General features: G+C 49.9%; 49 protein-coding genes (2 of these 49 running past the window's edge). 31 read left to right on the forward strand and 18 right to left on the reverse strand.

Going from position 1 to position 57671, the window contains the following annotated elements:
* From ACTHTU_RS02340 to ACTHTU_RS02360, 5 genes are all read left to right on the forward strand, one after another.
* On the forward strand, positions 1–182 hold the 3' portion of the coding sequence (locus ACTHTU_RS02340; protein ID WP_070646454.1) for a nicotinamidase. It extends 454 nt beyond the left edge of the window; 182 of the gene's 636 nt are visible here — the last part of the coding sequence; its start codon lies off the left edge, out of view; it ends in the stop codon at positions 180–182.
* 47 nt (positions 183–229) lie between these two features.
* Positions 230–1198 carry a lipopolysaccharide heptosyltransferase I gene (gene waaC, locus ACTHTU_RS02345; protein WP_440361647.1) on the forward strand — a complete coding sequence of 323 codons (969 nt, stop codon included), beginning with the start codon at positions 230–232 and terminating at the stop codon, positions 1196–1198.
* Between the two features lie 184 nt (positions 1199–1382).
* Positions 1383–2132, forward strand: coding sequence for an electron transfer flavoprotein subunit beta/FixA family protein (locus tag ACTHTU_RS02350; RefSeq protein WP_440361648.1), 750 nt, complete (start codon positions 1383–1385; stop codon positions 2130–2132).
* Positions 2133–2142: 10 nt separating this feature from the next.
* Positions 2143–3075 (forward strand): electron transfer flavoprotein subunit alpha/FixB family protein, encoded by a 933-nt coding sequence (locus ACTHTU_RS02355; protein ID WP_440361649.1) that lies wholly within the window; start codon positions 2143–2145, stop codon positions 3073–3075.
* 61 nt (positions 3076–3136) lie between these two features.
* The gene (locus ACTHTU_RS02360; RefSeq protein ID WP_070646457.1) at positions 3137–3748 is read left to right on the forward strand and encodes an IMPACT family protein; all 612 of its coding nucleotides are present in this window, start codon (positions 3137–3139) and stop codon (positions 3746–3748) included.
* A 54-nt stretch (positions 3749–3802) separates the two neighbouring features.
* On the opposite strand, the gene ACTHTU_RS02365 is transcribed toward ACTHTU_RS02360, so the two are convergent.
* Positions 3803–4114, reverse strand: coding sequence for a DUF4298 domain-containing protein (locus tag ACTHTU_RS02365; RefSeq protein ID WP_049349195.1), 312 nt, complete (start codon positions 4112–4114; stop codon positions 3803–3805).
* Positions 4115–4254: 140 nt separating this feature from the next.
* On the opposite strand from ACTHTU_RS02365, the gene purD reads away from it, so the two are divergent.
* Complete coding sequence (purD, locus tag ACTHTU_RS02370) at positions 4255–5526, forward strand: phosphoribosylamine--glycine ligase (RefSeq protein WP_440361650.1); 1272 nt, start codon at positions 4255–4257, stop codon at positions 5524–5526.
* Between the two features lie 71 nt (positions 5527–5597).
* Positions 5598–6167, forward strand: a complete 570-nt coding sequence (locus tag ACTHTU_RS02375) for an L-threonylcarbamoyladenylate synthase (protein ID WP_440361740.1) — start codon at positions 5598–5600, stop codon at positions 6165–6167.
* A gap of 384 nt (positions 6168–6551) precedes the next feature.
* Here ACTHTU_RS02375 and ACTHTU_RS02380 read toward each other — a convergent pair whose 3' ends face one another.
* Entirely contained in the window at positions 6552–6992 is a 441-nt protein-coding gene (locus tag ACTHTU_RS02380; protein WP_440361651.1) for a surface-adhesin E family protein, read from the reverse strand.
* Positions 6993–7202: 210 nt separating this feature from the next.
* Between ACTHTU_RS02380 and purB the strand changes: the two genes are divergently transcribed.
* On the forward strand, positions 7203–8573 hold the full coding sequence (gene purB, locus ACTHTU_RS02385) for an adenylosuccinate lyase (RefSeq protein ID WP_440361652.1): 1371 nt from the start codon (positions 7203–7205) through the stop codon (positions 8571–8573).
* 129 nt (positions 8574–8702) lie between these two features.
* Here purB and msrAB read toward each other — a convergent pair whose 3' ends face one another.
* Entirely contained in the window at positions 8703–10271 is a 1569-nt protein-coding gene (gene msrAB, locus ACTHTU_RS02390) for a bifunctional peptide-methionine (S)-S-oxide reductase MsrA/peptide-methionine (R)-S-oxide reductase MsrB (RefSeq protein WP_440361653.1), read from the reverse strand.
* 145 nt (positions 10272–10416) lie between these two features.
* On the opposite strand from msrAB, the gene ftsY reads away from it, so the two are divergent.
* The gene (gene ftsY, locus ACTHTU_RS02395; protein ID WP_440361654.1) at positions 10417–11949 is read left to right on the forward strand and encodes a signal recognition particle-docking protein FtsY; all 1533 of its coding nucleotides are present in this window, start codon (positions 10417–10419) and stop codon (positions 11947–11949) included.
* 152 nt (positions 11950–12101) lie between these two features.
* Here ftsY and ACTHTU_RS02400 read toward each other — a convergent pair whose 3' ends face one another.
* The 5 genes from ACTHTU_RS02400 to ACTHTU_RS02420 all read right to left on the reverse strand — a co-directional run bounded on the left by ACTHTU_RS02400 (position 12102) and on the right by ACTHTU_RS02420 (position 16946).
* Positions 12102–12998, reverse strand: a complete 897-nt coding sequence (locus ACTHTU_RS02400) for a polyprenyl synthetase family protein (RefSeq protein WP_440361655.1) — start codon at positions 12996–12998, stop codon at positions 12102–12104.
* Positions 12982–13209, reverse strand: coding sequence for an exodeoxyribonuclease VII small subunit (locus tag ACTHTU_RS02405; RefSeq protein ID WP_003681131.1), 228 nt, complete (start codon positions 13207–13209; stop codon positions 12982–12984). The genes ACTHTU_RS02400 and ACTHTU_RS02405 overlap by 17 nt, the downstream gene beginning before the upstream one ends.
* A gap of 134 nt (positions 13210–13343) precedes the next feature.
* Positions 13344–15200, reverse strand: coding sequence for a ribonuclease catalytic domain-containing protein (locus tag ACTHTU_RS02410; protein WP_440361656.1), 1857 nt, complete (start codon positions 15198–15200; stop codon positions 13344–13346).
* 108 nt (positions 15201–15308) lie between these two features.
* Positions 15309–16229 (reverse strand): patatin-like phospholipase family protein, encoded by a 921-nt coding sequence (locus tag ACTHTU_RS02415; RefSeq protein WP_070734959.1) that lies wholly within the window; start codon positions 16227–16229, stop codon positions 15309–15311.
* Between the two features lie 99 nt (positions 16230–16328).
* The gene (locus tag ACTHTU_RS02420; RefSeq protein ID WP_315093214.1) at positions 16329–16946 is read right to left on the reverse strand and encodes a tellurite resistance TerB family protein; all 618 of its coding nucleotides are present in this window, start codon (positions 16944–16946) and stop codon (positions 16329–16331) included.
* 151 nt (positions 16947–17097) lie between these two features.
* On the opposite strand from ACTHTU_RS02420, the gene rsgA reads away from it, so the two are divergent.
* On the forward strand, positions 17098–17964 hold the full coding sequence (gene rsgA / locus ACTHTU_RS02425; protein WP_314574731.1) for a ribosome small subunit-dependent GTPase A: 867 nt from the start codon (positions 17098–17100) through the stop codon (positions 17962–17964).
* 88 nt (positions 17965–18052) lie between these two features.
* On the opposite strand, the gene metG is transcribed toward rsgA, so the two are convergent.
* The 4 genes from metG to ftsE form a co-directional block, all read right to left on the reverse strand.
* Positions 18053–20497, reverse strand: a complete 2445-nt coding sequence (gene metG / locus ACTHTU_RS02430) for a methionine--tRNA ligase (protein ID WP_440361657.1) — start codon at positions 20495–20497, stop codon at positions 18053–18055.
* A 127-nt stretch (positions 20498–20624) separates the two neighbouring features.
* Positions 20625–21878 carry a UDP-N-acetylglucosamine 1-carboxyvinyltransferase gene (murA, locus tag ACTHTU_RS02435; protein ID WP_070814733.1) on the reverse strand — a complete coding sequence of 418 codons (1254 nt, stop codon included), beginning with the start codon at positions 21876–21878 and terminating at the stop codon, positions 20625–20627.
* Between the two features lie 196 nt (positions 21879–22074).
* On the reverse strand, positions 22075–22992 hold the full coding sequence (gene ftsX / locus ACTHTU_RS02440) for a permease-like cell division protein FtsX (protein ID WP_003747810.1): 918 nt from the start codon (positions 22990–22992) through the stop codon (positions 22075–22077).
* Positions 22989–23639, reverse strand: coding sequence for a cell division ATP-binding protein FtsE (gene ftsE / locus ACTHTU_RS02445; RefSeq protein WP_003681151.1), 651 nt, complete (start codon positions 23637–23639; stop codon positions 22989–22991). The genes ftsX and ftsE overlap by 4 nt, the downstream gene beginning before the upstream one ends.
* Before the next feature lie 342 nt (positions 23640–23981).
* Here ftsE and ACTHTU_RS02450 point away from each other — a divergent pair, with 342 nt between their 5' ends.
* The 4 genes from ACTHTU_RS02450 to ACTHTU_RS02465 all read left to right on the forward strand — a co-directional run bounded on the left by ACTHTU_RS02450 (position 23982) and on the right by ACTHTU_RS02465 (position 31826).
* Positions 23982–26363, forward strand: a complete 2382-nt coding sequence (locus ACTHTU_RS02450; protein WP_440361658.1) for a type I restriction-modification system subunit M — start codon at positions 23982–23984, stop codon at positions 26361–26363.
* Positions 26356–27360, forward strand: a complete 1005-nt coding sequence (locus tag ACTHTU_RS02455) for a virulence RhuM family protein (RefSeq protein WP_049335705.1) — start codon at positions 26356–26358, stop codon at positions 27358–27360. Before ACTHTU_RS02450 ends, ACTHTU_RS02455 begins: the two co-directional genes overlap by 8 nt.
* Before the next feature lie 51 nt (positions 27361–27411).
* Positions 27412–28704 (forward strand): restriction endonuclease subunit S, encoded by a 1293-nt coding sequence (locus ACTHTU_RS02460; RefSeq protein WP_049335706.1) that lies wholly within the window; start codon positions 27412–27414, stop codon positions 28702–28704.
* Positions 28705–28805: 101 nt separating this feature from the next.
* Positions 28806–31826, forward strand: a complete 3021-nt coding sequence (locus ACTHTU_RS02465) for a type I restriction endonuclease subunit R (protein WP_440361659.1) — start codon at positions 28806–28808, stop codon at positions 31824–31826.
* Positions 31827–31901: 75 nt separating this feature from the next.
* On the opposite strand, the gene ACTHTU_RS02470 is transcribed toward ACTHTU_RS02465, so the two are convergent.
* A complete protein-coding gene (locus ACTHTU_RS02470) occupies positions 31902–32384 on the reverse strand; it encodes a TlpA disulfide reductase family protein (protein ID WP_440361660.1) in 483 nt (160 codons plus the stop codon).
* A gap of 169 nt (positions 32385–32553) precedes the next feature.
* Here ACTHTU_RS02470 and arsC point away from each other — a divergent pair, with 169 nt between their 5' ends.
* Both arsC and ACTHTU_RS02480 read left to right on the forward strand, forming a co-directional pair.
* A complete protein-coding gene (gene arsC / locus ACTHTU_RS02475; protein WP_004519164.1) occupies positions 32554–32913 on the forward strand; it encodes an arsenate reductase (glutaredoxin) in 360 nt (119 codons plus the stop codon).
* A 25-nt stretch (positions 32914–32938) separates the two neighbouring features.
* A complete protein-coding gene (locus ACTHTU_RS02480; protein ID WP_440361661.1) occupies positions 32939–33595 on the forward strand; it encodes a YdcF family protein in 657 nt (218 codons plus the stop codon).
* Positions 33596–33665: 70 nt separating this feature from the next.
* On the opposite strand, the gene ACTHTU_RS02485 is transcribed toward ACTHTU_RS02480, so the two are convergent.
* The gene (locus ACTHTU_RS02485; RefSeq protein ID WP_224783274.1) at positions 33666–33845 is read right to left on the reverse strand and encodes a hypothetical protein; all 180 of its coding nucleotides are present in this window, start codon (positions 33843–33845) and stop codon (positions 33666–33668) included.
* A 69-nt stretch (positions 33846–33914) separates the two neighbouring features.
* On the reverse strand, positions 33915–35009 hold the full coding sequence (locus ACTHTU_RS02490; RefSeq protein ID WP_440361662.1) for an ABC transporter substrate-binding protein: 1095 nt from the start codon (positions 35007–35009) through the stop codon (positions 33915–33917).
* A gap of 159 nt (positions 35010–35168) precedes the next feature.
* Here ACTHTU_RS02490 and gltX point away from each other — a divergent pair, with 159 nt between their 5' ends.
* From gltX to ACTHTU_RS02540, 10 genes are all read left to right on the forward strand, one after another.
* A complete protein-coding gene (gltX, locus tag ACTHTU_RS02495; RefSeq protein ID WP_440361663.1) occupies positions 35169–36563 on the forward strand; it encodes a glutamate--tRNA ligase in 1395 nt (464 codons plus the stop codon).
* 288 nt (positions 36564–36851) lie between these two features.
* Positions 36852–37193 carry a hypothetical protein gene (locus ACTHTU_RS02500; RefSeq protein WP_440361664.1) on the forward strand — a complete coding sequence of 114 codons (342 nt, stop codon included), beginning with the start codon at positions 36852–36854 and terminating at the stop codon, positions 37191–37193.
* 59 nt (positions 37194–37252) lie between these two features.
* Positions 37253–37588, forward strand: a complete 336-nt coding sequence (locus ACTHTU_RS02505; protein ID WP_440361665.1) for a zinc ribbon domain-containing protein YjdM — start codon at positions 37253–37255, stop codon at positions 37586–37588.
* Between the two features lie 216 nt (positions 37589–37804).
* The gene (recQ, locus tag ACTHTU_RS02510; RefSeq protein ID WP_440361666.1) at positions 37805–40114 is read left to right on the forward strand and encodes a DNA helicase RecQ; all 2310 of its coding nucleotides are present in this window, start codon (positions 37805–37807) and stop codon (positions 40112–40114) included.
* 223 nt (positions 40115–40337) lie between these two features.
* Positions 40338–40787, forward strand: a complete 450-nt coding sequence (locus ACTHTU_RS02515) for an HvfX family Cu-binding RiPP maturation protein (RefSeq protein WP_440361667.1) — start codon at positions 40338–40340, stop codon at positions 40785–40787.
* Positions 40788–40898: 111 nt separating this feature from the next.
* Complete coding sequence (locus ACTHTU_RS02520; protein WP_440361668.1) at positions 40899–41171, forward strand: hypothetical protein; 273 nt, start codon at positions 40899–40901, stop codon at positions 41169–41171.
* An 86-nt stretch (positions 41172–41257) separates the two neighbouring features.
* Complete coding sequence (locus ACTHTU_RS02525) at positions 41258–42100, forward strand: HvfB family MNIO-type RiPP peptide maturase (protein ID WP_108699915.1); 843 nt, start codon at positions 41258–41260, stop codon at positions 42098–42100.
* Positions 42090–42776, forward strand: a complete 687-nt coding sequence (locus ACTHTU_RS02530) for an HvfC family RiPP maturation protein (RefSeq protein WP_440361669.1) — start codon at positions 42090–42092, stop codon at positions 42774–42776. Before ACTHTU_RS02525 ends, ACTHTU_RS02530 begins: the two co-directional genes overlap by 11 nt.
* Positions 42777–42918: 142 nt before the next feature.
* Positions 42919–43497 carry a sigma-70 family RNA polymerase sigma factor gene (locus ACTHTU_RS02535; RefSeq protein ID WP_107857761.1) on the forward strand — a complete coding sequence of 193 codons (579 nt, stop codon included), beginning with the start codon at positions 42919–42921 and terminating at the stop codon, positions 43495–43497.
* A gap of 12 nt (positions 43498–43509) precedes the next feature.
* The gene (locus ACTHTU_RS02540; protein WP_440361670.1) at positions 43510–43683 is read left to right on the forward strand and encodes a zf-HC2 domain-containing protein; all 174 of its coding nucleotides are present in this window, start codon (positions 43510–43512) and stop codon (positions 43681–43683) included.
* Between the two features lie 227 nt (positions 43684–43910).
* On the opposite strand, the gene ACTHTU_RS02545 is transcribed toward ACTHTU_RS02540, so the two are convergent.
* The gene (locus tag ACTHTU_RS02545; protein ID WP_440361671.1) at positions 43911–48059 is read right to left on the reverse strand and encodes a translocation/assembly module TamB domain-containing protein; all 4149 of its coding nucleotides are present in this window, start codon (positions 48057–48059) and stop codon (positions 43911–43913) included.
* Between the two features lie 81 nt (positions 48060–48140).
* The gene (locus tag ACTHTU_RS02550; RefSeq protein ID WP_440361672.1) at positions 48141–49982 is read right to left on the reverse strand and encodes an autotransporter assembly complex protein TamA; all 1842 of its coding nucleotides are present in this window, start codon (positions 49980–49982) and stop codon (positions 48141–48143) included.
* A gap of 447 nt (positions 49983–50429) precedes the next feature.
* On the opposite strand from ACTHTU_RS02550, the gene sstT reads away from it, so the two are divergent.
* Both sstT and ACTHTU_RS02560 read left to right on the forward strand, forming a co-directional pair.
* Positions 50430–51653, forward strand: a complete 1224-nt coding sequence (gene sstT, locus ACTHTU_RS02555) for a serine/threonine transporter SstT (protein WP_440361673.1) — start codon at positions 50430–50432, stop codon at positions 51651–51653.
* Between the two features lie 228 nt (positions 51654–51881).
* Complete coding sequence (locus ACTHTU_RS02560) at positions 51882–53738, forward strand: ABC transporter ATP-binding protein (protein ID WP_440361674.1); 1857 nt, start codon at positions 51882–51884, stop codon at positions 53736–53738.
* Positions 53739–53846: 108 nt separating this feature from the next.
* On the opposite strand, the gene ACTHTU_RS02565 is transcribed toward ACTHTU_RS02560, so the two are convergent.
* Complete coding sequence (locus ACTHTU_RS02565) at positions 53847–54575, reverse strand: TIGR00730 family Rossman fold protein (RefSeq protein ID WP_440361675.1); 729 nt, start codon at positions 54573–54575, stop codon at positions 53847–53849.
* 140 nt (positions 54576–54715) lie between these two features.
* Here ACTHTU_RS02565 and truC point away from each other — a divergent pair, with 140 nt between their 5' ends.
* The 3 genes from truC to ACTHTU_RS02580 all read left to right on the forward strand — a co-directional run.
* Complete coding sequence (gene truC / locus ACTHTU_RS02570; RefSeq protein WP_440361676.1) at positions 54716–55432, forward strand: tRNA pseudouridine(65) synthase TruC; 717 nt, start codon at positions 54716–54718, stop codon at positions 55430–55432.
* A 97-nt stretch (positions 55433–55529) separates the two neighbouring features.
* The gene (gene prfB / locus ACTHTU_RS02575) at positions 55530–56633 is read left to right on the forward strand and encodes a peptide chain release factor 2 (protein ID WP_188211357.1); all 1104 of its coding nucleotides are present in this window, start codon (positions 55530–55532) and stop codon (positions 56631–56633) included.
* A gap of 450 nt (positions 56634–57083) precedes the next feature.
* Positions 57084–57671, forward strand: partial view of an oligopeptide:H+ symporter gene (locus tag ACTHTU_RS02580; protein WP_440361677.1) — the 5' end (the start) only. Its footprint extends 870 nt past the window's final position; only the first 588 of its 1458 coding nucleotides appear in the window; it begins with the start codon at positions 57084–57086; its stop codon lies off the right edge, out of view.

Raw genomic sequence — 57671 nt, forward strand, 5'->3', positions numbered from 1 at the left:
GTGTGAAAACAACGGTTTTACAGTTGCTTAAAGGCGGAGCTTGGAAAGTCATTGTCAATCAGGCGGCTTGCCGCGGTATTGCTCCGGAAACGGTTGAATCTGCATGGCAGGAAATGCATTCTGCCGGGGCTATTATTTTAGAAAACGCCGAAGAAATAAGAAAATACATTAATAATCAATAAATTATATTTTTAAATTCTGTTGTTTCACGTGAAACATTTTCCAAAATATGAAGATTTTACTTGTCCGCTTGTCCAGTATGGGCGATTTAATTCATACGTTGCCCGCAGTTGAAGATTTGGCGCGACAATGTCCTGAGGTAGAGCTCCATTGGCTGTGTGAGGCAGGGTTTGCAGATATTGCCCGCTTACATCCTTTTGTCAAAAAGGTTCATGTAATGAAATGGCGGCAGTGGCGCAAACACCTTTTTCAGGCTGAAACGTGGCGTGAAATAGGCCGTCTGAAAACGGATTTACAGGCTGAATCTTTTGATTTTGTTTTAGATAGTCAAGGACTGATTAAAAGCGCATGCTTTGCCAAAATGGCAAAATCCCCTATTTACGGTTTAGATAAACACAGCACGCGTGAAAGTTTGGCTGCCTTTGCATACAGTAAAACATTTGCCGTGCCGAAAGGCAAAAATGCGGTCTGGCGAAACCGTGAATTATTCGCCCAAGTATTTGGTTATACAATGCCTGAGACGCAGGTATTTGGTTTGTCGGTTCCTGAATTAGGCCGTCTGAAAAATTTGCAATCCCCCTATTACGTTGCTTTGCATGCAACCAGTCGAGACAGTAAATTATGGCCGGTAGAACACTGGCGTGCATTATTGAAAAAGTTGAATGAAGAACAACAATGCAATGTATATTTGCCGTGGGGAAATGAAACCGAAAAAATGCGTGCCGAACAGATTGCAAGCGATTTACCGTCTGCTTCGGTTTGCGACAAAATGAATTTATTACAGGCTGCATTTTTATTGAAAAACGCAGAGGGTATTATTGGCGTAGATACCGGACTACTGCATCTTGCCAATGCACTGGAAAAGCCTGTTGTAGGAATTTATACAGATACAGATCCGGCCAAGACCGGCGTTCAAGTTTCGGCTTATGCAAAAAATTTAGGCGGTATTGCTCAAATTCCTAATGTTGACGAGGTTTATCAAACCTTGATGGATTGTGTTGCAGCATATGGTAAATAATTGCAGGGGAGTTGGATTTATTTTCTGAGTAAATGCTTTAGAAATGATATAATTCCGCTCTATTTACCAAGATTTATACAAATTTGGTTTTATCATGTTGGTGAAAACCGAATTGGATTTTATATAAAGAATGTATCAAAAGCAGTATGCTAGATTTGATGGACATTCTTTTTAGGAGAATTGAATGAAAGCACTGGTCGCAGTAAAGCGCGTAGTGGACTATAACGTCAAAGTTCGTGTGAAAGCCGATGGTTCCGATGTGGATATCGGTAATGTCAAAATGTCGATGAACCCGTTTGATGAAATCGCGGTAGAAGAAGCTGTCCGTTTGAAAGAAGCCGGAAAAGTAAGCGAGATTGTTGCTGTTTCTCTTGGCGAGAAAAAATGCGAAGAGACGTTGCGTACTGCTTTGGCGATGGGTGCCGACCGTGCGGTTCATGTTGAGACTGATGCGAAGTTGGAGCCTTTGGCCGTTGCAAAATTGCTGAAAGCTGTTGCGGATAAAGAAAATCCGCAAATTTTATTGCTGGGCAAACAGGCAATTGACGATGACGCCAACCAAGTTGCCCAAATGCTGGCTGCGTTGTTGAATGCGGCTCAAGGTACTTTTGCATCAAAAGTGCAAATTGAAGGCGAAGAAGCATTGGTAACCCGTGAAATTGACGGCGGCGAAGAGACTGTTGCATTGAAGCTGCCTGCGGTCATCAGTGCAGATTTGCGTTTGAACGAACCACGCTTTGTCAAACTTCCTAATATCATGGCGGCAAAGAAAAAACCTTTGGAAAAATTAAGTCCTGCCGATTTGGCTGTGGATATTTCTCCGCGTTTGAATACCGTGAAATTTGCCGAACCTAAAGCACGTCAAGCCGGTATGAAAGTGGCTGATGTTGCCGAGTTGGTTGAAAAGCTGAAAAACGAAGCCAAAGTGATCTAAGGAGTATGAAATGAGCGTATTGATTATTGCGGAACATAATAACCAACATTTGAATCCTGCCACTTTGCATGCGGTAACGGCTGCCGCCAAATTGGGTAATGTAGATTTATTGGTTGCCGGCAGCAATGCTGCTGCGGTGGTTGAAGAGGCAAAACAGGTTGCAGGCGTGGCGAAAGTTTTGGTAGCTGATGCGCCCTATTATGCTGAAGGTTTGGCAGAAGAATTAGCGCCTTTGGTTGTTAAACTGGCTGCGGATTACCGCTATGTGGCTGCGACTGCAACTGCATTTGGTAAAAATCTTCTGCCCCGAGTAGCAGCCCTGTTGGATGTGCCACAAGTTTCGGATTTAACTGAAGTTGTGGATAACTCGACATTTGTCCGTCCGATTTATGCCGGTAATGCATTTGAAACCGTTCAATCCAATTCTGAAAAACTGGTGCTGACTTTCCGTGCAACCGCATTTGATGCTGCCGGACAAGGCAGTAATGCAGAAGTGGTCAATGTTGAGGCAGCGCCTGCTCAAAACCTGAGCCGTTTCGTAAACCGTCAACTTTCCCAGTCTGACCGCCCTGAATTGACTCAGGCAAAAGTGATTGTTTCCGGTGGCCGTGCATTGGGCAGTGCTGAAAAATTCAATGAAGTGTTAACTCCATTGGCGGATGCTTTGGGTGCAGCGATTGGTGCATCCCGTGCGGCAGTGGATGCCGAGTATGCGCCAAACGATGCCCAAGTCGGACAAACCGGTAAAGTAGTTGCGCCGCAACTATACTTCGCTATCGGTATTTCTGGTGCTATCCAACACGTTGCCGGTATGCAGGACAGTAAAGTGATTGTTGCCATCAACAAAGATGCTGACGCTCCGATTTTCAATGTGGCAGATTACGGCTTGGTTGGTGATTTGTTTGAAGTTGTGCCTCAACTGACTGAAGCACTGAAAAACTAATGTTTCACGTGAAACGTTCAGACGGCCTTTTATAACAAAGGCCGTCTGAAAATATTTTGGCATGATTACGACCTATAAAACCATTACCACACTGACACAGGCTGAATTTAAAGATAAAGGCAGCCGCTTCATCGCGTACGCCTATCCGATTCGCACTTTGGCCGATGTGAAGAAGTATCTCGACCCATTAAAGGAAGAGCATCACAAGGCGCGACATTGGTGCTACGCCTATCGATTGGGTGTGGATGGAATGCAGTTTCGTGCAAACGATGATGGAGAACCGTCCGGAAGCGCAGGCCGCCCTATTCTGGGGCAGATTGATTCTGTCGGCGTAACGGATGTGTTGGTTGTAGTTGTGCGCTATTTTGGCGGTACGCTATTGGGTGTTCCCGGTCTGATTCATGCTTATAAGGAATCAACAGCTCAGGCATTGGCGATAGCTGAAATTGTTGAAAAGAATGTCGAAAAGACAGTTTGGTTGAAGTGTGAATATCCTGTTTTGAATGAGGCTATACGGATTGCCAAACAATATCAGGCCGATATTGTGGAACAGGATTTGCAGCTGGATTGTAAGTTAACAGTGAAAATAGCGTTGGCCGATTATGAAACCTGTATTGCTGCTTGGAAAAATACGCGCCAAATTGAAGTAGATACTGAACAGCCGTTTGAATAAAAGGTCGTCTGAACATATTTGAGAAATCAAAAGTTTCAGACGGCCTTTGATGTTTTAGCCTTGGTATCTGTCTAAAGCATTTACGCTTGAGCGCAGGTGTTCCCAAGCCAGTTGATGAAATTCCCCCAGTGCGTTCCATAGGGCATCTTCGCTCATAATGCTGTATTCGCCCTGTGTACGCAAATCAACATCTGCCCCTTCTTCAATGGCTTGATGGCATGCTTGGTATTCGTTGGTATAGAATTCATCCATGTCCTGCATAAGGCTTGCAGCATGTTTCCAGCGGGCGATATCTGCTTCTAGTTGCGGCAGTAATTCGCACCATTCGCGGTATTTGCTTTGAATTTCGTCAATACGTTTTTGCATGATTTGTCCTTTCGTTGTTTGAAATTAGAGTATGGTTGTCTTGGTGCAATATTATTCTTAATTTGAAACAGCTATGCAAGATGGAACAATATTCCATCGATTGAATTTTATTTACAACATCTATTCTTCAAGGAGATGGTATGAAATTGCTCGTTATTGGTAATGGTGGACGTGAACACGCACTGGCTTGGAAATTGGCGCAGTCGTCTAAGGTAGAAACTGTCTTTGTTGCACCTGGTAATGCTGGAACGGCAATTGAGCCTAAACTGCAGAATATAGCGTTGACGGCGCATCAAGATTTGATTGATTTTTGCCGTAATGAAAATATTGCCTTTACCGTAGTCGGCCCTGAAGCGCCTTTGGCTGCGGGTGTGGTGAATGACTTCCGTGCTGCCGGATTGAAGATTTTTGGCCCGACTCAATACGCGGCCCAGCTGGAGAGCTCAAAGGATTTTGCTAAAGCGTTTATGGCAAAATATAACATTCCAACCGCGCAATACCAAACCTTTGAAAATGCCGATGCGGCACATGATTATGTCAACCAAAAAGGTGCGCCAATTGTTATTAAGGCGGATGGTTTGGCTGCCGGTAAAGGCGTGATTGTCGCCATGACTTTGGATGAAGCCCATGCCGCTATTGACGATATGTTGTTGGGCAACAAAATGGGCAATGCAGGCGCGCGTGTCGTGATTGAAGATTTCCTGCAAGGCGAGGAAGCAAGCTTTATCGTTATGGTGGACGGCAATCATGTTTTGCCGATGGCAACCAGTCAAGACCATAAACGCCTGTTGGATGACGACAAAGGCCCTAATACTGGCGGTATGGGCGCATACAGCCCTGCTCCGGTGGTAACGCCTGATGTGTACGAGCGCGCGATGAATGAAATTATTTTGCCGACCGTGGCCGGTATGAAAGCAGAAGGTCATGAATTTACCGGCTTTTTATATGCGGGCTTGATGATTGATAAAACCGGTGCGCCTTATACCATCGAATTCAACTGCCGCTTCGGCGACCCTGAAACCCAGCCGATTATGAGCCGTTTGGATAGCGATTTGGTGGACTTGGTTGAAGCGGCGATCGACGGCAAACTGGATAGTGTTGCTGCCGAATGGAATCCGCAGACTGCAGTAGGTGTGGTGTTGGCTGCACAAAACTATCCTGATTCTCCGAAAAAAGGCGATGTGATCTTCGGCTTGGATAAGGCCAATCAAATAGGTAAAGTTTTCCATGCCGGTACTGCAACGAATGAAAAAGGCGAAGTGGTAACCAATGGCGGCCGTGTGTTGTGTGTCGTCGGTTTGGGTGATGATGTTGCGCAAGCTAAGAGCAAGGCTTATGAGGCATTGGAAACCATCCGTTTTGACGGTATGCAATACCGTAAAGACATTGCCGATAAAGCCATCAACCATTAATAATGAATAGAAATAGGCCGTCTGAACACAGATTGTCCGACAATCGCAGTTTCAGACGGCCTTGGTATATGATGATGTTCCCCAGAATTTTATCGGCTGCAGCCCAACGTAGGCTGCAGGCGCATCTTAAAAAAGGCGGTTTGGTCGCCTATCCTACCGAGTCTTGCTATGGCTTGGGCTGTATCCCTACTTTGCCCAAAGCGCTCAATCAACTGATTCATCTGAAAAAACGACCGCAACATAAAGGCATGATTGTCATTGGACATAGCTTGGAACAGTTGCAACCTTTGCTGCAAAGGCCGTCTGAAAATATCCAAACCATGCTGCATGAAGCATGGCCGGCTCCAAAAACTTTTTTATTGCCGGTCGGCAAAAAAGTATTGCCCTCATTGCGGGGAAAAAGACGCAGTAAATTAGCTGTCAGGGTTCCTGCGCACGCAGGTGCAAGACGTTTGTGTCAGGTTTTGGAAATGCCTTTAGTCTCTACTTCATGCAATCGTGCAGGAAAACAGGCATGCAAAACGGAAAGGGAAGTTAGAAGACAGTTTGGCAGGAAAGTTTGGGTTGTAGGCGGATTGATAGGTAAGCAGAAAACGCCTAGCCAGATTATTGACGGAGAAACAGGGGCAAGGTTGCGTTAAAGAAGAATTGTATTTTTAAAGGAAAGGTATTTATTTGAGAAGCAAATTTTTTCCAAAAGATTGGAATACCTGTGTGAAAAGCATTTAGTGCAGATCCAGTTTGATACATAGCAGTCTGTAAATACAGTCCGATTAAGCAGGTAGTAAGTCAGTAAATAGAGTAGAAAGCAGTATTTTGTGAAATGCTCTGGCAAAGAGTGAAGCAAATTTTGAGCGTAAATGAATCGCTGTAATAAATTATTTTTGAATAAACAAATTTTGTGGATAAATTTGAAGATAAATTTCCATAAAAACATAAAAAGGCCGTCTGAAACTTGATATTCAAAGCATTCAGACGGCCTTTTAAATATTTAAACTGTGGATAACTTTGTGAATAAGTGTGGATTAAAGCTTATGTCCGCACACAGTTTCGTATTGTTTTTCAGTAATCGTGCCGCTCATGACGCTCATTGGGCGGATGCTGGTCGGCGTATAGCTTTGGTTGGAAATTACCCGGCCGTGTTCGTCCATCAGTTGCAGCGCTGCCAGACGATAGGTTTTGTTTGAGCAATGAATTTCCCAGTTGCCGATGGCTGTTTTATAGGCCGGTGTGTTGACGAAACGTTCCTCTTTCAGTTTGGAAACGGTTTTTTTATCGCGGAAAGTAACCAGTGCGCCATTTCTTTTAATGCTGCTTCTATCAATGGCCACTTTGATATTGCCTTCAGAGATGGTGCCGATGTTGGTCCAGCTGCTGCTGCCGCTCGATGTGGTGGTTGTTTCACAGGCACTCAACATCAAAGCCGCAAATACGGTTGCAGCTAGGGAAAAACGTTTGATATTCATAAAACCTCATTATTTACAGAAAGTCAGCCGATATTATCCGTGAAGATGGCATATATCGTAAATCAATTTTGCAAAGTTGAACCTCTGAAAAGAATTTTATGAAAAATACGCTGAAAAGGCCGTCTGAAACCTGTCTTTCAGACGGCCTTGCAGTGTAAAATCATGTATAATTGCAAACAATTTGGTTTTCATCCCATAGGAAGATCCGACATGATTAACCCTATCGCTGCACTTTCCCCATTAGATGGCCGCTATGCCAAATCCGTTGAAGCATTGCGTCCGATTTTCTCCGAATACGGCCTGATGCGTGCGCGTGTCAAAGTTGAATTAAACTGGCTCAAAGCCCTTGCTGCCGAGCCTAAGATTGTAGAAGTTCCTGCTTTCAGCGATTTTACGCTTGCCGAAATCGACAAAGTGATCGAAAACTTCTCGCTTGAAGATGCCGCTGCTGTCAAAGCCATTGAGGCGACCACCAATCACGACGTCAAAGCCATCGAATATTGGCTTAAAGAACGCTTCTCCGGCGTGCCTGAAGTGGCTGCTGCCAGCGAGTTCATCCACTTTGCCTGCACCAGCGAAGACATCAACAACCTGTCCCACGCTTTAATGCTGCAAGAAGCGCGTGAGGTTGTTTTGCTGCCGAAACTAGCCGAAATCATCGAAAAACTGACCGGCATGGCGCATGAGTTGGCTGCCGTCCCTATGATGAGCCGCACGCATGGCCAGCCTGCTACACCAAGCACACTGGGTAAAGAAATCGCCAATGTTGTGTACCGCCTGCAACGTCAGTTTAAAAACCTGCAAGCGCAAGAGTTCCTCGGCAAAATCAATGGCGCAGTCGGCAACTACAATGCCCATATGGTCGCTTATCCCGATGTAGATTGGGAAACCCATTGCCGCAACTTCGTTGAAATCAGCCTCGGCCTGACCTTCAACCCCTACACCATTCAAATCGAGCCGCACGACTATATGGCGGAATTCTTCCAAGCCATCAGCCGTGTCAGCACGATTCTGATCGATTTTAACCGTGATGTTTGGGGCTATATTTCTTTGGGTTACTTCAAACAAAAAGTCAAAGCAGGCGAAGTCGGTTCTTCCACCATGCCGCACAAAGTCAACCCAATCGACTTTGAAAACTCCGAAGGCAACCTCGGTATGGCCAATGCCGTATTGGGCTTTTTGTCCGAAAAACTGCCGATTTCCCGTTGGCAGCGCGACCTGACCGACAGCACCGTATTGCGCAACATGGGCGTAGGCGTGGGCTATACCGTATTGGGCTTTGCCGCCCATCTGCGCGGTCTGAATAAGCTTGAGCCGAATCCTGCCGCCCTTGCTGCCGATTTGGACGCTACTTGGGAGCTGCTGGCCGAGCCGATTCAAACCGTCATGCGTCGTTATGGTGTGGCCAATCCTTACGAGAAACTGAAAGATCTGACACGCGGTAAAGACGGCATTACGCCTGAAGTGTTGAAACTCTTTATCGAGTCGTTGGAAATTCCGGCAGAAGCCAAAGCCAAATTGCTTGAGCTGACCCCTGCGTTGTATGTGGGCAAAGCCGAAGAGTTGGCAAAACGAATTTAAAAGGTTTTTGTAGGGCATACTTTCTTAGTTATTGAGATTTTTTGATAGATAAGAAACCACCCTCTACATCCGACAAATTAAAAAGGCCGTCTGAAATATTTTTCAGACGGCCTTTTTCGATTCAAATTGTTATTTTACTTTGTCTTTCAATGCGCCGTAGCCGGCTGCGTCCATTTCTTCCAAAGGAATGAATTTCAAACTTGCGCCGTTGATGCAATAGCGCAGGCCGCCTTTGTCTTTCGGACCGTCGGCGAAGACGTGTCCTAAGTGTGAGTCGGCGGCATGGCTGCGCACTTCGGTGCGGCGCATGTTGTAGCTGAAATCGTCGTGTTCGGTAACGGCGGCGGCATTAATCGGGTGGGTAAAGCTTGGCCAGCCACAGCCGGAATCGAATTTGTCGGCAGAGCTGAACAGGGGTTCGCCGCTGACAACGTCCACGTAAATGCCGGGTTTGAACAAGTGGTCGTATTCGTGGCTGAAGGCGTATTCGGTCGCGCTGTTTTGGGTAACTTGGTATTGCTCTTCGGTCAGGAGGCGTTTGAGTTCGGCGTCGCCGGGTTTTTTATATGTTGCCGCGTCGAAGCCTTTGCCTTGCGGGGCGGCTTTGCTTTTGCCCGGCAGCGGTTCGTCGGCTTTGCGGATGTCGATGTGGCAGTAGCCGTTGGGGTTTTTAATCAGGTAGTCCTGATGGTATTCCTCGGCGTCGTAGAAGTTTTTCAGCGGCTCGTTTTCGACGACTAGGGGCTGTTGGTATTTTTGCTGCTCGCGTTTGAGGGCGGCGGCGATGACGGCTTTTTCGGCGGGGTCGGTGTAGTACACGCCGCTGCGGTATTGCGTGCCGATGTCGTTACCTTGTTTGTTGAGGCTGGTTGGGTCAACAACGCGGAAATAGTATTGCAGGATATCGTCTAGGCTGAGTTTGTCGGCATCGTAGGTAACTTTGACGGTTTCGGCATGACCCGTATCGCGGTAGGACACGTCTTCGTAGCTTGGGTTTTCTGTTTTGCCGTTGGCGTAGCCGGATACTGCGTCAACCACGCCGTCTATGCGTTGGAAATAGGCTTCCAAGCCCCAGAAGCAGCCGCCGGCGAGGTAGATAGTGCGCGTATTCATGATTGCTGAATCCTTTTTCTGTGTGTCAGGTTTGTAAAATGTGTTTTTCAGACGGCCTAAATCGGCATCGGGATCGCGGATTAAAGCCAATGCCTGCGCTTCGTTGATGCTGCCTTTGACGATGCGCTGCACGTCGCCGTCTTTGCCGATTAATGCCCAAGAAGGGTAAACGCCGATATTCAGGCTTTGGGCGATGGTGCCGCCGTTGTCGGTAACGACGGGCAGCTTAGGATAGTTCAAACCGGCATACCATTTTTGAAAATCGCCGTCTTTTTTCTCGTGTAGAAAACCGGGCGAGGCAACGGTAATCAGGTTGGCAGAACCGAATTTTGCATCTTGCGCCCATTTTTCGGTTTGTCCCAATTCGGACAAACACAAAGGACACCAACTTGCCCAAAATTTAATCAGGGTGGGTTTGTCTTTTTTCAGGAAAACACTGGCAGGGCGGTTGTCAGGGGTTTTCAACGAGGACAATGCCTGCGGTACGGTTGCGGCTTCGGTATCCATCATTTTGGATGAGCAGGCGCCAAGTGCAAGCAGGCAGCCGAACTTGGTGCAAAGTGAAAATAATGTGCGGGGATTCATCTCTATGTTTCCTGTATGGATGGTTTGTCTTATTAGACGTTGGAAATGCCAAAACCTGACAACCTTGATTTTCAGACGACCTTGCCATGTAAAATACGCTACAATACTCTCTATTTCAAGTTTCTAAAATTAAAAGGAAAATTTAATGTTCAGCTTCTTCCGTCGCAAGAAAAAACAGGAAACTCCGGCTCCTGAGGAGGCTCAAGTTCAGGAAACCGCAGCAAAAGCAGAATCTGAAGTTGCTCAAGTAGTTGAAAATATTAAAGAAGATGCCGAATCTTTAGCAGAAAGCGTCAAAGGGCAGGTCGAATCAGTTGTCGAATCGGCTGTTGAAACTGTCAGCGAAACCGTCGAGCAGGTTTGGGAAGCTTTGACCGAAACGCCGTCTGAAACAGTGGAAAAAGTAGAAGAACACCTTGAAGCGGCAAAAGAAGCGGCTGTTAAAACCGTCAGCGAGGCTGTTGAACAGGTTCAAGAAACCGTTGCCGAGATGCCGTCTGAAGCGGCTGAGGTTGCTGAAGAAGTGGCAGAACAGGCTGAGGCGGTAAAAGAAGCAGCTGTTGAGGCAGTTAGCGAGGCTGTTGAACAGGTTCAAGAAACTGTTTCCGAGATGCCGTCTGAAGTGGCTGAAGCTGCTGAGAAAGCAGCAGAACAGGCCGAAGCGGTAAAAGAAGAAGCTGTTGAGGCAGTTAGCGAAGCTGTCGAGCAAGTTCAAGAAGTTGTTGCAGAGGCTTCAGCCGAAGCCCCTGCTCCGGCAGAAGAACAAAAGCTCAGTTGGGCTGCGCGTTTGAAACAAGGCTTGACCAAATCACGCGACAAAATGGCAAAATCGTTGGCCGGCGTGTTCGGTGGCGGACAAATCGACGAGGATTTGTACGAAGAGCTGGAAACCGTGCTGATTACCAGCGATATGGGCATGGAAGCCACCGAATACTTGATGAAAGACGTGCGCGACCGTGTCAGCCTCAAAGGCCTCAAAGACGGCAACGAATTGCGCGGCGCGCTGAAAGATGCGTTGTACGACTTGATTAAGCCTTTGGAGAAACCTTTGGTCTTGCCGGAAACCAAGGAGCCTTTCGTGATTATGCTTGCCGGTATCAACGGCGCAGGCAAAACCACATCTATCGGCAAATTGGCCAAATACTTCCAAGCGCAGGGCAAATCTGTGTTGCTGGCGGCAGGCGATACTTTCCGTGCCGCCGCGCGTGAGCAGCTTCAGGCTTGGGGCGAGCGCAATAATGTGACCGTGATTTCGCAAACCACAGGTGATTCCGCAGCCGTTTGCTTCGATGCCGTCCAAGCCGCCAAAGCGCGCGGCATCGACATCGTGCTGGCCGATACTGCCGGCCGTCTGCCGACGCAGCTTCATTTGATGGAAGAAATCAAAAAAGTGAAGCGCGTGTTGCAAAAAGCCATGCCGGATGCGCCACATGAAATCATCGTCGTGCTTGATGCCAACATCGGTCAAAATGCCATCAACCAAGTGAAAGCCTTTGACGAAGCATTGGGTCTGACCGGCCTTATCGTCACCAAGCTCGACGGTACGGCCAAAGGCGGTATCCTTGCCGCCCTTGCCTCTGACCGCCCAGTTCCTGTCCGCTATATCGGCGTAGGCGAAGGCATTGATGATTTGCGTCCGTTTAATGCCAAAGCGTTCGTGGACGCCCTATTGGATTAAATAGACAGGCTGAGGCTTGTAAACACAGTTTGCGGGGGATTTCTGAGCTATATTTTGAAAGATTCAGCATTCGGTTGATACCAGCCAAACAGGCTGTTAAAAAGGCCGTCTGAAACCTAAAATCAGGTTTCAGACGGCCTTTATTTGCAGGTTTAGTTTTTTCGTGCAGTAACAAACTCGGCCAGTTGGCGCAGGCGCAGGGCTTTGTCGCCGAATGGCTCGATCAGGGCAACGGCTTCTGCAATCAGCGTTTCTGCGTAAGTGCGCGCGGTCTGCAGGCCCATCAGTTTGACGTAGGTCGGTTTGTCGTTGTCCGAGTCTTTGCCGGCGGTTTTGCCCAATGTGGCGGTATCGGCTTCGCAGTCCAATACATCGTCGATCACTTGGAAAGCCAGGCCTAATTTGGCGGCGTAGTGGTCTAAGGTTTGGATTTGCGCCGGTGTTAAGTCCGGGCAGGAAAGTGCGCCTAAGGCGACTGCCGCGCGGATGAGTGCGCCGGTTTTGAGGCTGTGCATCTGTTCCAATTCGGCCTGATTCATGGCTTTGCCGACATTGGCAAGGTCGATGGCTTGTCCGCCCGCCATGCCGAGGCTGCCGGATGCTTGGGCCAGCGTGGACAACATGGTAAGCTGGCGTTCGGCAGGCAGGCCTGTCGGACGGCTCAATACATCAAAGGCTTGGGTTTGCAGTGCATCGCCGACCAAAAGGGCGGTTGCTTCATCGTATTGCACATGGCAGGTCGGTTTGCCGCGGCGCAGGCTGTCGTTGTCCATCGCCGGCATATCGTCGTGAACCAGCGAATAGACGTGCACCATTTCGATGGCCGCCATCGCCTGCTCGACGGCATTTTGGTTTGCTTCGCCCAATTCGGACGCGGCAAGTACCAAGAGCGGGCGCAGCCGTTTGCCGCCGCCGAGGGTAACGTAACGCATGGCTTCATGCAGCGTGTGCGGCACTTGGCTTTCAGACGGCAAGAAATGCGCCAGCAGCAATTCGGTTTGCGCTTGGGCTTTTTGCTGCCATGTTTTGAGTTCATTCGCCGGGTTCAAGGTTCAACTCCTTCAGTTCGCCGGCATCCAATACTTGCAGTTTCTGCTCGACTTCCGCCAATTTGGTTTGGCAGTATCTGACCAATTCGTTGCCTTCCTGATAGGCGGCCAAAGCATCTTCCAGCGGCATTTCGCTGCTTTGCATGGCTTGGGTCAGGGTTTCGAGGCGGGATAAGGCTTCTTCAAAGGATTGGGGGGCGTTTTTTTTCATGGTTTGAAATGATGGGCAGAAAAAGGGAATTGTAGCATTTTTAGATGATGAAGGCCGTCTGAACAGGGGTGAAAACGAAATCAAAGATTTCTGTTTCTTCGTTCAGACGGCCTTTTTCAAACGGAATAACGTTATCAGCCCGGTAAAACGGCTTTTTGATAGTTGAGCGCGATAAACTGCTTCTCGGCATCCAATTCAGTGATTTTGAACAATGCCTGCGATTTAGGCAGCGCGTCAAACGGAATACCGGTCGCGCGCGTTACCAGCGGCAGGCCTTCAATGCGGACGAGATCTTCTTTGAGGATGGTAGCCGTCAGCTCGCTCGTGCCTTGCTGTTGCAGATAGACGAGGCTCCAGTAGGCTTCCATTTGGCGTTGGAAGTCGGCGTAGGCTGTATAGGCGGCATCAAAGTCGCGCAGCGCGGCGAAAAGCTCGGCATCGCTGTTTTGATACAGCGGCTCGGCAGAGTCGTCGATCAGGCTGATCAGCTGCTTTTGGTTGATGTAGTCGGCGGCACGGCGCAGCGGCGAGGTAAACCAGCCGTAATGCTGCACGCCCATGCCGATGTGCGGCTCGGATTTGGTGCTCATGCGCACTTTGCCTGCCGGTTGGACGCGGAAAAGGCCGGGCAGCTCGTTTTCGTCCAGCATTTGCGCCCAAGTGCTGTTGGCAAGAATCATCATCTCGCTGACCAGCGTATCAATGGGCGAACCGCGTTCGCGGCGGACGACGGATACGTTGCCTTCCTCATCCAATTCGATGCTGTAATCGTATTGCGGCGCACGGTCGGGCTCGTATTTGCCGCGCGCTTTTTGCAGGGCGATGGCAAATTGATAGAACCAAATCAGGTCTTGATGGTGGGCGAACATCATTTCGCCGGCTTCGTCCAAGCCGGTTTCGGCGTTGAAATGCGGCTCGATGGTCTGAATGCGCAGGTTTTCAGCGATGTTGACTGCTTCGATTTTGCAGGTTGGCGCGCCGACGTTGAACTCGTTGTCCACATCGAAATAAATGCTAATGGAAGGGCGGTATGCGCCTGCATCAAGGCTGAACGCGGCAATCCAGTTTTCGGGCAACATGGTGATTTTGCCGCCGGGGAAATAAACCGTGCTTAAACGTTCCATGATGTTTTTTTCCATTTTGTCGCCTGGTTTAATGGCAAGCGACGGCGCAGCGATGTGGATGCCAACACGTTTCATGCCATTGCCCAAGTCGGTCAGGCTCAAGGCATCGTCCACTTCGGTGGTCGATTCGTCGTCAATGGAAAAGGCGGTAACGTCGGCTTTGGGCAAGTCGGGCATTTCAGGAAGCGGAAGGTCGGGGAAGCCTGTTCCTTTTGGGAAATATTTGATTTCAAACCCGTCTTGCAGGTATTGGGGTATGGACGTAATGCCGCCCGTTTTTTTCGCCAGTTCGTAGGCCGAGGTTTTCAGCTCGTCGGCAGCTTTGGTAAAGGCTTTGTAGGTCAGCGACTGCTTGTCGGGCGCGTGCAGGATGGTTTTCAAATCCGCCGCGATTTCAGACGGCATCTCGCCGCGTTTCAAGGCTTCCGCCCAAGCGTCGATTTGCGCGTCTTGCTGTTTTTTGCGTTCAATGGCGGCAAGCGCCTGTTTTAAGGTTTCTTCAGGCGCGGCTTTGAACACGCCTTTGGCTTTTTTGTAGAAATACATCGGCGCGGCGTAAAGCGCAATCAAAGTCGCTGCCAGCTCGGTTTTGGTCGGCGCATGGCCGTAATATTCTTCGGCGATGGCTTCGGCGGTAAATTCCTCTTCGCCGCATACTTCCCACAATAAATCGGTGTCGATGTCCGCCGCCTGCGCCTGCGCGTTCTCCAAAAACGCCGCCATATCGCCGTCAAACTCGGCAAAGACATTGTTTGCCTTCACTTTGGTGCGTTTGCCGTGTTGGGTATCGACTTGGTAGGTGGCGTCGTTTTTTTGGACGATGGAGGCAACTTTGAATTGGCCGGACTCTTCGTAAAAGATATTCATTTTTTTAGGATTTTATGATTTGTAGGAAACGCGTGATTTTAGCAGATTTGCACAAGAAAGGCCGTCTGAAAAACATACTTTCAGACGGCCTGTTCAAACGGCGGATGATTAATACTGATATGCCGCCAGTTTGCGTTTGATTTCAGGCAGGGCGGCGCGTGCGGCCTGTTCGCCCAATTGGATGGCGCGTTGTTTTTGGTCGAAACCGCCAATCGAGCCCAGCTCCAAAACCTGCGGTTTGATGACCACATTGGCTTGGCCCAATTCTTGGTGTAAGGCGGTTTGGCTCATCACGTTGAAGGTTTGGTCAAGATAGGAGAACATGCCTTGGCTGACGTTTTTGGCCGGACGGGCGGAAATATCGACGGCAATGATGAAGTTTGCGCCCAGTTTTTTCGCCGCGCTGACCGGTACGGGCTGCGACAGGCCGCCGTCCACATATTTGCGGCTGCCGATAACGACAGGTTGGAACACGTTCGGAATCGAAGCAGAAGCGCGGACGGCCTGTCCGGCATTGCCTACGTTGAACACCACCGGTTTGCCGCTTTCAAAATCGGTCGCAACAGCGGCAAATTTGATGGGGAACTGCTGCATCGGGCGGTTGCCGACTTTGCGGTTGATGTAGTTTTGCAGTTTTTCGCCTTTGATGAAGCCGCTGGTGGACAAGGTCAAATCCACCAAATCGGTTTTACCCAAAATTTCCGCTTCCAATTCGAGGCGGTCGGGCGACATTCCCGAAGCGTACATACTGCCGACAATCGAACCCGCGGATGTGCCGGTAACGATTTTGATCGGAATATTGTTTTCTTTCAAAACCTTAATAATCCCGATATGGGCAAAGCCTTTGGACGCGCCGCCGCCCAAAGCCAGCGCAACCGTGGCTTTCGGTTTGGGTGCAGTATGCGAAACCGTATTTTGACCCTGCGTAGAAGGTTTGGATTGCGGCGCGTTGCCGCTCGGACAGGCAGCCAATACCAAGACGGACGAAGCGGCTAAAAACGTTTTGAATGTGGAAAAAAGTTTATTCATGTTCAGACAGCCTTTAATATGTCGAAAGGGTTATTTTACTCTGAAATTAAGTCGAAAGGCCGTCTGAAATCAGGATTCAGACGGCCTTTTAAATCAAGCTTAAGCCAATTCGAGCTGTTTTTCCAAGCTTTCGACCAGTTGGTCGTCCAAATTCAAAGCTTGGGACAAACGGCTCAGGAACACGATTTCCTTGCGTGACAAGTCCGCGCAGACCAATCGGGCCGCCAGATAAGTTTCGGCTGCCAAAGCCTCGTCATTGCCGACCGAAGCGGCAATTTGTTCGATGGAGGCCGGTTGCGCATATTCAGCCTGCAACCATGCCGCCGTTTCCGCATCGCTGCCGCTTTCACGCTCAATGGCCGCGCGTTCCGCATCGTCAATCAGGCCGTCTGAAGCCGCCGCCGCAATCATCGTTTGCAAAATCACACGGCTGTGGTTTTCACCAATCAGGCCGGCAGGTTGGAACGCACTTTGCGGCAATTCGTCCTGCTGCTGGTTTTGTTTCCAGTTTTGATAGCCTTTATAAGCCAGAAAACCCAAAGCGGCGACCGAGCCGGCCTTGACCAGCTTCTTTGCGTTTTTCTTTTTCAACAGCATCGATGCCAAAGCACCCGTCAGCGCGCCGCCGCCGAAAGAATTGAGCGGGCTGTCCGCCACCGCTTTGCCGCCTTTTTGAGCCGCACCCAAAACCTGATTGAGCAACTGACTGAAATCCATAAAAAAATCTCCTGAAAACAAATACATTGCAAATATAGGGCAGAAACACCAAAAAACCAAGCCAAAGAAAGTTAAAAGGTGCAAACAAGTTTTCAGACGGCCATAGCCGACTTTCGGTACAATCACACCATTCCAAACAATAAATCCCATCATGACCGATACCGCCCAAATCATTACCAGCTATGGCCGCCGTTATATCGTCCGCACCCCCGACGGCCAAACATATGACGCCACCACCCGCAAAAAACGCGTCGATTTCGCCTGCGGCGACCAAGTCCGCATCAGCCCCATCAACGGCGAACAAGTCGTGATTGAAGACTACCTTCCGCGTGAAAGCCTGCTCTACCGCCAAGACGCGTGGAAAACCAAACTGATTGCCGCCAACGTTACCCAACTGCTCATCGTAACCGCCGCCAGCCCCTCACCCAGCGAAGCCCTGTTGCAACGCGCCCTCCTCGCAGCCGAAGCGGCCGGCATTAACGCCGTCATCGTCCTCAATAAAGCCGACCTCCCCGAAACCGCCCAATGGCGCGAGAAACTCAAATTCTACGAAACCCTCGGCTACCCCGTGGTCGAAACCAACGCATTGGAAAACGCCGACATCCTGCGTCCCATTTTAGAAGGGCAAACCAACATCCTGCTCGGACAAAGCGGCATGGGCAAGTCCACCTTGACCAACGCCCTACTCGGCAACCAAGCCGCCCGAACCGGCGATATTTCCACCGCGCTCGACTCCGGCAAACACACCACCACCCACGCCCAACTCTACGATTTAAACGCAGAAACCCGACTCATCGATTCCCCCGGCCTGCAAGAATTCGGCCTGCACCATCTCCAAGCCGCCGATTTATTGCAATACTTCCCCGACCTGCGCCACCTTATCGGCCAATGCCGTTTCCACAACTGCACCCACCGCGCCGAACCCGGCTGCGCCGTCAAAGCCGCTGCCGAATCAGGCGAAGCCAAACCCGAGCGCATCGAGTTTCTGCAACGCATTACCGATGAATTGTTAAGATAAAGATTGAACGGAAACTAAGCGTTTGGATAAATAAAAAGGCCGTCTGAAATTTTCAGACGGCCTTTGCTTTGTGCTGTGGTAAAAGGTATCAGCCCACTTTATCCCCGGGCTGTGCGCCTGCGTCAACGTCGAGGAGCTTCAGTTTGCCCTCTGCTGTGGCGGCGGAGAGAATCATGCCTTCGGATACGCCGAATTTTGCCATTTTGCGCGGGGCGAAGTTGGCGACGGCGATGACCATGCGGCCGTTCAATTCGGCAGGGTTGGGATAAGATGCGGCGATGCCGGAGAAGATGATGCGTTTTTCAAAACCGAAGTCGAGGTCGAATTTTAAGAGTTTGGTGCTGCCTTCAACGGCTTCGCAGTTCAATACTTTGGCGACGCGCATGTCGATTTTCATGAAGTCGTCAAAGCTTGCCTGTTCGGCGACTTTTTCGTATTTGCTCTCTTCGGCGGCAGGCGCGGCTGCGGCGGCGATGCTTTGTTTGTTGGCTTCGATTAAATCGTCCACTTGTTTTTGCTCCACTCGTTGCATTAAATGTTCGTACTTGTTGATGGCGTGTTCGCCTAAGGTTTCGCGTGTATTTGCCCAAGTGATGGCTTCCAAATTCAGGAATTTGGCGGCGTTTTCGGCCACTTTCGGCAATACGGGGGCGAGGTAGGCGGTCAACATGGTAAAGGCGTTGATGAGCTCGCTGCATACTTCGTGCAACAAATCATCTAATACGTTAAACGCATCAAGAACCTTAATATTAATCCATAAGTTAGTAATGGTATCTGCTAAATTTTCAGATTGAATTTTCTCCAAACTAAGAGGATATGAACTAGAGTTAGGGTCGTTATTGTAATCCTCGAGAATTTTTCTTCCTTTCCCTTGTGAATACCCTAGAATTAATTCTTTAATTTTTTTATAGTTTTCCAATAAGAAAGTTTCTTTTTCTTTTTGGAAAATATCTTTTTTATTTTTAGGAAGTGAATTAATAAATTTATTTAAATCATCTAAATCATTTTTAATAATGATTGGTTTGGTAAAAAGTGCATCATTTAATTCAGGTAAGTCTGCTAATTTAGCATTAACTTCCTTAGTAAATCTCCATTTGTATTTCGGAGATTCCAGAAATTTGTTCAGCTCCCACGGTTTGTTGGCATCAACGTATTCGTTGACAATGTCCGCCAAGGCCATGATGTCGCGCAGGGCTTTGGCGTATTCTCGGCTTTCGTAGCATTCGGCAATGGCTTTGCTTTGCGCAGTCAGTTTTGCCAGCAATGCGCTGCCTGAAACGTCTTTCAGACGACCTTCAAAGCGTTTGGCGATGAAACCTGACGCGCGGGCGGCGATGTTGACGTATTTGCCGACGAGGTCGCTGTTGACGCGGCTGATAAAGTCTTGCAGGTTCAAATCGATATCTTCGATTTTGCTATTGAGTTTGGCGGCGATGTAGTAGCGCATCCACTCGGGGTTCAGGCCTTGTTCCAGATAGGATTTGGCGGTGATGAATGTGCCGCGCGATTTGGACATTTTTTGTCCGTCCACAGTCAAAAAGCCGTGTGCGTACACGCCGGTCGGGGCGCGGTGACCGGAGAAATGCAGCATGGCGGGCCAGAACAGGGCGTGGAAATAGAGGATGTCTTTGCCGATGAAGTGGTACATCTCGGTTTGGCTGTCGGCTTTGAAGTATTCGTCAAAATCGGCGCCGATGCGGTCGCACAGGTTTTTAAACGACGCCATGTAGCCGACGGGCGCATCCAGCCAAACGTAGAAATATTTGCCCGGCGCGTCGGGGATTTCGAAACCGAAATACGGCGCGTCGCGGGAGATGTCCCAGTCGGACAGGGTGGTTTCTTCGCCTTCGCCCAGCCATTCTTTCATTTTGTTGAGGGCTTCGGGTTGCAGATGGGGCTTGCCGTCGTGCGGATTGTTGCCGGAAGTCCATGCTTTGAGGAAGTCGGCGCATTCGCCCAGTTTGAAGAAGAAGTGTTCGGATTCGCGCAATTCGGGTTTGGCACCGGAAACGGCGGAATACGGGTTGATCAGTTCGGTCGGGGAATAGGTCGTGCCGCAGACTTCGCAGTTGTCGCCGTACTGGTCTTGGGCGTGGCATTTGGGGCATTCGCCTTTGACGAAGCGGTCGGGCAGGAACATTTGTTTTTCGGGGTCGAAAAGCTGCTCGATGACGCGGCTTTCGATTTTGCCATTGGCTTTCAGCGCACGGTAAATGTCTTGGGAAAACTGTTTGTTTTCAGGGGAGTGGGTGCTGTAATAATTGTCGTAGCCGATGAAAAAGCCGGTGAAATCGGCGAGGTGTTCTTCGCGCACTTTGGCAATCATGTCTTCGGGCGCGATGCCTTGTTTTTGCGCGGCAAGCATCACGGGCGTGCCGTGGGTGTCATCGGCGCAGCAGTAGTAGCATTCGTGGCCGCGCAGTTTTTGGAAGCGTACCCAAACGTCGGTTTGGATGTGTTCGACCATGTGGCCGAGGTGGATGCTGCCGTTGGCATACGGCAGCGCGGAAGTGACAAGGATTTTGCGTGTCATGGTTTGTGCTTTTAAAAACAATGGATAAAGATGTCGGGAATTATACCGCAAAACAATACGCAAAGGCCGTCTGAAACCCGATTGCCGGTGTTTCAGACGGCCTTTTATTTATCGGCAGCGTATGGGATTAACCGCGTACGCGTTCGATTTTTGCGCCTACGCCGCCGAGTTTTTTCTCGATGTATTCATAGCCGCGGTCGAGGTGGTAGATGCGTTCGACGATGGTTTCGCCATCAGCGACCAAACCGGCCATGACGAGGCTGGCGGAGGCGCGCAGGTCGGTTGCCATCACGACGGCGCCGGAGAGTTTCTCTACGCCTTTGATGTAGGCGGTGTTGCCTTCGGTGGTGATGTCTGCGCCCATGCGGTTGAGTTCGGGAACGTGCATGAAGCGGTTTTCAAAAATGGTTTCCACCACGCGGCTGCTGCCCTCGGCAATGGCGTTCATGGCCATAAACTGCGCCTGCATGTCGGTTGGGAAGCCCGGGTGGACGACGGTGCGGATGTCCACGGCTTTGGGGCGTTGTTGCATGTCGATGGAAATCCAGTTGTCGCCTGCTTCGATGATGGCGCCGGCTTCGGTCAGTTTGTTTAACACGACTTCCATGGTTTTCGGTGCGGCATTGCGCAGGACGACTTTGCCGCCGGTCATGGCGACGGCGCAGAGGAAGGTACCGGCTTCGATACGGTCGGGAACGACGCTGTGTTCGCAGCCGTGCAGCTCTTTTACGCCTTCGATGGTCATGGTTGCTGTACCTATGCCGCTGATTTTTGCGCCCATTTTAACGAGGCATTCGGCCAAATCGACGACTTCGGGTTCGATGGCGCAGTTTTCGAGGATAGTAGTGCCTTCGGCAAGCGTGGCCGCCATCAGCAGGTTTTCGGTGCCGCCTACGGTCACGACGTCCATGGTGACACGCGTGCCTTTCAGACGGCCTTTGGCTTTGACGTAACCGTGTTCGATGGTGATTTCCGCACCCATGGTTTCGAGGCCTTTGAGGTGTTGGTCAACCGGGCGCGAACCGATGGCGCAACCGCCGGGCAGGCTGACTTGGGCTTCGCCGAAGCGGGCGAGGGTCGGGCCCAAAACTAAGATGGATGCGCGCATGGTTTTTACCAGCTCGTAAGGTGCGCAGGTGTTGTTGACGGTGCCGCCGTTGATTTCAAATTCGGAGATGTTGTCGGTCAAAACGCGTGCGCCCATGCCTTGCAGCAGTTTTTGGGTGGTTTTGACGTCGGCGAGCATGGGTACGTTTTTCAGGCGTAAAGTGCCGGAAGTCAGCAGGCCGGCACACATCAGCGGCAGGGCGGCGTTTTTTGCGCCGGATACGGTGATTTCGCCGTTGAGGGGGCCGTTGGCAGAGATTTTGAGTTTGTCCACAGGATGTCTTTCGTTATTTGTCTGCACGGTTTATGCCGCACAAATGAAATGAGATGGATAATAAACCATCAATTATAAGGGATTATGCCCTTGCTGTTAGATTTGGCAGTATTAAATTTTCACAAGGTTTGTTTAAGTTGCGAAAGGATAAGATTTCAGGCCGTCTGAATGGTTCAGACGGCCTGTTTGCCAAGGCTTATTTTTTGGCTTTGAAGCCTAAGAGGTGTTGCGTAGTGGCCAGCCATGCGCCGAATACGCCCAGCGCGATGACGAAGCCGAATACCAGTGACACTTCGCTAAATGTGAAGAAACGCCAGCCGATGTTCAGGCCGTAGGGTTTGAAAATCGCGTCCACCAGCGGCCGTACTTCGGCCAAAAGCCAAGCCGACAAGCCCAAGCTGACGGCGGCGGAGAAAATGCTCTGCCACATTGCCTGATAAAGGAAAGGACGGCGGATGAAGGAAGCGGGCGCACCCAATAGCTTGGTGATTTCCAGCTCTTCCTTACGGCTGAGGATTTGCAGGCGGATGGTGTTGTGTGCCACCAAGACAAAGGCCATGCCCAATGTCAGCGAGAGGAACCACAAAATCTTGCGGATAAATTCGTTAATACGATAAAGGGTCTGTACCCATTCCGTATCCATGGTTGCCGATTCGACGCGCGGTAGCTTGGTAATGTCTTTATAGATGGCCTGCATCTGATCCGGCGAAGTGGCAGGGTCGGGCGTAACGATAAAGACATCGGGCAACGGGTTGCCATCGAGCATGGAAACGAGGTTTTGGTCGAGATTGGTCTGCAATTCTTCCAAACCTTCCTGCTTACTGATAAAGCGGACTTTATCGATACGGCTGTCGCGTTGGAGCAGGTTTTTCACCGTATCGGCATCAGAACTTGCCGCATCGGTGTCCATATAAACCGTAATCTGCGGCGACTCGTTGAGTTTGCCCAATACGCTTTGCCCGCTTTGGATGCCCAAATACATAAACAGCGGCAAGGTCATGGCAACGGCAAGCATGAGCAGGGTCAGCAGCGTGCCGATGGGTTGGCGCAAAAGCTCTTTGAGCGCGGCGCGCGCCGATTCGACGTGTAGCGAGATGTAATGAATCATACTCATGCGAGGCGTCCTTTCTGCAGGCGCAAGACGCGGTGGCCGTAATCCGCCATCAGCGTTTCATCGTGCGCCGCAACGATCACGGTCGTGCCTGCTTCATGGAAGGTTTTGAACAATTCCATAATATCCAGCGCATAGGCGCGGTCGAGGCTGGCGGACGGCTCGTCGGCAATCAGCAGGCTGGGTTGGTGAACCACTGCACGCGCGATGCACAAGCGCTGTTGTTCGCCGCCGGACAAAGTGATGGGCATATCGTTTTCGCGGCCTTTCAAACCGACTTTCTCAATCGCAATACGCGCGCGCTCTTCAGCTTTGCGCGGCTGGTAGCCGCTGATCCGCAAAGGCAGGATAACGTTTTGCAAGACATTGCGGTCGTAGAGGATTTTGTGGTCTTGGAAGACAATGCCGATATGTTGGCGCATAAAGCCGATCTGATTGTCGCTCAAGGTGCCGAGGTCTTGATTGTTGAACCAAACCTTGCCTTTGGTAGGCTTGGTAATGCCTGAAATCAGCTTCAAAATGGTGGATTTGCCCGAACCCGAATGGCCGGCGATAAAAATCATCTCACCTTTGTTAATCTGGAAACTGACATTTTTCAGGGCTTCGAAACCGCCGGGATAGGTTTTGGAAACTTGTTCGAAACGGATCATGGGTTTTCCTGAAAATAGGGATTCAGACGGCCGGCGTCATCGATAGGGCAACATGCCGTCTGAAAAAATGGGGATATTCACAGATTATAAATATTTCGGCTGCTTTTTGATAGTGAAACCCCGGTTCTGCCGGCGGAGACACTGCCGGTTTGCAACACAAAGCAATATGGTTTGAAATAAAGGCCGTCTGAACGGTTTGGTTTCAGACGGCCTTTTGAGTTTATCGGCGTATTCCCCAAAAAGTAGAAATACAAGCAAGATAAGCAATGTTTCTAATTGAAGCCCTATTAAAAATAGGCAACAATACCCAGAATAATTTCGTAATATTAAGTGGGAATAAATATGGATCATTCAGTTCATAACAAGCTGGTTTCTTTTATCTGGAGCATTGCGGACGATTGTTTGCGCGATGTCTATGTGCGCGGTAAATATCGTGATGTGATCTTGCCGATGTTTGTGCTTCGCCGTTTGGATACCTTGCTTGAGCCAAGCAAAGAAGCGGTATTGGAAGAAGTACGCTTTCAGAAAGAAGAATTGGCGTTCACTGAATTGGATGACCTTCCCCTTAAAAAAATTACCGGCCATGTTTTCTACAATACCTCAAAATGGACATTAAAATCCCTCTATCAAACCGCCAGCAATACGCCGCAGTATATGCTGGCCAATTTTGAAGAATATCTTGATGGTTTCAGCGCTAACGTTCAGGAAATCATCAACTGCTTCAAGCTGCGTGAACAAATCCGACACATGTCTCATAAAAATGTTTTGCTGAGTGTGTTGGAAAAATTTGTCTCTCCTTACATCAATCTTACCCCTAAAGAACAACAAGACCCGGATGGCAACAAATTGCCCGCCTTGAGCAATCTGGGCATGGGCTATGTATTTGAAGAACTGATCCGTAAATTTAACGAAGAAAACAACGAAGAAGCCGGCGAACACTTTACGCCACGAGAAGTGATTGAGCTGATGACGCATTTGGTCTTTGATCCGCTCAAAAGCCAAATCCCAGCGATTATTACGATTTACGACCCGGCTTGCGGCAGCGGCGGTATGCTGACCGAATCACAAAACTTTATTGAACAAAAATATCCACTGCCAGAATCGCAAGGTGAGCGTTCAATTTTCCTATTCGGTAAAGAAATCAACGACGAAACTTACGCCATCTGCAAATCCGACATGATGATTAAAGGCGACAACCCTGAAAACATCAAAGTCGGCTCTACTCTTGCCACCGACAGCTTCCAAGGCAATTACTTTGATTTCATGCTTTCCAATCCGCCATACGGCAAAAACTGGAGCAATGACCAAGCATATATTAAAGATGGCAAAGAGGTTATCGACAACCGCTTCAAAGTCTCCCTACCTGACTACTGGGGCAATGAAGAAACTCTTAATGCCACCCCTAGTTCTAGTGATGGACAGCTATTATTTCTAATGGAAATGGTCAGCAAAATGAAATCGCCGAATGACAACAAAATCGGCAGCCGAGTGGCCTCTGTGCATAACGGCTCAAGCCTCTTTACCGGCGATGCAGGATCGGGGGAAAGTAACATCCGTCGCCATATTATTGAGAACGATTTGCTGGAGGCCATTGTACAGCTGCCCAACAAGCTATTCTACAATACAGACATTACCACCTATATTTGGTTACTGTCCAACAACAAACCCGAAGCGCGCAAAGGCAAAGTACAGCTGATTGATGCCAGCCTCTTATTCCGTAAGCTGCGTAAAAAACTAGGCGAAAAAAACTGCGAATTTGCGCCGGAACATATTGCCGAAATTACCCAAAACTATCTTGATTTCAGCGCTAAAGCACGCGAAACAGACGGACAAAATGAAGCGGTCGGCTTAGCTTCGCAGATTTTTGACAATCAAGATTTCGGCTATTACAAAGTCACCATCGAACGCCCGGATCGTCGTTCTGCACAATTTACCGCCCAAAATATTGCGTCTTTACGTTTTGACAAAGCCCTGTTTGAGCCGATGCAATATCTTTATCAGCAACATGGCGAACAAATTTACAACGCTGAATATTTAGCCAAAACAGAGCCAGAAATCAGCGCTTGGTGTGAAGCGCAGGGCATTGCCTTAAACAATAAAAATAAGGCTAAGCTGTTGGATGTCAAAACGTGGGAAAAAGCCGCCGCACTTTTTCAGACGGCCTCAACCTTACTCGAACATTTCGGCTCAACCCAATTTGACGATTTCAACCAATTCAAACAAGCCGTGGAAGGCCGTCTGAAAGCCGAAAAAATCTCCCTCTCTGCCACAGAGAAAAAGGCCATTTTCAATGCCGTAAGCTGGTACAACGAAAGTGCCGCCAAAGTCATTGCCAAAACGCTTAAGCTCAAACCAAACGAATTAGACGCCCTTTGCCAACGCTACCAATGCCAAGCCGACGAGCTGGCAGACTTTGGCTATTACGCCACCGGCAAAGCAGGCGAATATCTCCAATACGAAACAAGCAGCGACTTGCGCGACAGCGAATCCATACCGCTTAAACAAAATATCCACGATTATTTCAAAGCCGAAGTGCAGCCGCACATCAGCGAAGCATGGCTGAATATGGAAAGTGTGAAAATCGGCTATGAAATCAGCTTTAATAAATATTTTTACCGCCACAAACCATTGCGCAGCCTTGTAGAAGTGGCCCAAGATATTTTGGCGTTAGAAAAACAGGCTGACGGCTTGATTAGTGAGATTTTAGGGGAAATCGATGAGTGATTTAATTATTTATAACACTGATGACGGCAAAGCCAATGTTGCGTTATTAGTGATGGAAAACGAAGCGTGGCTTACACAAAATCAGTTGGCAGAACTTTTTGACACCTCTGTACCAAATATAACCATTCATATAAAAAACATATTAAAAGACAAAGAGTTAGATGAAAATTCAGTTATTAAGGATTATTTAATAACTGCCCAAGACGGCAAAGAATATCAAGTGAAACATTACTCGCTTGACATGATTTTAGCCGTAGGATTTAGAGTTCGCAGTCCGCGCGGCGTACAATTTCGACGTTGGGCGAATACACAACTTCGCAATTATTTAGAAAAAGGTTTTTTAGTTGATAAAGAACGATTAAAAAATCCTCAAGGTCGTTTAGATTATTTTGATGAATTACTGGAACAAATCCGTGAGATTCGTGCCAGTGAAATGCGTTTTTATCAAAAAGTGCGAGAATTATTTAGTCTATCAAGCGATTACGATAAAACAGATAAAAATACCCAAATGTTTTTCGCTGAGACGCAAAATAAATTGATTTACGCCATCACCAAACAAACCGCAGCCGAATTAATTTGCAAACGTGCCGACGCTACCTTACCCAATATGGGCTTAACCACATGGAAAGGCACAATTGTACGCAAAGGCGATATTGTGATTGCTAAAAATTATTTATCAAATGATGAGTTAGATTCCCTGAATCGATTAGTCATGATTTTCTTAGAAAGCGCAGAGTTGCGGGTTAAAAATAATCAAGATTTAACTTTGTCATTCTGGCGAAACAACGTAGATAATTTGATCGAATTTAACGGATTTCCCGTTTTACAAGGTAATGGCAAGCGAACCCAAAAACAAATGGAAGCCTTTACCTATGAACAATACGCATTATTTGACCAAGCACGAAAACAACAAAAACAACGCCAAGCAGATAACGAAGATTTAAAAATATTAGAAAATTGTCAAAAAGAAATCAAACAGTTAAAAGATAAACGGTAGTTAAAGCTATGCACCCTATACAAGCGGTCAGATTTTAAGGATTTTTTGCAAATGAGACGATACGAGAGTTACAAAGATTCGGGCGTGGAATGGCTGGGGAAAATACCGAGTCAGTGGGAATTAACTATAGGAATGAATGTATTCAGAGAAAATAAACGTGATAATAAAGGAATGAAAGAAAAAACTGTTCTTTCATTGAGTTATGGTCAAATAATTATAAAACCTGAGGAAAAATTAGTTGGCCTTGTTCCTGAATCATTTGAAACCTATCAGATTGTAGAACCAAACGATATTATTATTCGTTGTACTGATTTGCAAAACGATCAAACTAGTTTACGAACAGGGTTAGCAAAAGATAAAGGTATTATTACGAGTGCTTATCTGAATTTAAAGGTTATAAATAATCATTCTGCTAAATTTTTACATTATTATCTTCATACTTTAGACATTACTAAAGTACTTTATAAATTTGGTTCTGGACTGAGACAGAATTTAAGTTTTTTAGACTTTAAACGGTTACCTATTATTGATATTCCTCTCTCCGAACAACAAAAAATCGCACAATTCCTAGACGATAAAACCGCTAAAATCGATCAGGCGGTGGATTTGGCGGAAAAGCAGATTGCCCTGTTGAAAGAGCACAAGCAGATTCTGATTCAAAATGCCGTAACCCGTGGCTTAAACCCTGATGTGCCGTTAAAAGATTCCGGTGTGGAGTGGATAGGGCAAGTGCCGGAGCATTGGGAAGTGAAGAAAATTAAACATGTTACTTCCAAAATAGGTAGTGGAATTACCCCTTTAGGAGGTGGTTCAAATTATATTGATGGTGGCATACCATTATTACGCAGTCAAAATATACACTTTGATCGCATTGATTTAAATGATGTAGCAAGAATTTCTGAATTTACACATAATTCAATGAAAAATAGTAAGGTACGTAAAGGAGATGTTCTTTTAAATATTACGGGGGGATCTTTAGGACGTTGTTTTTATGTAGATTCAAATGAAGAAATGAATGTGAACCAACATGTTTGTATTATTCGTCCAAATAAAAAAATTAATACTATCTTTTTGAATATGCTATTAGCCTCAGAGATTGGACAAAAACAAATCTGGTTCTTTCAACAAGGCGGTGGGCGTGAGGGACTAAATTTTCAAGCAATCAAAAATTTTTATCTTCCGTTACCAGATTTAGAGGAACAACAAAAAATTGCTATTTACCTCGATAAACAAGCAGCCAAAATTGACCAAGCCATCGCATTAAAAACAGCCCATATTGAAAAGCTGAAAGAATACAAAAGCGTATTGATTAACGATGTGGTAACCGGCAAGGTGCGAGTATAGCGTGTTTAAAGTGCGGTCAAAAAATCTGATGAATTTTGAATATTGGCAGCGCAACTTGGGCGTAATGAATAAATTTTAAAACATTCACAAAAGGGTGAAAAATGGTTTCAGGAACTAAGGAAAAAGATTTAGAAATTGCCATCGAAAAAGCTTTAACCGGCACTTGGCGTGAAAACAGCGAAAACAAGCTGGGCGAGCCGAAGGCAGAATACCTGCCGCGCCATCATGGTTTTGAGCTGGCATTTTCACAGGATTTTGATGCGCAGTTTGCGATGGACACGCGCCTGTTTTGGCAATTCCTGCAAACCAGCCAAGAGGCAGAACTTGCCCGTTTTAAACAGCTCAATCCAAACGATTGGCAACGTAAAATTCTAGAGCGGTTAGACCGCCAAATGAAGAAAAACGGTGTCTTGCACCTACTGAAAAAAGGCTTGGATATTGATAGCGCCCATTTTGATTTGCTCTACCCCGTTCCACTTGCCAGCAGCGGCGAAAAGGTCAAGCAGCGTTTTGAACAGAATCTGTTTAGCTGTATGCGCCAAGTGCCTTATTCTGCATCAAGCAATGAAACGGTGGATATGGTGCTGTTTGTTAATGGCTTGCCGATTATTACCCTTGAGCTGAAAAACCATTGGACGGGTCAGACGGCCATTGATGCCCAAAAACAATATCGCAACCGAGATTTAAGCCAAACGCTGTTTCATTTCGGACGTTGTTTGGCGCATTTTGCCTTAGATACGGAAGAAGCTTATATGACCACCAAATTGGCGGGGCCTGCTACGTTTTTCTTGCCGTTTAATTTGGGCAACAACTGCGGTAAGGGCAATCCGCCGAATCCAAACGGACACCGCACGTCGTATTTGTGGCAAGAGGTGTTCAGCAAAGCCAGCCTTGCCAACATTATTCAGCATTTTATGCGTTTAGATGGTTCAACCAAAGATCCGCTAGAGAAACGTTCGCTCTTTTTCCCCCGCTATCATCAATTAGAGGTGGTGCGCCGTTTGATTGCTGATGTCAGTGAACAGGGCGTGGGCAAACGCTATCTGATTCAGCATTCTGCCGGCTCGGGCAAATCTAATTCCATTACTTGGTTGGCGTATCAGTTGATTGAGGCTTATCCGCGCAATGAAAAGGCGGCAAACGGTAGAGAAGCAGACCGCCCGATTTTTGATTCGGTGATTGTCGTTACCGACCGTCGTTTGCTGGATAAGCAGCTGCGCGACAATATCAAAGATTTTTCAGAAGTGAAAAACATTGTTGCGCCGGCGTTGAGTTCGGCAGAATTGCGCCAATCCCTTGAGCAGGGCAAAAAAATCATTATTACCACAATTCAGAAATTCCCGTTTATTGTGGATGGCATTGCTGATTTGGGCGACAAACAATTTGCGGTGATTATTGATGAGGCGCACAGCTCACAATCCGGTTCTGCACATGACAATATGAACCGAGCCATCGGCAAAACGGAAGACCTTGATGCCGAAGATGTGCAAGATTTGATTTTACAAGCCATGCAATCCCGCAAAATGCGCGGCAATGCGTCGTATTTTGCTTTCACCGCCACACCGAAAAACAGCACTTTGGAAAAATTCGGCGAGAAACAGGCGGATGGTAAATTTAAGCCGTTCCACCTTTATTCCATGAAACAGGCGATTGAAGAAGGCTTTATTTTGGATGTGATCGCCAATTACACCACTTATAAAAGTTTTTATGAAATCACCAAATCGATTGAAGATAATCCGGAGTTTGATAGTAAGAAGGCACAAAGCCGTCTGAAAGCTTATGTAGAGCGTTCGCAACAAACGATTGATACCAAGGCGGAAATCATGCTGGATCATTTTATCCAGCAAATCTTTAACCGTAAAAAACTCAAAGGCAAAGCCAAGGGAATGGTGGTAACGCAAAATATTGAAACCGCCATTCGCTATTTTCAGGCGTTGAAACGATTGCTGGCTGAGCGAGGCAATCCATTTAAAATTGCGATTGCGTTTTCAGGCAGTAAAGTGGTTGATGGCGTTGAATACACTGAAGCGGAAATGAATGGGTTTGCGGAAAGTGAAACCAAAGAGTATTTCGATCAAGATGAATATCGTTTGCTGGTGGTGGCCAATAAATATCTGACCGGTTTTGACCAGCCGAAATTGTGTGCGATGTATGTGGATAAGAAACTCTCCGGTGTACTTTGTGTGCAAGCTTTATCTCGTTTAAATCGTAGTGCGAATAAGTTGGGAAAACGCACGGAAGATTTGTTTGTATTGGACTTTTTTAACAGCGTTGAAGATATTCAGCAAGCATTTGAGCCGTTTTATACTTCTACGTCGTTGTCGCAAGCAACCGATGTCAATGTCTTGCATGATTTGAAAGATCAGTTGGATGAAACCGGCGTGTATGAACAAGCGGAGGTCAACGATTTTACTGAAGGCTATTTTGCCAATAAAGACGCACAGCAATTAAGCAGTATCATTGATGTAGCGGTTCAACGTTTCGATCATGAGTTGGCGCTTGAGCCAACCCAAAAAGTCGATTTTAAAATCAAGGCAAAGCAGTTTTTAAAAATTTACGGGCAAATGGCCTCCATCATCAATTTTGAAAATATTGCTTGGGAGAAGCTTTATTGGTTCCTCAAATTCTTAGTACCAAAATTAAAAGTACAAGATCCGATGGATGAATTTGATGAAATTTTAGATGCTGTGGATTTAAGCTCTTACGGCTTGGCGCGTACTAAACTGAATTACAGCATTAAATTAGATGATGAAGAAACAGAGCTTGACCCACAAAATCCAAATCCACGCGGCACGCATGGTGAAGATAAAGAAAAAGATCCGATTGATGAAATTATTCGTGTATTTAACGAAAGATGGTTTCAAGATTGGAGCGCAACGCCGGATGAACAACGGGTAAAATTTATCAATATTACTGAACGCATTCGTAGCCATAAAGACTTTGAGCAGAAATATCAAAATAACCCGGATGTTCATACCCGTGAATTAGCTTTCCAAGCCATTTTGCGCGATGTGATGAGCGAACGCCATCGGGATGAACTAGAGCTATACAAACTTTTTGCGAAAGATGCCGCATTTAGAACCGCTTGGACGCAGAGTTTGCAACGAGCTTTGGCTAGGTAGAAATAAAGGCCGTCTGAACGGTTGGGTTTCAGACGGCCTCGGTATCAGCGTAGGTTAAGCACCCTATCCGCTGTTTTATTTACATTTGGTTTTGGCCAAATTCACGGCGGCGGTCAGGCTTTTTTCGTTGACTTCGCCGGTGATGGTTTGTTTGTAGCCGCATTTCGGCGCTTCGACGACTGTGAAGGGCAATACGCCGACGTTGTTGCCGTGGGCTTTCATGAAGTTGCGGCTGTTGGCGCCGGTGTAACGCCAAATCGGATAGCTGACCGGCGTTTGTTTTAGGAACTTGCCGATGTTGTCAGTGGTATCCAGCGCGATGCCGACCATATCGACGCTGCCTTTTTTCTGCGCTTTGTACCATGCGGACATAGCGGGCATTTCTTTACGGCAGGGGCCGCACCAGGTTGCCCAAAGGTTGACCACGCGCACGGGGGCTTTGAGCGATTCCAGGCTTTGCGGTTTGTTGTCCTGCCAACCTGCCGTTTCGTCGGCGGCAAAGGCCGGCGCAGCGGTAAAAACGGTGGCGGACAGTAGAAGGGCGTTTAAGGCTTTCATGGTTGTATCCTTGAGGTTGCCAATCAAAATTGTGTTTATTGTAAAACGGTTTGGTGGGCATGCCTACCGATTCGTATCAAGATATCAGGTAAAAAGTTTGAGTAAAAATCAGTTGCAGACGATAATAACCGCCATCATTGAATGATTTTGCAATAATACGGAGACTTTCATGCCGTCTGAATTCACACTTTATCACAACCCGCGTTGCAGCAAATCGCGTGCCGCGCTGGCTTTGCTCGAAGAAAAAGGCGTTGCCGCCGATGTGGTCAAATATCTGGATACCGCGCCTGATTTGGCGACTTTGCAGGATATGTTTGCCAAACTCGGCATCGAATCAGTGCGCGGCATGATGCGTACGAAAGACGATTTGTACAAAGAATTGGGTTTGGACAATCCCGATTTGGACAATGCCGCCCTGCTTCAGGCAATCGCCGAACACCCCGCCCTGCTCGAGCGTCCCGTTTTGGTAACGCCTACGCGCGCAGCCATCGGCCGCCCGTTGGAAAACATTGCCGCCCTACTCGGCTGACGGGGTTGGATAAGGCCGTCTGAAGATGATTTCCCTGCTTAAAAGCCGTAATGGCCTGCGATATTACCTGTTTCGCGGCCTTGCTTTGAGCGTTTTGTTGGTGTGCGGTATTTTTTTGAGCGGCACATGGCAGATTTACCGGACAGGTTTGCAAACCTTGCCGAAGGACGCTCATGCTGATGCGGCGGTGGTGTTGGGTGCGGCGGCGTGGGACAAACGCCCGTCGCCGGTATTCCGTGAGCGCATCAACCACGCCATTACGCTCTACCAAAGCCATCGGGTCGGCAAAATCATTTTCACCGGCGGTACGCCCAAAAAAGGATTCATGACCGAAGCCGAAGTGGGGCGCCGATACGCGCTCAAGCAGGGCATACCGGCGCACAATATCCTGTTTGAAAACACGTCGCGCAACACTTACGAAAACCTGCGCAATATCGTCCCCATCATGCACGCCAACGGAGTCGGCAGCATTATCGTTGTCAGCGACCCGTATCATTTGGCGCGCGCCGAAGAAATGGCCACCGATTTGGGCTTGTCAGATGCGCAGTTCTCCGCCACACCGACCACGCGCTTTGACGAGCGCAGCAAGAAAGCCAAGTTCCTGATGCAGGAGAGCTATTCTTTGTTTCTCTACCGTATTGGCAAATGGAGCGATGCGGTTTGGAATTGGATAAGCAGTTGAGCCTTGGGCAAGCCATACAAAAGGCCGTCTGAAGCCTTTTAGGTTTCAGACGGCCTAAATGTATTCTTACTTATTGATATTGATTTGCAGCTATACTGCCCAAAAAGACTACGGCCAGCACCAGATAAATTGCCATTACGATGGCAAACAGAATTAAGGCAGCCTTGAAATAATTGGCTTTATTCGGATTGGTGTTTGAGCTGAATGCCCACACAAACATCATGATCAGATTGACCAGCGGAATCATCATAATCAAGCTGGTTACCAACCATTCGCTGATGCTGACGACCGGAGCCTGAGCCTATGATTTTTGCAGCCGCTATTTCAATCGGATGTAAAACGTACCGTCCGGCACGACGGGCAGGTATTTGCGGTAGAAGTCCAGATAGGTCTTGTTTGGGTCTATGTCGGCAAACTGCTGCGGATACAGGGTTTTGGCGATAAATTGCGCACTGGCCAAATCGGTGAGCGAGCGGGAGGCGGTGTGGTAGATGCCGTAAACGCGTTTGTTTTTGACGGCAGGAATGTCTGCCCAGCCTTTGCGTTTGACAAATCCGGCCAGGCGGCGTTGCGCATCGGCCTGGCTGATGCCTATGCCCATCGCCATAATGCCAAGCTTGTCTTTATGGCCGTTTTCCGTCCCCGAAATGACGATGACGTCGGGTTTGGCCGTCAGGAATTTTTCAGGGTTTATCGGTCCCCAGTTTTTAACGTAAGGCGCGGCGATATTGTTGCCGCCTGCTGTGTCGGCAATCGCGCCCCACATATCTTTGCCGAAGGTGTAGCTGTATTCGGACGGGCCTTTGTCGCCGAACTCGATATAGATTTTCGGTTTGGACTGCTTGGCGCGCGCGACGCGTTTTTGGATGTCAGCAATGCCTCGGGCGTATTCGGCGGCAATTTTTTGGGCGCGCGCCTGCGTACCGTTGAGTTCGCCGAAAATTTCCGCACTGCGCGTGTGCCGCGCGACGGTTTCGGCGTTGAAATCGACCACGACGACGGGTATGCCTGCCGCTTCAATGCGCGGCAGGTGGGTGGCGACGGCCTTATACTGCCAGTCGGCCAGAATCAATACGTCCGGCTTGAGCGCGAGCGTTTTCTCCAGTGAAAACGTGCCGGTGCTGATGTTGCCGATGTCCGCAATGTTTTGCAGCGTAGGCAGCTTCTGTTTGAACATCGCCCAGCTGCCGGGATTGAATTTCTCCCAAAACTCACGCGAAATTCCGATGACGTTTTTAAATTTGTCCGCGCCCGTTACCGCGATATAGTCGGGATAGTAAAACGCCAAAACCGCGCGTTTGACAGGGACATCGACTTTGACTTCGCGTCCCAATACGTCTTTGATAGTTTTGATTTCGGCTTGGGCAAAAAGGGGCAGGAGGGCGAGGGCGGCAAATAAAGCGCGTTTGTTCATGAGCGGATACTTTCAAAGAAATAATTATCATTTGTCTTATTTTCAGGAGAAAAGTTCCCAGACGTTCCTTCTGCGCCGACATTATTTTCAGACGGCCTTACATTGTTTAAACCTTGCCGAAAAAGTAAAATACCTGTTTTCAAAGACTTTGGAGCCATCATGACCGTCACAACCCGTTTCGCCCCCAGCCCCACCGGCTACCTGCACATCGGCGGCGTACGCACCGCCTTGTTTTCATGGGCGTTTGCCCGCCATCATAAAGGCGAGTTCCTATTGCGTATCGAAGACACCGACTTGGCGCGCTCTACTGCCGAATCCGTCAACATCATCCTCGACGGCATGAAATGGGTCGGCCTGAACTACGACAACGCCGACAACGTCGTGTACCAAACCCGCCGTTTCGACCGCTATAAAGAAGTCATCGCCGAACTTTTAGAAAAAGGCCATGCCTACTACTGCTATTGCAGCAAAGAAGAGCTGGAAGCCATGCGCGAGAAAGCCGAAAAAGAAGGCACGGCGACGTACGACCGCCGCTGGCGTCCGGAAGAAGGCAAAACCCTGCCCGAAATCCCTGCCGACGTGCAACCTGTTGTCCGTTTCAAAACGCCTCTGGACGGCGTGACCAAATGGACGGACTTGGTCAAAGGCGAAATCTCTATCCCCAATGAAGCACTTGACGACCTGATTATCGCCCGCGCCGACGGCACGCCGACCTACAACTTCTGCGTCGTGGTGGACGACTACGACATGGGTGTTACCCACGTTATCCGCGGCGACGACCATGTGAACAACACGCCGAAACAAATCAACATCTTAAAAGCCATTGGCGCCACCCTACCCGAATACGGCCACCTGCCCATGATTCTCAACGAACAAGGCAAAAAAATCTCCAAACGCAGCGGCGATACCGTTGCCATCACCGATTTTGGCGCAATGGGCATCCTGCCCGAAGCTATGCTCAACTATCTGGCACGCTTGGGCTGGGCACACGGTGACGACGAGTTCTTTACGATGGAACAATTCATCGAATGGTTTGATTTGAAAGACGTTTCCCCATCCCCAAGCCGCATGGATTTGAAGAAACTCTACTGGATCAACGGCGAACACATCAAAATCACCGCCAACGAAAAACTGGCCGAAATGGTGAAACCGCGCCTCGCCCTGCGCGATATCCATGAAACAAGCAAGCCTGCTTTGGAAGACGTGTTGGCATTGGTCAAAGACCGAGCCCAAGATCTGAACACGCTTGCTGACGAGTGCCTCTACTTCTACGTCAAACAAACCCCTGCCGAAGCTGACGTGCAGAAACACTGGGACGACGAAGCCGCCGCCCGTATGCTGCGCTTTGCCGAACGCCTCGAAGGGCTGGAAGACTGGAACGCCGAAGCCATCCACGACCTCTTCAAACCTTTCTGCGACGAAGAAGGCATCAAAATGGGCAAACTCGGTATGCCCCTGCGCCTCGCTGTCTGCGGTACGGCAAAAACCCCAAGCGTCGATGCCGTATTGGCTTTAATCGGCAAAGAAGAAGTGTTGAAACGGATCCGTTCGTAAGGCATGAATGATAAAAGGCCGTCTGAAAACTGGGGATGCCAAGTTTTCAGACGGCCTTTTCTAATAAAACCAGAAAATAATGGAATAAGGCGGAGAATATGAGAAAATAATAGCCGCCTGCCTGCCACAACAGTTGATTGAATTAACTTTTATCGGAAGCCTGAATGTCCGGATTGGATAAAATAAGCCATCAAGAATAAAGACTAACCAGCATATTATGTAAAATTGGCGGCTGAAAAATCGGCTCTGCGCTTTACTTTACAAATCAACAACTTTAAAGGAAAACCCATGAAAAAAACCTTACTTGCCCTGATGATGCTATCTGTCGCCGCCGCGGCGTATGCCGGTGAGGCGGAAGACCGTTTACTGTCCGTCCAATCGGTTTACCGTGCCGCTTTGAATGAGCAAAACAGCAACGACAGCAAAATCATTTCCCTGCAAAGCGATTTGGAAAGTGCGCAGCGCCGTTTGCAGGCTGCGCAATCCGATATTAACCGTTTGAAAGGCGAAATTCAGACGGCCTTGGCTCAGAAAGAGCAGCAAAATGCCAAGCTACAACAAGCCGGCCAGATGTTGGACGCGGCTTGGAATGCCGTTTACGGCGCAGGCGGCAGCAAGGCGAATCAATAATTTAGACATTGTATTATTTGCGTTTTACGCTTCTTTTATCATATTTATAAGGAAACCTCATGTCCCTACCTCCCTGCCCGAAATGCCACTCCGAATACACTTACGAAGACGGCGCTCAATACGTTTGCCCTGAGTGCGCCCATGAGTGGAACGAGGCCGATGCTGCGGCTGCAAGCGATGATGACTTGGAAGTCAAAGATGTCAACGGCGCGGTCTTGCAAGATGGCGATACGGTTGTCTTGATTAAAGATTTGAAAGTCAAAGGCAGCTCTATGGTCATCAAGCAAGGCACCAAAGTCAAAGGCATCCGCCTGCAAGAGGGCGACCACAATATCGGTTGTAAAATCGATGGCAGCGCGATGAACTTGAAATCTGAGTTCGTCAAAAAAGCCTAAAGATTTTATCTTTGAAAGGCCGTCTGAAACCCTAATATCAGGTTTCAGACGGCCTTTATATATTTCATTCAAAATAGAACAAATCTTTATTTAAAATTAAATAAATTTAATAGAGTTGAATTTCAGGCCGTCTGAAAAAGCGGCGGAAAAATGTTCCGCACATACGCGGGTGTAAAACCGTTAAAATAACGCTTTCCCCTATTCTACGGAACCATTATGCCTCAGCCGACCGCCAAACAGATTTTGCACGAAGTATTCGGTTATCCCGAATTTCGTGGCAAGCAGGAGGCTATCGTCAATGCTTTGGCCGGCGGCGAGAGTTTGATGGTGCTGATGCCGACAGGCGGGGGCAAGTCTTTGTGTTACCAGATTCCGGCGCTGATGCGCGAAGGCGTGGCGGTTGTCGTATCGCCGCTGATTGCGCTGATGAACGACCAAGTGGCCAGCCTGCATGTGGCCGGGATTGAAGCGGCGGCAGTCAACAGCAGTACGTCGGCAGATGGGGCGCGCGATATTGCCGACAAGCTTGCTCAAGGCCGTCTGAAACTGCTTTATGTCGCTCCGGAACGCTTGGTTACCGACCGCTTTTTGCGTTTTCTCGACCAACAAACCGTCAGTCTGTTTGCCATTGATGAGGCGCATTGCGTCAGCCAATGGGGACACGATTTCCGCCCCGAATATCAACAGCTCGGCATGCTTGCCGAACGCTATCCGAACGTCCCGCGCATCGCCCTGACCGCTACCGCCGATGCGGCCACGCGCGCCGACATCAAGCATTATCTGCACTTGGACAATGCGCCCGAATTTATTTCCAGCTTTGACCGCCCGAATATTTATTATCAGGTTATCGAAAAAAATAATGGCAAAAAACAATTGCTGGATTTCATCCGCAAGCAGATGCATGGGCAAAGCGGCATTGTGTATTGTTTAAGCCGCAAAAAAGTCGAGGATGTGGCGCAGTTTTTGTGTGAAAACGGCTTGGAGGCGATTCCGTATCATGCCGGTTTGAGCATGGACGTGCGCGAGGAAAACCAACGCCGCTTTACGCATGAAGACAATATTATTGTGGTGGCGACTGTGGCGTTCGGCATGGGCATAGACAAACCCGACGTGCGCTTTGTCGCCCATCTCGATATGCCCCAAAGTGTCGAACATTTCTATCAGGAATCGGGGCGCGCCGGCCGGGACGGGCTGCCTGCTGTGAGTTGGCTGTGTTACGGCTTGAACGATTGGGTGTTGCTGCGCGAACGGATTGCCGAAGGCAACAGCGATGAAGTGCAAAAGCAAATCGAAATGCAAAAACTTGACGCCATGCTTTCCGTCTGCGAAACCGCCGCCTGCCGCCGCGTGCTGCTGCTCAAACATTTCGGTGAAGAATCCGAATCCTGCGGCCATTGCGACAACTGCCTGCATCCGCCCGTACGGTTTGACGGTACGGTGTTGGTGCAAAAATTACTCAGCTGCGTGTACCGCGCCGGACAACGTTTTGCCGCCGGTTACATCACCAACCTTTTGCGCGGTAAAAGCGACGATTGGATACTGCGCAACGGCCATGACAAGTTATCCACATTCGGCATCGGCAGCGAACAGACCGACAAGGAATGGCGCAGCGTTATCCGCCAGTGCATCAGCCTGGGCTATCTCACCGTCAACGTCGAGCAGCATCAAGCCCTGCAGCTGACCGAAGCGGCAAAAAAAGTCCTCAAGGGCGAAACCGAAGTCATGCTGCGCCCCCTGCGCCGCGAAAAAACGGCCACTCAAAAGCCGAAAGACGATTGGTTGCGTACGGAACGCGAAGAGCGTTTGTGGCAGGCATTGCGCCAATGGCGGCAACAACGCGTCCAGGCGGAGGAAGTACCGGCCTATGTGGTTTGCGGCGACAAAACCCTGCGCGATATTGTCGAAAAAATGCCCCGAAGTTTGGAAGATTTACATCAAATCTACGGCTTGGGAGAGGCAAAAATCAATAAATTCGGTTTGGAGATACTTGACGTTTGCGAAACGGCTGAAGCCGGTACGGTTTCCACAGACAGCGCACAAGTTATCCACAATTTGGGCGAGCGCGAACAGGCCTTAAAACAGGTTTTGGAAACTTGGCGCGAGCAGCAGGCAAGTGCCGATCAAGTAACGCTGGGAACGGTATTCTCCAACGAAAGCATGGACGATTTGCTGACCAATACGCCTGCCGAACCCATCGACCTTTTGGGCGTGTATAAACTCGGCGAAAAACGTATCGAGCAATACGGAGAGGGCATTTTAAACATCTGCCGCCCGTTTTCAGACGGCCTGGGCGAAGAGGATAAACGCAAACGCCGCTTGATGCGCCGTCTGCTTCAGTGGAACATCGATACTGCCCGCCATGAAGGCCTCGAAGCCTATCAGATATGCAGCAAAGTTACCCTGCGCGCCATTGCCGCCCGACGGCCGCAAGATTTGGCGGAGTTGGCGGAAATCCACGGTATGAATGAGGAGAAAACCGATAAATACGGCGCGGAAATTGTCGAATTGTGCAAACAAGCGGATTAATTGACCGCGATTATCATCAAAGGCCGTCTGAAACCCAATCAAGTATGGTGTTTCAGACCGCCTTTTTGAATTTTTAATCTTTATAAAACAATGAATAAGAAAATATATTCATTTGTTTTGTCAGTTTTTTAAAGCAGCCGCGTCTAAACAGGCATGAAAGATGGGATGGTGCCGATGGATTTTTCGTCCCATCCCATTCGACACACATCGATTAGGAAAATAAATGAACACCTCATCCAACCCCTCTTGGCAGGCTGCTTTCGGTTTGTTGACGCTCAGGCTGTTTGCCGCGTATGAGTTTCTTGAATCCGGCCTGGAAAAATGGAACGGGGAAAACTGGTTTGCAGAAATAAACAGTCAATTTCCCTTTCCGTTCAATTTGTTGCCGGATACGGTCAACTGGAATTTGGCCATGTGGGCGGAACTGGTTTTGCCTGCGCTGCTCATCGTCGGCTTGGCAACGCGGTTGTCCGCGCTGGGATTGATGGTCGTGACGGCTGTCGCATGGTCTGCGGTACATGCCGGCTTGGGTTACAATGTGTGCGACAACGGTTATAAAATGGCACTGATTTATTTGGTGGTTTTATTTCCTGTCCTATTGCAGGGCGCAGGCCGTCTGTCTTTGGATGCACTGCTGAAGAAACGCTGTTGCCGCATCAAGCATTATCTTTAAGGATTATCTTTAAGGATTATCTTTAAGGATTAATGGTCGCGGGCCGACTTTAAATGCCCGATATTATCCCTTGATTTGTTTTAAAACCCATATTTTAAAAAGGAAGTTGAAATGAAAAAAAATGTAGCTGCTGCTCTGGCCGGTGCACTGTCCCTGTCTCTGGCTGCCAGTGTTGTTGCCGCTGATAAAGCCGCCAGCGACGTGGCCGTTGAGAAAACTGTTAAAGCTGCCGAAGGTACTTGCGGCGCGGCTGCCAAAGCCGGTGAAGGTTCTTGCGGCGCGGCCATGAAAAAAGCACACGCCAAAAAAGGCAAAGCATCTAAAGCCAAAGCTGCCAAAGTAGTAGAAGGTAAATGCGGCGAAGGTAAATGCGGTTCTAAATAATCCCGCAACATACCTTTAACAAAGTCGCATTTTATAAACGAAAATGCGACTTTGTCGTTCATACGGCATCATAACAGGACATCACCATGATTCAACACGCAGGCTTGGGCTACCGCCGCGACTTGGCGGAAGACTTCCTCTCGCTTTCAGACGACAGCCCGATACGCTTTATCGAAGCCGCCCCCGAAAACTGGCTGAAAATGGGCGGCAGGGCGCGCAAACAGTTTGACCGCGTGGCGGAGCGGCTGCCGCTGGCATTGCACGGATTATCCATGTCGTTGGGCGGACAAGCCCCGCTGGATACCGCCTTGATAGACGGAATCAAAGAAATGATGCGCCGTTATGACTGCACGTTTTTCTCCGACCATTTGAGCTACTGCCACGACGGCGGTCATCTTTACGATTTGTTGCCGCTGCCTTTCACTGAAGAAATGGTACAACATACCGCGCGCCGTATCCGCGAAGTGCAGGATCGGTTGGGCTGCCGTATTGCCGTGGAAAACACCTCCTACTACCTGCATTCTCCGCTTGCCGAGATGAACGAGGTCGAGTTCCTTAACGCGGTTGCCCGTGAAGCCGACTGTGGCATTCATTTGGACGTGAACAATATTTACGTCAACGCCGTCAACCACGGCCTGTTGTCGCCCGAAGCCTTTTTAGAAAATGTGGATGCAGGGCGCGTGTGCTATATCCATATTGCCGGACATGACGTCGAAACGCCGGAATTATTGATTGATACGCATGGCGCGGCGGTATTGCCGACTGTTTGGGATTTGCTCGAACTGGCCTATGCCAAACTGCCGACGATTCCGCCCACCCTGTTGGAACGCGATTTCAATTTTCCGCCTTTTGCCGAACTCGAAGCCGAAGTCGCTAAAATCGCCGACTATCAAATGCGTGCCGGAAAGGAATACCGTCATGCAGCCTGAAACCTCCGCCCAATACCAACACCGCTTTGCCCAAGCCATACGCGAAGGCAAAACCGCAGACGGATTGCCGCAAGAGCGCCTGAACGTCTATATCCGCCTGATACGCAACAATATTCACAGCTTTATCGACCGCTGTTATACCGAAACGCTGCAATACTTTGACAGCGAAGAATGGAGCCATCTGAAAGAAGGTTTCGTCCGCGACGCGCGCGCCCAAACCCCCTATTTTCAAGAAATCCCCGGCGAGTTCCTCCGATATTGCCAAAGCCTGCCGCTTTCAGACGACCTCTTGGCATTGATGGACTTTGAACACACCCAGCTGCTCGCCGAAACCGCTCAAACCGATAGCCAAACAGTTCATGATGATTCAGACGATTTGGCCTACATCCTTTTTCCCGCCGCCTTTGTGCGCCGTTATCAGTATGACGTGACCGACGAATTGCAGGAGGCGGAAACCGCTGTTTTGGTGTGGCGCGATAAGGAAGACGACGTGATGTATCAAACGCTCGACGATTTCGACGCCTTATTGCTGGAAACGCTGGCAGAGACGCCCACTTCCCTAAACGGCCTGCAAACCATGCTGGCAGAGTTCATGCCGTCTGAAAACGCTTGGCAGGATGCATTAAGGCAAAAATGGACGGAATGGTTGGAACAGGGCATTTTGGTTGCGGCATAAACCAAGGCCGTCTGAAACAGACGCAGTCGGTTTCGGTAAAACAAAAATACTACTGAAATCGTTTATAGATTCAATCGCATGCTCTTTCCGTATCAGCGTAAAATCAGAAGCATATTGATCATTCCTTTCATACTGATACATTATGGCCCTACCCGAACTGACCGATGCCGAACTTGCCGAATCCCGTAAACTGCTGCTGCGCTTTGCCCATATCCAGCTGCCCGACCGCCCCGATTTGGCGGAGGACCTCGTACAGGAAACCATGCTTTCCGCCTACCGTGCGGCCGAGGGTTTCAAAGGCGGCGCCCAAGTGAGCAGCTGGTTGTTTGCAATCTTAAAAAACAAAATTACCGACTGCCTGCGCCAAATCGGGCGGCAACGCCAAGTTTTCGTCACGCGCGATGAGGAAGCCTTGGATGAAGCCTTTGAAGGACATTTTGCCGCCGACGGGCATTGGACGGACGAAGGACAACCTCAGGGTTGGGACTCGCCCGAAGCCAGTTTGAACAATAAAGAGTTCTACCAAGTTTTACAGACCTGCCTCTACCATCTGCCGGAAAATACCGCCCGCGTGTTTACCATGAAAGAAATTCTCGGTTTTTCAAGCGATGAAATCCGCGAACAATGCGGCATCAGCCATGCCAACTACCACACCATTATGCACCGCGCGCGCGAAACCTTGCGCCAGTGCCTGCAAATCAAATGGTTCTCCCATGCCTGACAGGAAAATGCCATGAAAAAATGCCGCAAAATAACCGATCTGATTTCCAAACAGCAAGACCAAGCGCATCTCAGTCTTTTTAACCGCATTGCCCTTGCCGTGCACCTGTCGCTCTGCCCCCGTTGCCGCGAATATAAGAAACAGCTCGAATTCATCAGCAATGCCATGCACAAGATGTTTCGATGATTCAAAAAAGGCCGTCTGAAACCTGCCCTGTCAGTTTCAGACATCTGCTTTATTTATCGCTAACCTTGAATAAGCCATGGTTGGCCGTTCACTTTTTTAGCTGCATTTATTTTTAAACTTGCGCTGTCGGCCTTTGTCTTTTGAGGCATGGGAGAAAGATTCTAATACGGTAGAACAAGATAAAGGCCGTCTGAAAGATGAATTTCAGACGGCCTTTTTCACGGTTTTTAGTGTTGTTCTTCCGGCTCGGGTTCGTCTTTGCCGAACCAGTTGTCAAAGCGGATGGTGTATTTCAATTCGCCGCCGGATGAGCGTGTGCCGATGCGGGCAATGGCTTGGATGGCGCGGGTCAGTTGGTACACGAGTTTGACGGATTGTTCGGCGCTGGAGATGCCATATTCGTAACCTACGTAGAGGTTGTTGGTGAGCTGTTTGCCGACGGTCAGGACTTGTTCGGCAGGGTTGAGCTCGCCGGTTTGGGCGTTGCGGCTGCGTTTGCTGGTAAAGCCCAAATCATCGACAAGGCCGATGCGGTCGTTGACTTGGCCGGCAAGCAATGCGCTGGCGGCGGCGGAGAGTGTGGCGTTGTCGCCGTCGCTGCCGCTGCTGGCACGGTTGAGGATGAGCCAGGAGAGTTTGTCTTTTTCGCTCATGGCTTCTTTGGCAACCAAGGTCACGCGCGGATTGCTGAGGCTGCCGAGGACTTCGACACCTGCGCCGACCGGGGAGAGACGGCGTTCGGCACGGATGTTGAGGTTCGGATCGGTCAGCGGGCCGACAAAGGAAACCGAGCCTTTGGTGATGTCGAGGTCTTGGCCGTAGGCTTTGTAGCGGCCTTTGACAACGCGCACGGTACCGACGCCTTGGACGGCTTCGCCGGGGCGGGACGTGATGGTCAGTTTGCCGCCGATGGTAACGTCTGCGCCGTAGCCGACAAAGCGGACATTGTCGTTGATGTTCAAGATAAGGTTCAGATTAATCGGCGTGGTGGCCGTTGCTTCTTTTTTGGTTTCGCCCAGTACAACCACGTCGTCATCGAGGGCCGGCATGGAGGATTTTTGCGAACCAAACCTGCCGTAGTCGGTGTTGAGCGTGCCGTTGAGCGATACACCTTTTTCCGGATTGTAGAGGACTTTGGCCGCGCCGGAGAGCTGCAGTTGGCGGTTTGGACGCGAGAGGGTGCGGTATTTGTCGAAGACGATGTCCACGTCGACATCGGGGTTGGCGTTGGCAAGGTTGACCGCGCCTTTGAGCTCAATCGTGCCGCCACGGTGGAATTTGAGGCTGTCGATTACCCATTTTTGACCCTGCAGGCGCGAACGCAAGACGCCGTTGTCGAGAATCAGGCCTTGGGTTTGATGGCGGTAATAGAGGTTGTCGCCGTTAATCTGGCCGCTCAGTTGCGGATCGTTCAGACGGCCTGCCAAGTTGACGGCGGCGTTCAGACGGCCTTTGAGGGTTTGGCCGACGGGCAGGAAGTTGCGGAAGACTTCGAGGTTGGCAACATTCAGGTTGAGCTTGCCGCTCAGGGGGGCAGTATCGAAGCTGCTGCCCTGACCGATGTTGACGGTACCGTCGGCCCGGCCGTAATTGGTTTGGAGGTCGAGGTTGCTGTTGACGGTAGGCGAACCGAGTCGGCCGCCGATGGTGGCGGTCGCGTTCAGACGGCCTGCAATGCCTTGGGCTGTCGCCGGCATAAAGGATTTGAGCGAGCCTAAATCGGGAACGTTGATATTGACCTTGCCGCTGACGGGGGCGTTGTTAATGTTGTTGCCGAACTGTTGGGCGATGCCGAGCGTGCCGTCAACTTTGCCGAAGCGGGTGTTGCCTTCCAGCGTGCTGTCGATGCGGCCGTTTTGGAAACGGGTGCGCAGGGCGAGTGCGGAAAGTCCCAAAGGCTGTTTGTTTTTCGGGTCTTTGCCCGGCAGGATGATGTCGCCGCTTTGTCGGCTGATGTTGAGGAAGCCGCGCGCGTTTTGACTGTACGCCAAATCCCAGTCGCCGCCCAAGACGAGGTTGTGTTCGATGGGCGGGGTGTAGAAGTTGTGCAACTCGGTAATGTGCAGATTTTGCGCGCTGCCTTTGCTGGTAATGCCGGCTTTTTTGTCCCAAACGAAATTTTGCAGGTTAAGGCTGCCGCCCATGGCCGCCCAGCGTGCACTGCTGAGGGAGACGCGTTCGCTGCCGGCTTCGAGGTTGAGGCGGTTTTGCAGCTTGAGGTTGAACGCGCCGCTGATGTCGAGCGTGTCGACCGTGCCTTTCCATTGGGTTTGGTCTTTGTTGAGGCCGCCGGCGGCGTCGAGGTCGAGCTTGTAGCGTTTGCTGTCCACCGCCATGTTGCTGTTGCCGCGGATGTGGTGGTGCGATCCTGTGCCGCTGATGAGCAGGTTGACGTTGTCGATCAGGGCCGCGCCGCCGGAGACGGCGATGTGTTCGCCTTTGATGTCGGCACTCAACGGACGGTTGGTGTCGGGCGAACCTTTGAGCTTGAAGTCGAGGGTGCGGATGTTGACGGTATCGGCGACTTTGAAGTTGCGCGCTTCGCCGTTCAAATCGGCTTCAAGGGTTTTGAGGCCGTCTGAAAAACTGCCGGAGATGTAGCCGCGCGCGTTGAGCAGGCCGCCCAAGCCGAAGCCGAAACGCGACAAATCGGGGGCGGTAATGTTGAGGTTGAGGCGGTCGCCTTTTTTGCCGAAGCTGCCGTTGGTTTTGACGATGTTGCTGCCGAGGGTCAGGTCGGTCAGGGCGCGCGTGAGGTGTTTGTTTTCATAGGCGACGTCGGCTTTGCCGCTGAGCGGAACGCCGTTGAGCGTACTCGGTGCGAACTGCATTTTGCCGGCGAATTTCTCTTGCGCCAGTATGCCGGTCAAGTTGATGTTGCCGTTGACGCTGCCTTGCGGAAGCTGCGGATCGATGCGCGCAGGGTTGAAGGCTTTGCTGACGATGTCCAGCTGCAGTTTGCGGTCTTTGAAGAGTTCGAGCGAGCCTTTGGCGTTGAGTTCGCCGCCGTTTTGCGGAACCAGGCGGACTTTGTCGAGCTTGAGCGTGCGCTGGCCGAGCTGTTTGTCGGTTTGGAAAAACAGCATGCCGTCTGTACGCGCAAATCCGCTGTCGAGATTCCAGTTGACAACGGGGGAGGAGGTTTCGCCTTTGACGTCGATACTGCCGTTCAGACGGCCTGCGATGTTTTGACGCACAAAGTCGTCTGCGCCGGTATTGTTGATGCCCAGTGCGAGTTTGAGCTGGTCTTGGGCGGTGTCGATTGAGCCGGATACGTCGATGCTGCCGTCTTTGAGCAGGCCGACGCCGATGTCTTCAATCATGACCGTGCCTTTGTCGTCGACGATGAATTCGCCGAGGATGCGTTTGACAGGAATCTGATTTTCATCGGCAAAACCGGCTTGGTCGTTTTCCAAGTCTATCGAGCCTTCCAGCGCAACGCCGTCTGTAAAGGACGGAATGGTGGTGGCGTCGAAATTCAGACGTGCTTTGGGCAGGCTGGGCAGGAAGGCCTGCGGATTGATGTTGGAACCTTTAACCAGGATTTCGCCGACGGTTTCGTTGAGGCTGTCGGCGAATGGGTGGATGGTGGATTTGGCAGACAAATGAACATTGTCGCCGTCGAGCAGTAGGTCGGTGTACACGTCTTGCAGGCTGCCCCACAGGCGCACCGTGCCGTGTAGGGTTTCGCCCTCAAGCTGGCCTTTGGTATAGATGGCGGTATTAAGGACGTAGGGTTTGTTCAAACCGACTACCACCGCGCCTGTCGAGCTGCTCCATGGCGTATCGGCGGTTTTGATGTGGAGGCGGTGTTCTTTTTTGTCGTAATGATAGGCCGCGTGCAGATGGTCGAGATAGACGGTCTGGTTGTCAAAACGCTTGCCCACGCTGATTTTGCCGGTTTCCAAACGGTCGAGATAGGCGGTAACGGGCAGGTCTATGCTGTCGGGCAGGCCTTTTGATGGCTCTTCTTCTTTAGGCGGCGTGCGTTTGGTCACGATGGCGATGTCGCCGGCCACGACTTCGGTAATGTGCAAGGAAGGACGGGTCAGCTCGGACGGTTTCCAATCAAAGCGGAAGCTGCTGATTTTGACATCCGCACCTTCTGTTTCAATCAACCATTTGTCGCCTTCAAAGCCTTCAATCAGCGTGCCTTTCAGCGTATCCGACGAGATTTTGACGCCGAACCATGACGGGATTTTGTACAAACCGAAACGCAAACCCGATTCCGTACCGACCAGCCAGCCGATCGCGCCGGCGGAAACGGTCAATACGCCCAAGGCGGACAGGACAAAGCCGCGCAACAGGTGTTTTTTGCGCTTTGGCGGGGCGGGCTGTTGTTCAGACGGCGTGGAAGTGTTTGCAGTATCGGTCATGATATTTTTCTGTTTGTCTGTTTTTCAGACGGCCTGAAATGGCTGAGGCCGTCTGAAAGAATGGATGGTGAGTATGTTTTTTTAAAACCTTGTGCCTAAGCTGATGTGCCAGCGGATTTTTTTGTCGTGATGGCCGTAGGCAATATCGAAGGAGAACGGCGCAACCGGGCTGAACCAGCGCACGCCCAAGCCGGTACCGTGTTTTAAGGTCATGTGTTTGAAGTTGCTTGCTGCATCGCCGACATCGTGGAAGATGGCGCCGGAGAAGCTTTTGGTAACCGGGAATTGATATTCGAGGCTACCGACCACCAAGGCGCGTTGCGGCAGGACGGAGCCGTTGGGGCCGGCCAAGCCGATGCTGTCGAGTTCGTAACCACGTACAGAAGTCGCGCCGCCGGTGCGGAACATCAGGCTGGACGGCACTTCTTCGCCTTCGCGGGCATAAACGTAGCCTGCCTGTCCGCGTACGATGAACGTACCGAGTTTTTTGTTTTCAGGCGTGAAGAAATAGCCTGCCCGTGCCGTGGCGCGTGCCATTTGGGTGGAGGAGAGGAGTTTGCCCAAAGTTGTACCGATTTTGCCGTCGAGGTAGTAGCCGTTTTGAGGATGCAGCTCGGTTTCGATGCTTTGCCGTTTCCATGAGGCGGTCAGCATGGTGGCATGGCTTCGGCCCAAATCGTAGCTGGTGTCGGGGACTTTGCGGTCTTCGGTAATAAATTCTAGGCCGAAGCGGGCATCGATATTGTTGCGGTCGCGGACATACCAAATACCGCTGCTCAGGGCGCGTTTTTCAAGGTTTTGCGTGGTCGAGCGGTTGTAGGAAACGTTGCTGGTCCAGTAGTTGCCGCGGTTGTTGCGCGGTTGGCTGATACCGGCGGCCAGCGTGGTCTCGTATTTGTCCATGTCCCAAACGATGGAACCGATGTAACCTTTGTTAAAGAGGTTGTAATAGTCGTAGGCGATACGGCCGCCGATTCCGTATTCGGAGTCGTAGCGGATACCGGTTTCCAGTTTGTGGCGTTTGACTTCGGTCACGTTGATTTTGACAGGAACGCGGTCGCCTTGCAGTTGATCGAAGTCGGCTTGTACGGACGCGCCGGAGTAGTGGCCGTTTTGCTCGAGCGCCTGTTGTAGGTCGAGGATTTTGTCCAAGTCGTAAGGCGAACCAGGGTGGAAACGCGCCATACCGGAAACCACGCTCTCAGGGTAGCGACGTGCGCCGGTGATTTGGAAATCACCGAAGTAAATGGGGCGGTTGCTCTCCACGATGACGTTCAAGTCGGCTTTTTGGGTATTGGGATTGATGGTGGCTTGAGTGGTGGTGAGTTTTGCCAAAGGATATTTTTTGCGTGTTACCGCGCTGAGGACGGAGGTTTTACTTGCACTCCAGCCGTCTTGGTCGAAGTTTTCGCCAACGGGCTGCTGCCAGTTTTCCATCGCATTTTGGTAGTACTCGGCCAAGTTGTCGTCATTCAATACGTCGCCGAGGATGGCCACGCTGACGTTGTCGACTTTGGTGCGCGGGCCGGGGGTAACGTTGACGGTGTAGCTTTCGCCGTGGTCTTGAATATTGACGTTGCTGTTGAAGTAGCCTTTGGTTCGGAGCATGGTTTTGACGTTGTCGGGTGCCTCTTCGGCGAGGAAGCCGACCTGCTCTTTGTCCAGCTCTTCTTCCTGCTGCTGGGTAATCAGCGGCAGGTATTCTTCAAGCATTTCTTTGATTTCGCTGTCTTGGGTGTCGATTTTGACGGGGAATTTGGGCTTGAGTTTGCCTGTCTGGTCGTCTTTGGGCTGCTTGGGCATTTCGGATTCGGGAATAGCCTCGTAGTCTTCCGCTTTGGGAACGGAAGTATCTACTGCCAACGCGTGTCCGTAGGCGAGCGCCAATGATGCAAATAAAACAGGGTAGGTCAGTTTGGTCATGATGTGTGTTCGACAGCGACAATTCTTCAGTTTGTGGATTTTAACATTATTTCTGCAAGGTTTCAGGCTATGGTTATAAACGGAAATTTAGCGCGATGACGTTAAAAAATGTGGCTTAAAGGGCGGATTTTGGTTTGTTTCTATCTGATTGTAATAGTTATGTTTTGTGTTTTGACTGATGAAGTTGCCTTTGTATTCGGCCTTATGGCGCAGATTTCAGGCCGTCTGAAAGCAAGATATAGAGAAGTAAAGCAACGGTATGGGCATACTTTAAAGTAGGGTTTGAGCAGGTTTAACTGTATTTTTAGCATAAAATGCCAACTGTGTCATAAATACTAAACTTTAATGCTGTTTTTGTGAGGTGTGCATGAAAACCTCGCCGACAAATGATTTTTTATTTTAGAATGTAAGACTTTTTTAACATATCTTTAAATTGAAGGAACGGATATGGCAAGTGGCAATCCGCTTTTAAACGCGATCAACAGCGTCAGCCTGGTGGTGCAAATCGCCATCGGCTTGGTTTTAGGTATTATTGTGGGTGCAGTTTCGCCGCAAGTCGGTATCAGCGCAGGACTGCTGGGCAGCCTGTTTGTCGGTGCGCTTAAGGCTATCGCGCCGATTTTGGTATTTGTTTTGGTGACTGCCGCCATTGCGCAACACCAAAAAGGCAATCAGGCCCACATCAAACCGATTTTGATTTTGTATATTTTCGGTACGTTTGCAGCGGCTGTGGTGGCGGTTGTCGCCAGCATGGCATTCCCGACCACGCTGATTCTGCGTACGGCAGGCGATGTATCCGTTGCGCCGCCTTCCGGCATTATCGAAGTGTTGAAAACGCTGCTGATGAATTTGGTGGCCAACCCGATTAACGCGCTGGCCAATGCCAACTATATCGGCATTTTGGCTTGGGCTCTGGTATTGGGCGCGGCTTTGCGCCATCACGGTTCGGATACGACCCGTCAAGTGGCGGCCGACTTGGCCGATACCGTTTCGACCGTCGTGAAATGGATTATCCGTTTTGCGCCGCTGGGTATTTTTGGCTTGGTGTCCTCTACCATTGCGGAAACCGGTTTTGAAGCGCTTGCCGGCTATATGCAGCTGTTGGCCGTATTGCTCGGCTGTATGCTGTTTATCGCTTTGGTGGTCAATCCGATTATTGTGTGGACGCAAATCCGCCGCAACCCTTTCCCGCTGGTGTTTACCTGCCTGCGCGAAAGCGGCGTGTATGCCTTCTTTACCCGTTCTTCCGCCGCCAATATCCCTGTGAACATGGCATTGGCGAAAAAACTGGGCCTGCACGAAGACACTTACTCTATCTCCATTCCATTGGGTGCAACCATCAATATGGCCGGTGCGGCAATCACCATTACCGTTTTGGCGATGGCTGCGGCGCACACGCAAGGCATTACGGTTGACTTCGCCACTGCCCTGCTGCTGAGCCTGGTGGCTACCGTCAGCGCGTGCGGTGCATCCGGTGTGGCCGGCGGCTCGTTGTTGCTGATTCCTTTGGCGTGCAGCCTGTTCGGTATCGATAACGATGTGGCCATGCAGGTGGTTGCCGTCGGCTTCATCATCGGCGTGATTCAAGACTCTGCAGAAACTGCGTTGAATTCTTCCACCGACGTTTTGTTTACTGCTGCTGCCGATTTGGGCCGTCAACGTAAAGAGTGATTTTTAAGGGCAACCTAAATCCAGCAAAGGCCGTCTGAAAAGTTTCAGACGGCCTTTGTTTTATGTAAAGGGAAAGGGATTTTTAGATGGTCAAGCCGATAGATTGGTTTGGTCGGACTGACGGTATCTGCTGTCATCAGTTGGATTTTTCCCGTAAAATACAGTCTTGAATGTATTTGAACACCTCTTTTCAGACGGCCTGACCGTCTTATCACATTTGCAAAAACAATGATTAAAAAAATATTCTCATGGTTCGAGTCCCGCATCGACCCTTATCCCGAAGCCGCCCCGAAAACGCCAGAAAAAGGGTTGTGGCGGTTTATTTGGAGCAACATTGAAGGCGTGCGCAAATGGATTGCCGTGTTGGCCGTGTTTACGGTCGGCATCGGCATCATGGAAGCCTTGATGTTCCAATTTATGGGCAAGGTGGTCGACTGGCTCGGCGCTTATACGCCGCAAACGCTTTTTGTTGAAAAAGGCCATGCATTAATCGGCATGATGGCCATGGTGGCATTTTTTGCCGTTTGGACCTTTTTCGCTTCCAATGTGCGCCTGCAAACCCTGCAAGGCGTGTTCCCCATGCGCCTGCGCTGGAATTTCCACCGCCTGATGCTGGGTCAAAGCCTGGGCTTTTATCAGGACGAATTTGCAGGACGCGTATCCGCCAAAGTGATGCAGACCGCGCTGGCGCTGCGCGATGTCGTGATGACCGTCGCCGATATGGTTGTGTATGTGCTGGTGTACTTCATCACTTCCGGCGTGATTCTGTCCTCATTCGATGCTTGGCTTATCGTGCCGTTTATCTGCTGGATGATTGGATTCGCGATGATTATGCGCTTCCTGATTCCCAAACTCGGCAAAACCGCTGCACGCCAAGCTGATGCGCGCTCGTTGATGACCGGCCGCATTACCGACGCCTATTCCAATATCGCCACCGTCAAACTCTTCTCTCACGGCGCACGCGAGGCCGCTTATGCCAAGCAGTCAATGGAAGAGTTTATGGTGACCGTCCATGCCCAAATGCGTTTGGCAACGCTGCTGCACACCTGCAGCTTTATCGTCAACAGCTCGCTGACCGTCGGCACGACCGCCTTGGGCATTTGGCTTTGGTATCACGGCCAAGTCGGTGTAGGCGCGGTAGCCACGGCCACGGCCATGGCATTGCGTGTGAACGGTTTGTCGCAATACATCATGTGGGAATCCGCCCGATTGTTTGAAAACATCGGTACCGTCAATGACGGCATGGCCACCCTGTCCAAACCCCACACCATCCTCGACAAGCCGCAAGCCCTGCCGCTTAAAGTCACCCGAGGCGAAATCAAGTTTGATCACGTCGATTTCTCCTACGAAGCAGGCAAACCGCTCCTCAACGGCTTTAATCTGAACATCAAGCCCGGCGAAAAAGTCGGCTTGATCGGTCGCAGCGGCGCGGGTAAATCCACCATCGTCAACCTGCTCCTGCGTTTTTACGAACCGCAAAGCGGCACGATTTCGATCGACGGCCAAAACGTGGACAGCGTTACCCAAGAAAGTCTGCGCGCCCAAATCGGTTTGGTGACGCAAGACACCTCATTGCTGCACCGTTCCGTGCGCGACAACATTATCTACGGCCGTCCCGATGCGACCGAAGCCGAGATAATTTCCGCCGCCGAACGCGCCGAAGCCGCCGACTTCATCCCTAACCTCAGCGATGCCAAAGGCCGACGCGGCTATGATGCGCATGTCGGCGAGCGTGGCGTGAAACTTTCCGGCGGCCAGCGCCAACGCATCGCCATCGCCCGCGTTATGCTCAAAGACGCGCCGATTCTATTGCTTGACGAAGCCACCAGCGCGCTCGACTCCGAAGTCGAAGCTGCCATCCAAGAAAGCCTCGACAAAATGATGGAAGGCAAAACCGTGATTGCCATCGCGCACCGTCTCTCCACCATCGCCGCGATGGACCGCCTCATCGTCTTGGACAAAGGCCGCATCATCGAAGAAGGCAGCCACACCGAGTTGCTCGAGAAACAAGGCCTGTACGCCAAACTTTGGGCACACCAAAGCGGCGGTTTCTTGAGTGAGCATGTCGAGTGGGAAAACAATTAAACGCTTTGAAAGAAGATAAAAGGCCGTCTGAAAATTTTTTTCAGACGGCCTTTATTAATGAAGCAAAGGACAGGTTGGATAACCGCTTTTTCAGTTGAAACCTTAGTTTTACAGCCCCAGCGACCAAGCATTTTGGTGTTCGGACAAATCTTCCAAGCGGTTTTCGTAATGGGCGAAGATTTCTTCGATGATTTCGTCTTCGTCGTCGATGGTGCGGATCAAGTTCAAATCCTCTTCCAAAATCAGGTTTCTGCCCAGCAACTGCTCGCGTATCCAGTCCAACAGCCCTGCCCAAAATGCTTTGCCTACTAAGATAATCGGGCGGTCGGGCGTTTTACCGGTTTGCACCAAAGTCAGGCTTTCAAACAATTCGTCCAATGTGCCGAAACCGCCGGGCATGACGACATAGGCCACGGCGTGTTTGACGAACATGACTTTGCGCGGGAAGAAGTGTTGGAATTTAATCGACAAATCCTGATACGGATTGGCTTTTTGCTCGTGCGGCAACACGATATTCAACCCCACCGCTGGACTTGCGCCTGCAAACGCGCCTTTGTTGGCTGCTTCCATAATGCCCGGCCCGCCGCCGGAAATGACGGAAAATCCGGCATCCGACAGTTTGCGTGCCAAGCGTAATGTGAACGCGTAATCGGGATGGTTTTCGGGCATGCGCGCGCTGCCGTAAATGCTGACGGCTGGCTGAATGGCGCGTAATTCTTCGCCGGCTTCGACAAATTCGGAAATAATCTTCAATACATGATACGACTCACGCGCCTGAATATCGCGGCGGGTTTCATCGGGCAGCATGGGTTGGGGCAGTTTTTTGAGCAGGCTCACGGCTTTTCCTTCGAGTTTTTATGTGCGGTATTGTAACCCGAAAGGGGCGGGCCGTCTGAAAGTTGGGTTTCGGCGGCAAGTGTGTCTGCCACATTTTCAAAAGCCCGTTACAATATCTGCTTTTATTCAACTGCTCCGCCATGCTCGATATTATCCACCGCGACAGCCGCACCATTGCCGTCAACAAACCTGCCGGAATGCTGGTGCACCGAAGCTGGTTAGACAAACATGAAACCCGTTTTGCCGTGCAGACCCTGCGCGACCAAATCGGGCAGCACGTCTATCCCGTCCACCGCCTCGACCGCCCGACTTCCGGCGTCTTGCTGTTTGCACTCGATACGGAAGCCGCACGGTTATTGACGCAGCAGTTTGAAAATAAAACCATCGAAAAAACCTATTGGGCGATTGTTCGCGGTCATCTGCCTTCAGACGGCCTGATTGATTACGCCCTCAAATATATGCCCGACAAAATCGCCGAAGCGCAGACCGAAGCCACATTGCAGGAGGCGCAAACTGCCTACCGTTGTCTGGCACAAACCGAGTTGCCGTTCCAATCCGCCCTACGTTATCCGACCTCGCGTTATTCATGGGCCGAACTTACGCCGCACACCGGCCGCAAACACCAACTCCGCCGCCATATGAAACACATTTTCCACCCCATCGTCGGCGACACCAACTACGGCGATTTGCGCCAAAACCATGCCGTTGCCGAACATATCGGCACGCAACGCCTGATGTTGCACGCGCGAAGCCTCAGTTTTCAAAGCATAGAAGACGGCAGCCGGATGACTGTACAAGCGCCGACAGACAACGACTGGCGGCTTTGGTTGGAAAAATTTAAAACCGAGACCGTCTGAAAATCCAAACCGCACATTTTCAGACGGCCCGGTCATGGAAAAAAACAGGCAAATCCCTTACAATACGCCCCTAAAATTCTGAAAGAACACAAGAATCATGGAAGCCGAAGTAATCAACCAGCTTAATAACACCCTAAACGACTTGGAGAAGCGCAGCGAAGACATCCGCGTCTATATGGACTACCAAGGCAAAAAAGACCGCCTTGAAGAAGTCGTCGGCCTCTCCGAAGATCCGGAACTGTGGAACGACCCCAAACGCGCCCAAGAAATCGGCAAAGAGCGCAAAATCCTCGAAGGCATCGTGGTGACCCTCGACAACATCGCCACAGGCATCGAAGACAACCGTATGTTGATCGAAATGGCTGTTGAAGAAAACGACGAAGAAGGTTTCGCCGCCGTGCAGGAAGACGTGGCCGGTTTGGAAAAACAAATGGCCGACCTCGAATTCAAACGAATGTTCAACCAGCCTGCCGACCCGAACAACTGCTTTATCGACATCACCGCAGGCGCGGGCGGTACCGAAGCGGAAGACTGGGCGGGTATGCTGTTCCGTATGTACAGCCGCTACGCCGAGCGCAAAGGCTTCAAAATCGAAATCCTTGAAGAAGACGACGGCGAAATCGCAGGTATCAACCGCGCCACCATCCGCGTGGAAGGCGAATACGCCTACGGCCTGCTGCGCACGGAAACCGGCGTTCACCGCTTGGTGCGCTACTCGCCGTTTGACTCGAACAACAAACGCCACACGTCTTTTTCATCCGTGTTTGTTTACCCCGAAATCGACGATTCCATCGAAATCGAAATCAACCCTGCCGATTTGCGCATCGACACTTACCGCGCATCGGGTGCCGGCGGTCAGCACATTAACAAAACCGACTCCGCCGTGCGTATTACCCACGAGCCGACCGGTATTGTGGTGCAATGTCAAAACGACCGTTCGCAACACGCTAACAAAGCCGCCGCGATGGAAATGTTGAAATCCAAACTGTACGAATTGGAAATGCGCAAACGCAACGAAGAGAAACAGGCATTGGAAGACGGCAAGTCTGATGTGGGTTGGGGCAGCCAAATCCGTTCGTACGTCTTGGACTCCTCACGCATTAAAGATTTGCGCACAGGCTACGAAGTCGGCAACACCAAAGCCGTATTGGACGGCGACTTGGACGGCTTCATCGAAGCCAGCCTGAAACAAGGTGTGTAAACCGTAAGAGATAAACAGGCCGTCTGAAAGGTTTCAGACGGCCTGTTTGTTGTTGAATATGGCAGTAACTATATCCACTCCGATGATTTATATTTCCAGCGGGTAAAAGGTTTTATCTATTTGAATAAGCTAAAGTCTTATCAGTCTAAATGGAATGCCGAACGCCGTAAATATATCCGTTTTCGGCCGCATGAAAAACACAATATAGCAAATCTAAAAATTAATAGGTTTTTGAATATGTAGGGCATGACGGAGATGGCCGCGATATGCTTGTTATGTAGCTATTGAGTTCTTTTTTAAATGCGAATATTAATCTTTCTGTAAGAATATGCTTTTTAATGTTTTGCAAATGCAAAGATTGACGGTAATATATGGCTTCCATAAAAATGATTGGTAGGTATAACAGGCCGTCTGAAGCCTGAGCCTGTCTAATATATAGGAGAACTCATAATGTCCGGTCAAAAGCCATCTTCTGCCGAGAAAACTTTCTTCGGCCATCCTTTGCAATTATCCACCCTATTCCACATTGAGCTGTGGGAACGCTTTTCCTTCTACGGTATGCAGGGCATCCTGCTGATTTATCTATATTACGCCGCGAATCAAGGCGGTTTGGGTATGGATAAAGCCTTGGCCGGTGGCATTGTCGGCGCGTACGGCGGCAGCGTTTACCTGTCCACGATTCTCGGCGCATGGTTGGCCGACCGCATTTGGGGTGCGGAACGTACCCTGTTTATCGCCGGTATCGTCGTGATGACCGGCCATATTTTATTGGCGATCGTGCCGGGTTTGATGGGATTGCTGCTGGGCTTGGTGTTTATTGCGCTGGGCAGCGGCGGCGTGAAATCGTCTGCCGGTTCGATGGTCGGTTCTTTGTATGAACGGGACGACCTGCGCGAATTGCGCGATGCCGGTTTCTCCATTTTCTATATTTCCATCAATATCGGCGGTTTCTTAGGCCCTTTGTTGACCGGTATTTTGCAAGACAGAATGGGATTCCATTACGGTTTCGCCGCGGCGGCCGTCGGTATGGCATTTGGC

This window comes from Neisseria sp. P0020.S005 (genome assembly GCF_051957055.1).
Taxonomy (GTDB): Bacteria; Pseudomonadota; Gammaproteobacteria; order Burkholderiales; family Neisseriaceae; genus Neisseria; species Neisseria subflava_A.

What these genes read in the sequence shown, in the direction of transcription:
- ACTHTU_RS02480 (WP_440361661.1), top strand. Translation starts at nt 32,939, where the DNA reads ATGATTTCCCTGCTTAAAAGCCGTAATGGCCTGCGATATTACCTGTTT.
- ACTHTU_RS02525 (WP_108699915.1), top strand. Translation starts at nt 41,258, where the DNA reads ATGATTCAACACGCAGGCTTGGGCTACCGCCGCGACTTGGCGGAAGAC.
- msrAB (WP_440361653.1), bottom strand. Translation starts at nt 10,271, where the DNA reads ATGAATCCCCGCACATTATTTTCACTTTGCACCAAGTTCGGCTGCCTG.
- ACTHTU_RS02465 (WP_440361659.1), top strand. Translation starts at nt 28,806, where the DNA reads ATGGTTTCAGGAACTAAGGAAAAAGATTTAGAAATTGCCATCGAAAAA.
- ACTHTU_RS02515 (WP_440361667.1), top strand. Translation starts at nt 40,338, where the DNA reads ATGAACACCTCATCCAACCCCTCTTGGCAGGCTGCTTTCGGTTTGTTG.
- ACTHTU_RS02450 (WP_440361658.1), top strand. Translation starts at nt 23,982, where the DNA reads ATGGATCATTCAGTTCATAACAAGCTGGTTTCTTTTATCTGGAGCATT.
- ftsY (WP_440361654.1), top strand. Translation starts at nt 10,417, where the DNA reads ATGTTCAGCTTCTTCCGTCGCAAGAAAAAACAGGAAACTCCGGCTCCT.
- arsC (WP_004519164.1), top strand. Translation starts at nt 32,554, where the DNA reads ATGCCGTCTGAATTCACACTTTATCACAACCCGCGTTGCAGCAAATCG.
- ACTHTU_RS02420 (WP_315093214.1), bottom strand. Translation starts at nt 16,946, where the DNA reads ATGGATTTCAGTCAGTTGCTCAATCAGGTTTTGGGTGCGGCTCAAAAA.
- gltX (WP_440361663.1), top strand. Translation starts at nt 35,169, where the DNA reads ATGACCGTCACAACCCGTTTCGCCCCCAGCCCCACCGGCTACCTGCAC.
- ACTHTU_RS02355 (WP_440361649.1), top strand. Translation starts at nt 2,143, where the DNA reads ATGAGCGTATTGATTATTGCGGAACATAATAACCAACATTTGAATCCT.
- recQ (WP_440361666.1), top strand. Translation starts at nt 37,805, where the DNA reads ATGCCTCAGCCGACCGCCAAACAGATTTTGCACGAAGTATTCGGTTAT.
- ACTHTU_RS02500 (WP_440361664.1), top strand. Translation starts at nt 36,852, where the DNA reads ATGAAAAAAACCTTACTTGCCCTGATGATGCTATCTGTCGCCGCCGCG.
- ACTHTU_RS02540 (WP_440361670.1), top strand. Translation starts at nt 43,510, where the DNA reads ATGAAAAAATGCCGCAAAATAACCGATCTGATTTCCAAACAGCAAGAC.
- ACTHTU_RS02545 (WP_440361671.1), bottom strand. Translation starts at nt 48,059, where the DNA reads ATGACCGATACTGCAAACACTTCCACGCCGTCTGAACAACAGCCCGCC.
- ftsX (WP_003747810.1), bottom strand. Translation starts at nt 22,992, where the DNA reads ATGAGTATGATTCATTACATCTCGCTACACGTCGAATCGGCGCGCGCC.
- ACTHTU_RS02350 (WP_440361648.1), top strand. Translation starts at nt 1,383, where the DNA reads ATGAAAGCACTGGTCGCAGTAAAGCGCGTAGTGGACTATAACGTCAAA.
- sstT (WP_440361673.1), top strand. Translation starts at nt 50,430, where the DNA reads ATGGCAAGTGGCAATCCGCTTTTAAACGCGATCAACAGCGTCAGCCTG.
- ACTHTU_RS02520 (WP_440361668.1), top strand. Translation starts at nt 40,899, where the DNA reads ATGAAAAAAAATGTAGCTGCTGCTCTGGCCGGTGCACTGTCCCTGTCT.
- metG (WP_440361657.1), bottom strand. Translation starts at nt 20,497, where the DNA reads ATGACACGCAAAATCCTTGTCACTTCCGCGCTGCCGTATGCCAACGGC.
- ACTHTU_RS02410 (WP_440361656.1), bottom strand. Translation starts at nt 15,200, where the DNA reads ATGAATATCTTTTACGAAGAGTCCGGCCAATTCAAAGTTGCCTCCATC.
- truC (WP_440361676.1), top strand. Translation starts at nt 54,716, where the DNA reads ATGCTCGATATTATCCACCGCGACAGCCGCACCATTGCCGTCAACAAA.
- ACTHTU_RS02530 (WP_440361669.1), top strand. Translation starts at nt 42,090, where the DNA reads ATGCAGCCTGAAACCTCCGCCCAATACCAACACCGCTTTGCCCAAGCC.
- prfB (WP_188211357.1), top strand. Translation starts at nt 55,530, where the DNA reads ATGGAAGCCGAAGTAATCAACCAGCTTAATAACACCCTAAACGACTTG.
- ACTHTU_RS02360 (WP_070646457.1), top strand. Translation starts at nt 3,137, where the DNA reads ATGATTACGACCTATAAAACCATTACCACACTGACACAGGCTGAATTT.
- ACTHTU_RS02405 (WP_003681131.1), bottom strand. Translation starts at nt 13,209, where the DNA reads ATGAAAAAAAACGCCCCCCAATCCTTTGAAGAAGCCTTATCCCGCCTC.
- ACTHTU_RS02375 (WP_440361740.1), top strand. Translation starts at nt 5,598, where the DNA reads ATGATGTTCCCCAGAATTTTATCGGCTGCAGCCCAACGTAGGCTGCAG.
- purD (WP_440361650.1), top strand. Translation starts at nt 4,255, where the DNA reads ATGAAATTGCTCGTTATTGGTAATGGTGGACGTGAACACGCACTGGCT.
- ACTHTU_RS02460 (WP_049335706.1), top strand. Translation starts at nt 27,412, where the DNA reads ATGAGACGATACGAGAGTTACAAAGATTCGGGCGTGGAATGGCTGGGG.
- waaC (WP_440361647.1), top strand. Translation starts at nt 230, where the DNA reads ATGAAGATTTTACTTGTCCGCTTGTCCAGTATGGGCGATTTAATTCAT.
- ftsE (WP_003681151.1), bottom strand. Translation starts at nt 23,639, where the DNA reads ATGATCCGTTTCGAACAAGTTTCCAAAACCTATCCCGGCGGTTTCGAA.
- ACTHTU_RS02560 (WP_440361674.1), top strand. Translation starts at nt 51,882, where the DNA reads ATGATTAAAAAAATATTCTCATGGTTCGAGTCCCGCATCGACCCTTAT.
- ACTHTU_RS02550 (WP_440361672.1), bottom strand. Translation starts at nt 49,982, where the DNA reads ATGACCAAACTGACCTACCCTGTTTTATTTGCATCATTGGCGCTCGCC.
- ACTHTU_RS02490 (WP_440361662.1), bottom strand. Translation starts at nt 35,009, where the DNA reads ATGAACAAACGCGCTTTATTTGCCGCCCTCGCCCTCCTGCCCCTTTTT.
- ACTHTU_RS02365 (WP_049349195.1), bottom strand. Translation starts at nt 4,114, where the DNA reads ATGCAAAAACGTATTGACGAAATTCAAAGCAAATACCGCGAATGGTGC.
- rsgA (WP_314574731.1), top strand. Translation starts at nt 17,098, where the DNA reads ATGACCGATACCGCCCAAATCATTACCAGCTATGGCCGCCGTTATATC.
- ACTHTU_RS02380 (WP_440361651.1), bottom strand. Translation starts at nt 6,992, where the DNA reads ATGAATATCAAACGTTTTTCCCTAGCTGCAACCGTATTTGCGGCTTTG.
- ACTHTU_RS02455 (WP_049335705.1), top strand. Translation starts at nt 26,356, where the DNA reads ATGAGTGATTTAATTATTTATAACACTGATGACGGCAAAGCCAATGTT.
- ACTHTU_RS02415 (WP_070734959.1), bottom strand. Translation starts at nt 16,229, where the DNA reads ATGAATAAACTTTTTTCCACATTCAAAACGTTTTTAGCCGCTTCGTCC.
- ACTHTU_RS02470 (WP_440361660.1), bottom strand. Translation starts at nt 32,384, where the DNA reads ATGAAAGCCTTAAACGCCCTTCTACTGTCCGCCACCGTTTTTACCGCT.
- ACTHTU_RS02485 (WP_224783274.1), bottom strand. Translation starts at nt 33,845, where the DNA reads ATGATGATTCCGCTGGTCAATCTGATCATGATGTTTGTGTGGGCATTC.
- purB (WP_440361652.1), top strand. Translation starts at nt 7,203, where the DNA reads ATGATTAACCCTATCGCTGCACTTTCCCCATTAGATGGCCGCTATGCC.
- ACTHTU_RS02535 (WP_107857761.1), top strand. Translation starts at nt 42,919, where the DNA reads ATGGCCCTACCCGAACTGACCGATGCCGAACTTGCCGAATCCCGTAAA.
- ACTHTU_RS02505 (WP_440361665.1), top strand. Translation starts at nt 37,253, where the DNA reads ATGTCCCTACCTCCCTGCCCGAAATGCCACTCCGAATACACTTACGAA.